General features: G+C 64.0%; 47 protein-coding genes (2 of these 47 running past the window's edge). 17 read left to right on the top strand and 30 right to left on the bottom strand.

Annotated features, from left to right (window positions below; translation table 11 throughout):
* The 3 genes in view from modA to RI103_RS31970 are tightly spaced (at most 23 nt apart) and all read left to right on the top strand, a layout consistent with a single transcriptional unit that may run on beyond the window.
* On the top strand, positions 1–230 hold the final stretch of the coding sequence (gene modA, locus RI103_RS31960) for a molybdate ABC transporter substrate-binding protein (protein WP_310816709.1). 544 nt of this gene lie to the left of the window's left edge; 230 of the gene's 774 nt are visible here — the last part of the coding sequence; its start codon lies beyond the left edge, outside the window; its stop codon occupies positions 228–230.
* 23 nt (positions 231–253) lie between these two features.
* A complete protein-coding gene (modB, locus tag RI103_RS31965) occupies positions 254–928 on the top strand; it encodes a molybdate ABC transporter permease subunit (RefSeq protein ID WP_310816711.1) in 675 nt (224 codons plus the stop codon).
* A gap of 1 nt (position 929) precedes the next feature.
* Complete coding sequence (locus tag RI103_RS31970; protein ID WP_310816713.1) at positions 930–1,631, top strand: ATP-binding cassette domain-containing protein; 702 nt, start codon at positions 930–932, stop codon at positions 1,629–1,631.
* A 24-nt stretch (positions 1,632–1,655) separates the two neighbouring features.
* Here RI103_RS31970 and RI103_RS31975 read toward each other — a convergent pair whose 3' ends face one another.
* Together RI103_RS31975 and RI103_RS31980 are read right to left on the bottom strand one after the other, a co-directional pair.
* Positions 1,656–2,492, bottom strand: coding sequence for a TOBE domain-containing protein (locus RI103_RS31975; protein ID WP_310816714.1), 837 nt, complete (start codon positions 2,490–2,492; stop codon positions 1,656–1,658).
* A gap of 120 nt (positions 2,493–2,612) precedes the next feature.
* On the bottom strand, positions 2,613–2,996 hold the full coding sequence (locus RI103_RS31980) for a tautomerase family protein (RefSeq protein WP_310816715.1): 384 nt from the start codon (positions 2,994–2,996) through the stop codon (positions 2,613–2,615).
* Between the two features lie 100 nt (positions 2,997–3,096).
* On the opposite strand from RI103_RS31980, the gene RI103_RS31985 reads away from it, so the two are divergent.
* On the top strand, positions 3,097–3,948 hold the full coding sequence (locus RI103_RS31985; protein ID WP_310816716.1) for a LysR substrate-binding domain-containing protein: 852 nt from the start codon (positions 3,097–3,099) through the stop codon (positions 3,946–3,948).
* Positions 3,949–4,167: 219 nt separating this feature from the next.
* On the opposite strand, the gene RI103_RS31990 is transcribed toward RI103_RS31985, so the two are convergent.
* Positions 4,168–4,782 (bottom strand): hypothetical protein, encoded by a 615-nt coding sequence (locus RI103_RS31990; RefSeq protein ID WP_310816717.1) that lies wholly within the window; start codon positions 4,780–4,782, stop codon positions 4,168–4,170.
* A 114-nt stretch (positions 4,783–4,896) separates the two neighbouring features.
* On the opposite strand from RI103_RS31990, the gene RI103_RS31995 reads away from it, so the two are divergent.
* On the top strand, positions 4,897–5,334 hold the full coding sequence (locus RI103_RS31995; protein WP_310816719.1) for an MbcA/ParS/Xre antitoxin family protein: 438 nt from the start codon (positions 4,897–4,899) through the stop codon (positions 5,332–5,334).
* Positions 5,331–6,032, top strand: a complete 702-nt coding sequence (locus RI103_RS32000; RefSeq protein WP_310816720.1) for an RES family NAD+ phosphorylase — start codon at positions 5,331–5,333, stop codon at positions 6,030–6,032. The genes RI103_RS31995 and RI103_RS32000 overlap by 4 nt, the downstream gene beginning before the upstream one ends.
* A 44-nt stretch (positions 6,033–6,076) precedes the next feature.
* Here RI103_RS32000 and RI103_RS32005 read toward each other — a convergent pair whose 3' ends face one another.
* From RI103_RS32005 to RI103_RS32020, 4 genes are all read right to left on the bottom strand, one after another.
* Positions 6,077–6,814 (bottom strand): metallophosphoesterase, encoded by a 738-nt coding sequence (locus RI103_RS32005; protein WP_310816721.1) that lies wholly within the window; start codon positions 6,812–6,814, stop codon positions 6,077–6,079.
* A gap of 144 nt (positions 6,815–6,958) precedes the next feature.
* On the bottom strand, positions 6,959–8,383 hold the full coding sequence (locus RI103_RS32010) for a cytochrome c (protein WP_310816722.1): 1,425 nt from the start codon (positions 8,381–8,383) through the stop codon (positions 6,959–6,961).
* Between the two features lie 19 nt (positions 8,384–8,402).
* Positions 8,403–10,004 carry a GMC family oxidoreductase gene (locus RI103_RS32015; RefSeq protein ID WP_310816723.1) on the bottom strand — a complete coding sequence of 534 codons (1,602 nt, stop codon included), beginning with the start codon at positions 10,002–10,004 and terminating at the stop codon, positions 8,403–8,405.
* Between the two features lie 159 nt (positions 10,005–10,163).
* On the bottom strand, positions 10,164–10,760 hold the full coding sequence (locus tag RI103_RS32020) for a sugar dehydrogenase complex small subunit (RefSeq protein ID WP_310816724.1): 597 nt from the start codon (positions 10,758–10,760) through the stop codon (positions 10,164–10,166).
* A gap of 333 nt (positions 10,761–11,093) precedes the next feature.
* Here RI103_RS32020 and RI103_RS32025 point away from each other — a divergent pair, with 333 nt between their 5' ends.
* The 9 genes from RI103_RS32025 (at position 11,094) to RI103_RS32065 (ending at position 31,029) form a co-directional block, all read left to right on the top strand.
* The gene (locus tag RI103_RS32025) at positions 11,094–11,756 is read left to right on the top strand and encodes a DUF1345 domain-containing protein (protein WP_310816726.1); all 663 of its coding nucleotides are present in this window, start codon (positions 11,094–11,096) and stop codon (positions 11,754–11,756) included.
* Between the two features lie 466 nt (positions 11,757–12,222).
* Positions 12,223–15,663 carry a maltotransferase domain-containing protein gene (locus RI103_RS32030; protein WP_310816728.1) on the top strand — a complete coding sequence of 1,147 codons (3,441 nt, stop codon included), beginning with the start codon at positions 12,223–12,225 and terminating at the stop codon, positions 15,661–15,663.
* Complete coding sequence (gene treS / locus RI103_RS32035) at positions 15,660–19,127, top strand: maltose alpha-D-glucosyltransferase (RefSeq protein ID WP_310816730.1); 3,468 nt, start codon at positions 15,660–15,662, stop codon at positions 19,125–19,127. Before RI103_RS32030 ends, treS begins: the two co-directional genes overlap by 4 nt.
* Positions 19,120–21,330: a 1,4-alpha-glucan branching protein GlgB gene (gene glgB / locus RI103_RS32040; protein WP_310816732.1), complete on the top strand. Its 2,211-nt coding sequence runs from the start codon at positions 19,120–19,122 to the stop codon at positions 21,328–21,330. Before treS ends, glgB begins: the two co-directional genes overlap by 8 nt.
* 107 nt (positions 21,331–21,437) lie before the next feature.
* Entirely contained in the window at positions 21,438–23,657 is a 2,220-nt protein-coding gene (glgX, locus tag RI103_RS32045; RefSeq protein ID WP_310816733.1) for a glycogen debranching protein GlgX, read from the top strand.
* Positions 23,658–23,787: 130 nt separating this feature from the next.
* A complete protein-coding gene (gene treZ, locus RI103_RS32050; protein ID WP_310816734.1) occupies positions 23,788–25,710 on the top strand; it encodes a malto-oligosyltrehalose trehalohydrolase in 1,923 nt (640 codons plus the stop codon).
* A complete protein-coding gene (malQ, locus tag RI103_RS32055) occupies positions 25,707–27,923 on the top strand; it encodes a 4-alpha-glucanotransferase (protein ID WP_310816736.1) in 2,217 nt (738 codons plus the stop codon). Before treZ ends, malQ begins: the two co-directional genes overlap by 4 nt.
* Positions 27,920–30,778 carry a malto-oligosyltrehalose synthase gene (gene treY / locus RI103_RS32060; RefSeq protein WP_310816737.1) on the top strand — a complete coding sequence of 953 codons (2,859 nt, stop codon included), beginning with the start codon at positions 27,920–27,922 and terminating at the stop codon, positions 30,776–30,778. The genes malQ and treY overlap by 4 nt, the downstream gene beginning before the upstream one ends.
* Positions 30,779–30,900: 122 nt before the next feature.
* A complete protein-coding gene (locus RI103_RS32065) occupies positions 30,901–31,029 on the top strand; it encodes a hypothetical protein (protein WP_310816738.1) in 129 nt (42 codons plus the stop codon).
* A gap of 19 nt (positions 31,030–31,048) precedes the next feature.
* Here RI103_RS32065 and RI103_RS32070 read toward each other — a convergent pair whose 3' ends face one another.
* From RI103_RS32070 to RI103_RS32080, 3 genes are all read right to left on the bottom strand, one after another.
* Complete coding sequence (locus RI103_RS32070; protein ID WP_310816740.1) at positions 31,049–31,771, bottom strand: sulfite exporter TauE/SafE family protein; 723 nt, start codon at positions 31,769–31,771, stop codon at positions 31,049–31,051.
* A 105-nt stretch (positions 31,772–31,876) separates the two neighbouring features.
* Positions 31,877–33,220 (bottom strand): hemolysin family protein, encoded by a 1,344-nt coding sequence (locus tag RI103_RS32075; RefSeq protein ID WP_310816742.1) that lies wholly within the window; start codon positions 33,218–33,220, stop codon positions 31,877–31,879.
* Positions 33,221–33,314: 94 nt separating this feature from the next.
* The gene (locus tag RI103_RS32080; protein ID WP_310816743.1) at positions 33,315–34,136 is read right to left on the bottom strand and encodes a HAMP domain-containing sensor histidine kinase; all 822 of its coding nucleotides are present in this window, start codon (positions 34,134–34,136) and stop codon (positions 33,315–33,317) included.
* Positions 34,137–34,321: 185 nt separating this feature from the next.
* On the opposite strand from RI103_RS32080, the gene RI103_RS32085 reads away from it, so the two are divergent.
* Entirely contained in the window at positions 34,322–34,663 is a 342-nt protein-coding gene (locus RI103_RS32085) for an FKBP-type peptidyl-prolyl cis-trans isomerase (protein WP_027803023.1), read from the top strand.
* A 32-nt stretch (positions 34,664–34,695) separates the two neighbouring features.
* Positions 34,696–35,475 (top strand): AraC family transcriptional regulator, encoded by a 780-nt coding sequence (locus RI103_RS32090; RefSeq protein WP_310816746.1) that lies wholly within the window; start codon positions 34,696–34,698, stop codon positions 35,473–35,475.
* 155 nt (positions 35,476–35,630) lie between these two features.
* Here RI103_RS32090 and RI103_RS32095 read toward each other — a convergent pair whose 3' ends face one another.
* The 20 genes from RI103_RS32095 to RI103_RS32190 all read right to left on the bottom strand — a co-directional run.
* A complete protein-coding gene (locus RI103_RS32095) occupies positions 35,631–36,821 on the bottom strand; it encodes an O-succinylhomoserine sulfhydrylase (protein WP_310816748.1) in 1,191 nt (396 codons plus the stop codon).
* Positions 36,822–37,119: 298 nt separating this feature from the next.
* Positions 37,120–38,670 carry an amidophosphoribosyltransferase gene (gene purF, locus RI103_RS32100; protein ID WP_132383644.1) on the bottom strand — a complete coding sequence of 517 codons (1,551 nt, stop codon included), beginning with the start codon at positions 38,668–38,670 and terminating at the stop codon, positions 37,120–37,122.
* 162 nt (positions 38,671–38,832) lie between these two features.
* Positions 38,833–39,327: a CvpA family protein gene (locus tag RI103_RS32105; protein WP_310816750.1), complete on the bottom strand. Its 495-nt coding sequence runs from the start codon at positions 39,325–39,327 to the stop codon at positions 38,833–38,835.
* 7 nt (positions 39,328–39,334) lie between these two features.
* The gene (locus RI103_RS32110; protein ID WP_310816751.1) at positions 39,335–40,273 is read right to left on the bottom strand and encodes an SPOR domain-containing protein; all 939 of its coding nucleotides are present in this window, start codon (positions 40,271–40,273) and stop codon (positions 39,335–39,337) included.
* Between the two features lie 29 nt (positions 40,274–40,302).
* On the bottom strand, positions 40,303–41,613 hold the full coding sequence (gene folC / locus RI103_RS32115) for a bifunctional tetrahydrofolate synthase/dihydrofolate synthase (RefSeq protein ID WP_310816752.1): 1,311 nt from the start codon (positions 41,611–41,613) through the stop codon (positions 40,303–40,305).
* A gap of 308 nt (positions 41,614–41,921) precedes the next feature.
* On the bottom strand, positions 41,922–42,794 hold the full coding sequence (gene accD, locus RI103_RS32120) for an acetyl-CoA carboxylase, carboxyltransferase subunit beta (protein WP_012428630.1): 873 nt from the start codon (positions 42,792–42,794) through the stop codon (positions 41,922–41,924).
* 80 nt (positions 42,795–42,874) lie between these two features.
* Positions 42,875–43,687: a tryptophan synthase subunit alpha gene (gene trpA, locus RI103_RS32125; protein WP_310816753.1), complete on the bottom strand. Its 813-nt coding sequence runs from the start codon at positions 43,685–43,687 to the stop codon at positions 42,875–42,877.
* A gap of 50 nt (positions 43,688–43,737) precedes the next feature.
* The gene (locus RI103_RS32130; RefSeq protein ID WP_310816754.1) at positions 43,738–44,643 is read right to left on the bottom strand and encodes a site-specific DNA-methyltransferase; all 906 of its coding nucleotides are present in this window, start codon (positions 44,641–44,643) and stop codon (positions 43,738–43,740) included.
* A gap of 11 nt (positions 44,644–44,654) precedes the next feature.
* Entirely contained in the window at positions 44,655–45,848 is a 1,194-nt protein-coding gene (trpB, locus tag RI103_RS32135) for a tryptophan synthase subunit beta (RefSeq protein WP_310816755.1), read from the bottom strand.
* 60 nt (positions 45,849–45,908) lie between these two features.
* Positions 45,909–46,622, bottom strand: a complete 714-nt coding sequence (locus tag RI103_RS32140; RefSeq protein WP_310816757.1) for a phosphoribosylanthranilate isomerase — start codon at positions 46,620–46,622, stop codon at positions 45,909–45,911.
* Entirely contained in the window at positions 46,619–47,431 is an 813-nt protein-coding gene (gene truA / locus RI103_RS32145) for a tRNA pseudouridine(38-40) synthase TruA (RefSeq protein ID WP_310816758.1), read from the bottom strand. The genes RI103_RS32140 and truA overlap by 4 nt, the downstream gene beginning before the upstream one ends.
* Positions 47,428–50,025: a FimV/HubP family polar landmark protein gene (locus RI103_RS32150; protein WP_310816760.1), complete on the bottom strand. Its 2,598-nt coding sequence runs from the start codon at positions 50,023–50,025 to the stop codon at positions 47,428–47,430. Before RI103_RS32150 ends, truA begins: the two co-directional genes overlap by 4 nt.
* Before the next feature lie 139 nt (positions 50,026–50,164).
* Positions 50,165–51,286 (bottom strand): aspartate-semialdehyde dehydrogenase, encoded by a 1,122-nt coding sequence (asd, locus tag RI103_RS32155; RefSeq protein ID WP_027805102.1) that lies wholly within the window; start codon positions 51,284–51,286, stop codon positions 50,165–50,167.
* 360 nt (positions 51,287–51,646) lie between these two features.
* Positions 51,647–52,714 carry a 3-isopropylmalate dehydrogenase gene (gene leuB, locus RI103_RS32160; protein ID WP_310816762.1) on the bottom strand — a complete coding sequence of 356 codons (1,068 nt, stop codon included), beginning with the start codon at positions 52,712–52,714 and terminating at the stop codon, positions 51,647–51,649.
* A gap of 72 nt (positions 52,715–52,786) precedes the next feature.
* Positions 52,787–53,440: a 3-isopropylmalate dehydratase small subunit gene (gene leuD / locus RI103_RS32165; RefSeq protein WP_310816764.1), complete on the bottom strand. Its 654-nt coding sequence runs from the start codon at positions 53,438–53,440 to the stop codon at positions 52,787–52,789.
* 85 nt (positions 53,441–53,525) lie between these two features.
* Positions 53,526–53,684, bottom strand: a complete 159-nt coding sequence (locus RI103_RS32170; protein WP_012428640.1) for an entericidin A/B family lipoprotein — start codon at positions 53,682–53,684, stop codon at positions 53,526–53,528.
* A 6-nt stretch (positions 53,685–53,690) separates the two neighbouring features.
* Positions 53,691–55,100, bottom strand: a complete 1,410-nt coding sequence (gene leuC / locus RI103_RS32175) for a 3-isopropylmalate dehydratase large subunit (protein ID WP_310816765.1) — start codon at positions 55,098–55,100, stop codon at positions 53,691–53,693.
* A 328-nt stretch (positions 55,101–55,428) separates the two neighbouring features.
* Entirely contained in the window at positions 55,429–56,730 is a 1,302-nt protein-coding gene (gene gltA / locus RI103_RS32180; protein WP_310816767.1) for a citrate synthase, read from the bottom strand.
* Positions 56,731–56,820: 90 nt separating this feature from the next.
* Positions 56,821–57,093, bottom strand: coding sequence for a succinate dehydrogenase assembly factor 2 (locus tag RI103_RS32185; protein WP_310816768.1), 273 nt, complete (start codon positions 57,091–57,093; stop codon positions 56,821–56,823).
* A gap of 1 nt (position 57,094) precedes the next feature.
* Positions 57,095–57,671, bottom strand: partial view of a succinate dehydrogenase iron-sulfur subunit gene (locus RI103_RS32190; protein ID WP_012428644.1) — the 3' portion only. Its footprint extends 128 nt past the window's final position; only the last 577 of its 705 coding nucleotides appear in the window; its start codon lies off the right edge, out of view; the stop codon is at positions 57,095–57,097.

Raw genomic sequence — 57,671 nt, forward strand, 5'->3', positions numbered from 1 at the left:
TGTCGCGTGGCGAAGTCGACGCCGGCTTCGTGTTCAGCACCGACGCCGCCGTCATGCCCGACAAGGTCAAGGTCGCGCTGAACGTGCCGACGCAAACGCCGATCACTTATCCGATCGCGCAAGTGGAAGGCAGCCGCCACGCAGCGGACGCGCAAGCGTTCATGAACTTCGTGCTGTCGCCGGCCGGCCAGGCCGTGCTCGCCAAGTACGGCTTCAGGCCCGCGCACTAACTTCACCGGGACGACGCACGCTCATGCAACAGGCCTGGATTCCGCTCCTGCTGTCGCTGAAAGTGGCGGGCTGGGCCACCGCGCTCAATCTGGTATTCGGCGTCGCCGCGGGCTTCGGTTTGTCGCGCTGGCGCTCCGGCGCGCGCGACGTGATCGATTCGCTGCTGATGCTGCCGCTCGTCATGCCGCCCACGGTGCTCGGCTATTATCTGCTCGTCCTGCTCGGACGGCGCGGCGTGATCGGCGGCTGGCTCGACCGCCTAGATATTCAGTTGGTGTTCACCTGGCAGGGCGCGGTGATCGCCTCGACGGTCGTGGCGTTTCCGCTCGTACTGAAATCGGCGCGCGCCGCCTTCGAGGCCGTCGATCCGCAACTCGAGCGGGCCGCGCGCACGCTCGGCGTGAGCGAAACAGCCGTGTTCTTCCGCGTGACGCTGCCGCTCGCCGCGCGCGGCATTCTCGCCGGCGGTCTGCTGGCGTTCGCGCGAGCGCTCGGCGAATTCGGCGCGACGCTGATGATCGCGGGCAATCTGCCGGGACGCACGCAGACGCTGTCGGTGGCAGTCTATTCAGCCGTGCAGGCCGGTGACGACAGCACCGCGAATTTCCTCGTGCTCGTGACCTCGGTGACGTGCGTCGTGATCCTGCTGCTCGCGGGGCGGCTCGTGCCGCAGCACACGCTGTTGAAGTCCAGTTGATATGCTGCTCGCCGTCGACATCCGCAAGACCTTCCAGAGCGCCGAACGCCGCTTTACGCTCGATGTCGCGTTCAAGGCGACTTCGCAACGTGTCGTGTTGTTCGGGCCGTCCGGCGCGGGCAAAAGTCTGACGTTGCAGGCTATCGCCGGCCTGCTGCGTCCCGACGAAGGCACGATCACGCTGCATGGCAACGCGCTATTCGACAGCGCGCGCGGCGTCGATCTGAAACCGCAAGCGCGCAAGATCGCCTATCTGTTTCAGGACTACGCGCTATTTCCGCATCTGAACGTGCGGCAGAACATCGGCTTCGGCTTGCAGCAGGGCTGGCTCAATCCGCGCGCGCGGATCGCGCATCCGCAGATCGATTACTGGCTCGATGCGCTCGAATTGACGAGTGTGGCGGGCAATCATCCGGTGCAGCTTTCCGGCGGACAAAAGCAGCGCGTGGCGCTGGCGCGAGCGCTCGTCGCGCAACCTCAGGTGCTGTTGCTGGACGAGCCCTTTTCAGCGCTCGACAGCGCTTTGCGCCAGCGCATGCGCCGCGAGCTATCCGAGCTGCAAACGCGGCTCGATATTCCGATGGTCTTGATCACGCACGACCCCGACGATGTCGCCGCCTTCGGCGATCAGGTCGTGCAGGTCAGCGACGGCTGCGTGCGCGAGGATCATCCGTTCGCCGGCTACGCGCACACCCAACCCTGACTCGAACGCGAGCGTTTCGCGCGTTCAGTCCTTCACACCGAGAATCACGCTCGACGCCTTGAACGCCGCGACGGCGCTCCCGCCTTCCACGAGGCCGAGTGTGTCGACGCTTTCATTGGTGACGACCGCGGTGATCACCGAGCCGCCATCCAGCACCAGCGACACTTCGGCATTCACCGCGCCGAGCTTCACGCTTTGCACCGTGCCGCGCAACTGGTTGCGCGCCGAGAGTTTGAGCGGCGCGCCGCTTGCGTTGTCGACAAGCAGCACGACCCACGACGCCTTGATCAACGCGAACGCCGCCGCGCCCTCCACAAGGCCCAGCGTCTCGGTGCTTTCATGCGTGATGACCGAGACAATCACGTGGCCGCCGGGAAGCGCCAGGGTGATTTCGTCGTTGACGGTGCCGCGCGTGATCGCCGACACCGTGCCATAGAGCTGATTGCGCGCGCTCGTCTTCACGCCGATGCGGCCGATCAGATCCCAGTCCGTCGCGAATCCTTCGATCGCTGCGCCCGCGCGTTCGAGAAAGCGCCGATGCTCGCGTTCCACCGCGCGAAACGTCTCGATCAGTTTGACGGCGCGCGGCGTCAGCGTGGTGCCGCCACCGCCTTTGCCGCCGGTCAGGCGCACCACGAGCGGCTCGCCGGCAAGGTTGTTCATGATGTCGACGGCATCCCACGCGCCTTTGTAGCTGATGCCGACGGCTTTGGCCGCGCTGGTGATCGAGCCGGTCTCGCCAATCGCCGCCAATAGCGCGATCCGCGACGCGCCGCCGAGCGTCTGCGCGCCTGCCTGAAACCAGACGGAGCCGCCGAGTTCGAGCGTTTCGCGGGGAGGATCGGTGCGGTCGGAAGTCATGGCGAGGAGCGGTCGATGACCGAGGAAAGGACGACGAATCATTATAGCGACGCAGACCCGCGCCGCCCGCCGCCCCTTTTCACGCCTAGAAAAGCTCGCGTCACGACATGACCGCTGCACTCACAGCGCGTACTGCGCGATCCCGTTGCCGAACGACCAGTTCTCCTTCAGCACCTCGACGAGGTTGATCAACACGTCCTCGCGCCGGAGCCCCGGCGATTCAGCCAGTTCGTCCGCCATACGCTTGTACAGCGCCTTTTTCATCTCGAGCGTGCGCGTGTTGTTCAGCGTGATCTGAATCATCACCAGATCGTCGCTTCGCTCGACGTTCAGATACTGGTTGTCGTACACAAAATTCCCGGCCTCGTGCTCAGTGATCAGCATGAAGATGTCGTCCTTCGGCACGTTGAAGGTGTCCACCAGCGAACGCTGGATGCTCTCCGTCAGCGCCTTCCGGTATTCAGCGGGCTTGCCTGCGCGCAATGCGATTCGTGTGAGCGGCATGATGAAACTCCTTGGTTGCGTTGATTGGGTAAACACAGCTTAGGCGCGCCGAGTCATAATAAACAGACATCATTGACGATTTCATCTATATCCATCGAAAATGAAAGTTCTCGATCTCGATGCGGTCCGGGCGTTCGTTCTGGTCGCAGACCTGCACAGTTTCACGCGTGCCGCGGATGCGCTCGATACGACGCAATCGGCCGTCAGTCTGAAGCTCAAGCGGCTGGAGGCCCATCTGGGCAAGCAGCTGCTGGAGCGCACGCCGCGTGTCGTGCGCCTTTCCGCGGACGGCAACGCGTTCCTCAGCGCCGCGCGCGACCTGCTGAACGCGCACGAACGCGCGCTGGGTTCGCTGTCGGTCGAGCGCCGGCGGCTCGCGTTGGGGCTCAGCGAGCATGTCGCGGGGCCGGACCTGGCGCTCCTGCTCGGCAGGCTCAACGCGCACGATCCAGGTCTGGTGATCGAATTGCATCTGGGCATGTCGGCCGCGCTGCTCGCGCAATTCGACGAACGCCGCCTCGACGCGGTGATCGTCCGCTATGGCGCCGACGAACCGCCGCGCAACGACGCGCAGGTGCTGTTCAGCGAACCGCTCGGTTGGCTCGCGACGCCGGCGTGGTTGCCGCGGGTCGGCGAGCCGTTGGCGCTGGCGCTGCTGAGTCCGCCGTGCAACGTGCGCGACGTGGCGCTGCGAACGCTCGCGCAGGCGGGCATCGGCTGGCAGGAAGTATTCGTCGGCGGCGGCGTGGCGGCCGTCGGTGCGGCCGTGGCGGCGGGACTGGCGGTGTCGCCGCTGGCGCGGCGCGTGGCGCCACGCGGCCTGATCGACGTCGGCGCGCGGCTGGGCTTGCCGTCACTGCCGGAATCGCGCGTGACCCTGCATTCGCGGGTGAGAGACGAACGGTCGATGGAGACGTTGCGGCTGGTGACGAATGGGTTGGCGATGCAATGACAAAACAACTCGTGGCCCTGACCCGCGCATGGTGTGATGCCGTCGAGCGCGGCGATCCGATCGGCCTGATCGACCCGCCGCCAAAGCAACCCACCGACGTCGAGTTGTACTCGCACGCCTGGAAGGTCCGGCCGCCGCGCATAGTGGAAAGTTGGACGCACAGCGCCAAGGCCCGCCGGGCAGCAAGCCGAAACGCAAACGCGCGGCCTGAGTTCTGGACTAGTGGAGAATTGGCGGCAGCGAGCCGCTGCTGGCGGTAGCGGGATTGCTCGTGGCGTTCGCCGGATTGGCGCTAACGTTTGCGGACGGGGCCGGCACATTGACGTGGGTCGCCGCTGGTTTCGCCGCGACCGTGGCCGATTGCGGGTGAGCCTGACGGGCCGGGACCACCAGGTTCGCGCGCACCACCTTGCCCTGCGCCGGTTTCGTCTGGACGCGTTGCGCGTGCGGCTTTTTACTCTGTGCCATCACGGCCGTTTTCGAGGGCGCCTTGCTTGCACCCGTTGCGTTGATCCCGCTTTTCGTCGTGGCCTTGACCGCCACCTTCTTCACGCTGCCCTGCGCTACTGGCTTGTTGCTGTGTCCCGCCGTCGATGCAACGCGCGGCGCCGCGTGCTGAGCGCCCGCGACGTGCTTTGAAGCGGACTTCGAGGCGACTTTCGAACCGGCGGTAGACTTGATCTCGGCCGACCCGCCTTTTTTCCGGGCCTGCTTCGCGACATGCCCGCTCGCCTCGGGCGGGTTCCACACTTCGACATAACCCGCGGCCACGGCCGCGCCCGACATACACCACACGGCAAGCGCCGCGACTGCTGCAACTGCTCGAACGCCCATCTCCTGCTTCTCCCGATCTTTCGACTTCCCTGACGAGCCAGGATTATATTCTCTTGCAAAAATCCATATTTAGACTAATATCAATTTCAAGTACAAATTAGGACTTACCCGCTCATGGCTCACGCTGCCCGCGCCACCCAACCCGAAGCGCCGATTAGCCGGCCGGTTTCGGAACCCACGCTAACGGAAATGTCCGCGGCGGGTCTGCGCGCGTTCTTCAACATTGCGCGCGACTGGGACCTAAGCGCGGAAGAGCAGATCGTGCTGCTCGGCTCGCCGGGCCGCTCCACCTACTTCAAGTGGAAACAGGCGCCTGAAACGGCCCGCCTCGGGCGCGACACGCTAGAACGCCTGTCGCTCATGCTCGGCATCTACAAGGCGCTGCAAATCCTGCTGCCGCAAGCCAGCACCGCCGACGCCTGGATCAAACGCCCCAACAGCGCGCCGCCGTTCGGCGGCCGCCGCGCGCTGGACCGCATGCTGGCGGGCAACATCAGCGACCTCGTGGCCGTGCGCCAATATCTCGACGCGATGCGAGGCGGCTGGGCGTGACACAACCGCATTGGCAGGACCGCTGGCGCACGGCGCCATTCGATTGGTCGCCCGCGTATCGCGTGATTCCGACGCGCTTTCCCGCTGTCAATCTGTTCGACCGGGTCGCCTCGCCGGAAGATTTCGACGCCCTGTACGCGCTCGAAGCCATGACCAACGACCGTCTGCGCACCGAAGTCGGCGAACTCGATCTGGTGCCGCGCGAAGAGCGCCGCTTCGGACCGGGCTACGGACCGATCATGGCCGCATTGACGCATCTGAATCCGCTCGGCAGCCGCTTCTCCGACGGCACCTACGGCGTGTTCTATTGCGCCCGCTCACGCGCCACCGCGATCGCCGAAACGCGTTATCACACCGGGAAATTTCTGGAAGCGACGGCCGAGCCGCCCATGCGCCAGCAGATGCGTCTATACACGGTCGTCGCGCAAGGCAACGTAGTGGACATTCGCGACGACACGTCGGTGGATCTCGCGGTGCTGTCGCCGGATGACTACCTGGCCGGACAATCCCTCGGTCGGGCCGTCCGCGAGGCCGGTGCGCCGGGCATCGTGTATCCGTCGGTGCGGGATGACGGCGGCGAGTGCCTCGCCGCGTTCAAAACAACGCTGCTGCGCGACTGCCATCACGCGGCGTATCTGGAATACAACTGGAACGGCACAAGCGTGGATATGGTGTTCGAACTCAGCCAGGTCGGCTGATCGCGAGGCCTGAATGGAACGCGCGTGGCCTGCGCGCTCCGCCGTCAAGGCAGCGCCAGCGCCGCCGCGCCTTCCGCGCGGGCCTCTTCGGTCGAGACGGACCAGCGCCGCAAGGCCAGCGGCTCCACGATCGTGAGCTTGCCGCCCGGCCCGAACGCGCCGGTGTCGATGAACACCTGCGAGCCGACCTGCTTGATGTCGCGCATCGGCGTGTGGCCGCAATAGGTCAGGGAGAGGCCGCGCTGCCGCTGCGGATCGTCGTTGCCCAACGCCAGGTCGCGGCCCCACAGCAAACGCTGGCGGGTCTCTTCGGAGAAATTCCCCGCGTCGAGTTCCGCGTCCGAGCCGAAGAATTCGGCATGCAGAACATTGAAGCGCTCCTTGCCGCTGCCGACCACGCGCGCAAGCGGCAACCCGCGCAAGATTTCCGCGTAGTGCTGCAAGCGCTCGTCGGATAATTGCGCCGCCCAGATGCCGCCGATTCCGTACCACCACTGACGCCGCAAGCGTCCGTCGGCGACGGCGCACAGCGTGTCTTCGTGATTGCCGAGCACGGCGAAAAACCACGGCTTGTCGAGCAGCGCCAAAGCCAATTCGGAGTTCTCGCCGCGATCCACCAGATCGCCGACCGAGAAGAGCCGGTCCCGCGCCGGGTCGAACGTGATCACGCGCAGCAGATAGCGCAATGCATCGACGCAACCATGCAGATCGCCGACCACGAAGTCGCGACCGCTCCGGTTAGCCGGGTGATGCTGGACGGAATTGACGAGTACGGAAGCCATGGGTCAATGATAATGCCGCAACCGCGATGCGTATGCGCGCTGCCTATCGTAACCTGGCGCCGCGGAGGGCGAGAATGACGCAAATCAACGCAAAAACGACCTATTTTCGGCAGGCCTTACCGGAAACATGCCGTCTGCGCGTCACTATTGCTGAGTTCGCAATTTGGAAATCTGATCGACGGACACGGTCGACTGCGGATTGCCGAACTGTCTGGTCACATAGTTGGTGATCGCGGCCACCTGGTCGTCCGTGAGCTGGTTGGCGAATGCGGGCATCAATACGTCCGCCTGTTTCGTCGTACGCCTGACGCCGTGCAGGATCACCATCGCCAGATTGTTGGCGTCGCTCGCGCCCACCACGGAGTTGTGAATCAGCGACGGATACGCCCCCGGCGCGCTCGCGCCCACGCCTTGGCCCGTCCAGTTATGGCAGCTCGCGCAATTGGCGACGAACAGTTGCGCACCGTTCACGGCATGGATGGTGGTGCCGCGCAGCGCCGTGACGTCCTCGGCGGGGTTGCCCCACTGGTCGCGCGGGCGCGCTTCGCCGCCGCTGATCGGCGGCACCCCGCGCAGATAAGCGACGATCGAGCCGAGATCCTCACGCGTCAGATATTGCGTGCTGTCAGTCACCACCTCGGCCATCGGACCGGCCGCGTTGGCGCGGCCCTGCGCCGCGCCGGTCGACAGATACGACGCCAGCTCATCGTCGCTCCAACTGCCCACGCCGCTGTTCTTGCCGGACGTGATGTTGTACGCATGCCAGCCGCCCTGCATCGCGCCGGAGAAACGTGAACTCGACTTCAGGCCCTGGGTGAAATTGCGCGGCGTGTGGCATTCCTCGCAATGCGCGAGCCCTTGCACCAGATACGCGCCGCGATTCCACTCGGCGCTTTGCTTGGGATCGGGAACGAAGCGGCCCTCGGTGAAATTGAACAGGTTCCAGAACACCATCAGCCAACGCTGATTGAACGGGAATTTCAGGCTGTTGCCCGGCGGCGTGTAGTGGATCGGTGCGAGCGTGTTCAGGTACGCGCGAATCGCCAGCACGTCCTGATCCGTGACCTTGGTGTACTCCGCGTATGGGAAAGCCGGATACAAGCGCTCGCCGCCTTTGCCGATGCCCTCATGCATGGCGCGCAGAAAATCGGCGTCGCTCCATTGGCGGATGCCGGTGTCCGGATCGGGCGTGATGTTCGGCGTCACGATGGTGCCGAACGGCGTGTCGATCAGCAACCCGCCCGCGAAGGGCCGTGCTTTGTCCGCCGTATGGCACGCCACGCAATCGCCGGCGCGCGCGAGGTATTCGCCGCGCTTGACCAGGTCGCTGCCGACCGCCGTCGCCGGCAGGGCCGCGCCGTCGATCGCCTGCGCGGCGTCGTTGGCGCGGGCCTGCGTGATCGGCAGTTCATCGGTACGTTGCGTGTCGGGGCCGTGCGCCTCAAACCAGGCAACATACAGCGTGAATAGCGAAAAAATCGCGGCCAGCGTCGCGACCCTGAGGTGACGGCGGCGGGCATTCCGCGCAAGCGCCTCGAGCGGCTGCACGCGAGAGGTGTTCTTCGTCATGGTGGCGCTCCGTTCAGGCTCAGATTTCACGCTTGAGCTTGTCGGCCAGCTTCAGCGACAAGGCGGCGATCGTCAGCGTGCAATTCACTGAGCCCGCGCTCGGCATCACGCCGCTGCTGGCGATGAACAGATTGGAGTGATCGTGCGTGCGGCAATCCGCGTCGACGACCGAATCCGCCGGATCGCTGCCCATGATCGTGGTGCCCATGATGTGATTGTTCGGCGCGAAGGTGTCGCTGAAGGTGACCTCGGCCCCACCGAACAGCGCGGCGATCTGCGCATACACTTCGTGCGTATTGGCTGCGCTTTTCTTCACGTAGTCGTTGATCGAGTAGTAGATTTCCGGCTGCGGAATGCCGAGTGAATCCTTGTGATCCGCCGAAGGCACCACGCGGTTCTGCGGCTCCGCCAGATGCTCATGGAAGCTGTTGATATTGAGCGTGCGCGCCGCGCGGTCGCGTATCTGCCGGTCGAGTTCGGCGCCGGTCAGGCCGTTTCCCAGCAGGTTGGCGGTCACGGCCATGGTGGGCACACCGTTCGAGAGATGCAGCTTTTTCGCGGCGTAGTCCGAACGGAACGCGCCATCGCGGAAGTTGACGATGGAGGTCATCTCCATCGGTCCGCGTCCGGGCCAGAGCGCTTCATTGGCGAGGAACGTGACGCCCGTGCCTGGATGGTCCATCAGATTGCGGCCCACCTGGTCGGAACTGTTGCCGACACCATGCGGGAATTTATCGGACGTCGACATCAGCATCAGCTTCGGCGTTTCGATGCCGTTCGCGGCGAGCACGAACAGCTTGCCGGTCACGCGCGTGCTGTTGCCGTTCGGATCCTTGTAGTGGACCGCGGTGATCAGCCCTTTGTTGTCCGCTTCGACGCGGTACACCACCGCTTCGGCAAGCAGTTTCGCGCCGGCCTGTTCGGCTTTCTCCGCATGCACGACGCCGTTGTACATCGCGGCGATCGGGCAGATCGGCATGCAGTTGTTGTTGCCGCAGCAGGTGGGCCGTGCGTCGTACGGACGGCTGTTGCGCGCCACCGGCTCGGGCACGACCTTGAAGCCTTGCGCATTGAGCACGTCGCTGAAACGCTGATCCATGTACGAGAGCGGAAGCTGGCTCATCGGATACGGCTTCGAGCGCGGCGAGCCGAGATCGGTTGAACTGTCGGGACCCGATACGCCGAGCTGAACCTCAGCCGCCGAATACCACGGCTCCAGCGTTTCATACGGATAAGGCCAGTCGCGTCCCACGCCGTACAGCTTGTGCAACTGGAAGTCCGAGGGCAACAGCCGCCATGCGGCCGCCGCCCAGTGCCAGGTCGTGCCGCCCACCAGACGCAGGTACTGCGAGCCATACGGATAGTCGCCTTTCTGGATGAGGTAATTGTTGGCGGGCGCGTACTCGGGATGCGGCGCGTAAGGCGTCGATGGATAAGGCGTCGCGAAGTCCGACTTGACCGGCGAGTTGCGGAAGTTCTCGACGATCTGCCAACGCGGAATGCGCGGCCCGGCTTCGAGCAGAATCACCGACGCGCCGGCCAGCGCCATCTGATGCGCGACCAGTCCGCCCGCCACGCCCGAACCGACCACGACGATGTCGGCGGAATTCGAGTTTGCCATTGTTACCCTCTTCTATGTCGACCAGGGTAACGCGCTAAAGCGCGAACCCTGGTCCCATGCACGATGGTGTGCTGGCTTATCGTCGCTTGCAGTATTCGCGTGCCGGCGCTGCGTCGAATGATTCGATCGAACGATGCGGCACGCGCGAGAGGAACGTCGTCAGGCGGCGCTTAGCGGTTTCTTCGTCCAGTAGAACGGCACGTCCCGGCAATACGACGGAATCGTCAACACGTCCTGCACAGGCTCGAACATCAACGCCTTTTCATAAGCGACCACGTCCACATGCGGCATGTCGCCGACGAGGCCGAGATACCACGCGCGCATGATCGCGCTCACGGATTTCGCGAGCGCGGGCTGGTCGACTTGCAATGCCTGCGTGACGGTATCGGACGGCACGCCGCCATGGCCTTGCAGCCATGTGTTGAGCGCGGCGACGTTCTGCGTAAACTGACTGTCCGATTTGGCGAGGGCGTCGTAGACGCGTTTGCCGAGCGGGGCGTCGAAGCCCGTACGGCCGGTGAGGCGCTGCGAGAGTGCGAGGAAGGCGTCGAGCCCGCCGCCCGCGGGCGTATCGGCAAACGCCGGAGCGATCCATGAAAGCGAGCGGCCGGCGCCGGCAAACGCGAGCGCCGCGGCCGCGGCACATGCGCCGAGCACCCACGCTCTGCGCGAGGCGGAAAGCGATACTGACGACGACCACTCTGCTGGATGCGTCACTTCGTGGTGCGCATCATTGTTGTCGGGGACATCTGTCATGGGGACTCCAGATGGTCAGTCATTCTCAACTTGCCGCGCGACTTTGGCGTCGATCTCTACCCCAAACCTGGTCCAAGCGCCGCTTAAGCGGTCTTTCGTGAGCCCGCGCCCGCCCGATGCAAGCGCGTTGGCGCTGATGACATCCATATGAAACCGCATGCGCTGCATGGCATTCGCGGGGAAAAAAACCCGCCGCCTGCCAATCGCCTTTCAACTGAAAGGGGCACGCAAGGGCGTTGCGGAAGACTATAGCCTGTGACCCGGCCATTCGACAAATGAGGGCCCAGGCGCGGGTAGAATCCGCGGCACCGAAAGCCCTACACCGTACATTCCATGCTGACAAAATACTATCCACAGGTTCTTCGCAATCGACCGCGCATGCTGGTCGGCCTTGCGCTCGGCGTTGCCGCCGCGCTCGCCGTGCCCGAGCATACGCGCCCGATGGTCCGCGTGCTGGCCGGCTGGGACGCGGCCATCTGGAGTTATCTGGTGATGATCTGGGTGCACATGGCCGTTGCCGACGAAGGCCGCGTGCGCGAATTCGCCCGTCGCGACGACGAGAACGCGGGCGTGGTGCTCATGGTGATCTGCGTGGCGACCATTGCGAGTATTGCGGCGATCGTGCTGGAATTGGCCTCCGCCAAGGGAACAGCCGGCGCTACCACCGTCTGGCACTACGCGCTGACGGGGCTCACGATGTTCGGCGCATGGTTCCTGATCCCGACCATCTTCACGTTGCACTACGCGCGGCTTTACTACGACGCCGACGCAAAGGAAACGCCTCTGCTGTTTCCCGACCAGGCGCTCCAGCCGGACTACTGGGACTTCCTGTATTTCTCGTTCACCATAGCCGTGGCTTCGCAAACGTCGGACGTGGTACTGCGCTCGCGTTCGATTCGCCGCGCCGCGCTCGCGCAATCCGTCCTGTCGTTCTACTTCAACGTCGCCGTGCTGGGCTTGTGCGTGAACATCGCGGCGGGCTTGCTCGGCTCGTAACCGTCGCCGATACGAGCCCTCTTTCAAACGCCCCCGCCGGATAAGACTCCGCCTTTTGCGGGCACCGCCGCGCCCCTGACGCGCCGCGTGTAATTCCCGGACGACGCCCGCCCGTTTTACACACGGCGGCCGTCGGTGCCCGCGCGTCAGCGCCTCGCGCCCGCCATCGCAACATCCTGCGACGCCCAATGCGGGGCGCACGCACACCCACCCATCGCGCCCGGCCGCGCCGCACTGGCACAGCGTTTGCTGCGTTTTCCCAATCGATCTGGCCAGCCCCGTGCTAGCGACGCCTGGCGTCAAAGCACCCTTTACTGGCCAGCGGCGTGACGATCTTTGCACTACATTGACCAGTACGCGCCCTCGCTTTTGCATCGCGCGGTATCCGGCTCTGGAAGCCCAATGAGCGCTGTGATCGCATGCCAATTGCATCCACACCGCAGCAGGACAAATCTGGAAACGACCGATGGAATCTCCAAACGGGTACGCGCCGCGGATTTACTTTTTTCATTCACTTCTGGTTGGGCCACTCGATGCATGGCCTGCGCAGTTCGCGCATGCAGCCGCGCTGGGCTTCGATCACGCGCTGATCGGCAGCCTCTTCGAGCCTGGACGAGCCGGCCACGGACAAGTGGTCGGCAACCACGCCCGCCTGCATCCGGTCTTCGAGTCCCAGCAGCCCGCCACCGAGGCGATACGCACGCTCGCGGACGCCGCCGGGCAGAACGGCCTGACCTTGCTAGTCGATCTGGTGATCGACCGGATGGCCGCCGATGGCGCGCTGTACGCCGAACATGCCGACTGGTTCCAGCCATTCGAATCTGAAGAGGCGCGGCTCGATCCGCGCCATGTGCATCGCGAAGACAACGTCGCGTATGCCAACTTCAACGACGCCGGCAGCAGTGCCGCGCTGGTCGGCTGGTGGACACAACAATTGCTGGCGCTTGCCGACGCCGGCGTGGGCGGCTTCCGGTTCGACTCGCCGCATCGCGTGCCGGGCGCCGTCTGGCGGCAATTGAGCGATGCGGTGCGCGCGCGGCATCCTCAGGTGCGTTTTCTCGCCGCCACACCCGGCTTGGCCCGCGACGATCTGCTCGGCCTGCAAGGCGCCGGCTTCGACAGCGTGTTTTCGTCGGTGCGCTGGTGGGACTTTCGCGCAAGCTGGATGGTCGAGGAGCATGCCGCGCTCGCGCGCATCGGCGCGCCCATCGCGTTTCCCGAAGCGCCTTACGGCACCCGCCTCGCCGCCGAGTTGAGCGATGCGCACGACGCCGCTATCGTCGAGCGGGCGTACCGGCGCGCGCTGCTCACGTCGGCTGCCATCGGCACGGGCTGGATGATGCCGATGGGTTTTGAATACGGCATCACCGAGCCGATGTTGCAGACGCGCGGCGACGCTTCGCAGTTCGCCCTCGCTGCCCAAGCCAGGCAATTCGATCTCTCGGAACGCATCACGCACGCAAACCAGGTGGCGCGCAATACGAAGACGCTGCACGCCAACGGTGAATTGCGCCCGCTCAGCGGACCCGGCGCACCCGCGGCGGTATTGCTGCGCGCCGACCAGCCCGACCTGCGCGATGCCGACGAAGCGATCCTGATCGCAATCAATCCCGACATCGGCGCGCCGCTACGCGTGGACCCTGCCCGCTTCCTCGCGGGCGTGCCGGGCAACTTCACGCGCTTCGTGCCGCTCGATGCGCCCGGCAGCGCCTTGCCGGCCACGCTCACGCCGTTCACTCTCGCGCCCGGCGCGGTCCGCCTGTTCCGCGCGGTCACGGAGAAGCCGATCCGTCTCGCGCCGCCCATCGACAAAGCGAATAGCAAGCGCAGCGGCCGCAAGAGCGTGATCGAGGCGCTCAGCGCGCCGCGCGTGGCGATCGAGAGCGTGACGCCGTCGGTCGATAATGGTCGCTTCGCGGCCAAGCGCAGCGTGGGCGAACGCGCCGAAATCACCGCCGCGATCTTCGCCGAAGGTCACGACAAGATCGCCGCCGCCGTGATCTGGCGCGCCGCCGACGAAACCGCATGGCACGAAGTGTTGATGGAACCGGCGCAACCCGCCGGCCTCGATATCTGGAAAGCGCGCATTCCGCTCGAACGCATGGGCCGTCACGAATTCACCGTGATCGCGTGGCGCGACGACTTCGCTTCGCTGGTCGAACACGTACAGAAAAAACTGAAGGCGGGACAAACCGTCGAACTCGAACTCGACGAAGCGTCGCATCTGTTCGCGCTGGTGCTCGCCGAAGTGGAAACCGCCGAAGGCGCGGTCACCGAACCGCTCGAACATATCGTCAAGGTCTTCACCAAGGCCGACGCGGAGACGAAGCTCGCGCTGCTGCTCGCGCCGACCACCGCTAAGGCGATGACCGCCGCGCGCCACCGGCCGTTCCTGAGCCGCGATCCGGTCATCTACAAGATCGACGCCGACCGCACGGCCGCGCGCTTCGCCAGCTGGTACGAGATCTTCCCGCGTTCGATGAGCGACGACGAATCGCGCCACGGCACCTTCGCCGATGTCACGACGAAACTGCCGCGCATTCGCGACATGGGTTTTGACGTGCTGTATTTCCCGCCGATTCACCCCATCGGCGTGGCGAATCGCAAGGGCCGCAACAACACGTTGAACGCGCAGCCGGGCGACGTCGGCAGCCCGTATGCGATCGGCGGGGTCGAAGGCGGCCACACCGCCGTGCATCCGCAACTCGGCACACTCGACGACTTCAAGGCCATGCTCGCCGCCGCGCACGCGCACGGCCTCGAAATCGCGCTCGATTTCGCGGTGCAGTGTTCGCCGGATCACCCATGGCTCAAGGAGCACCCGACGTGGTTCGCGTGGCGCCCGGACGGCACGCTGCGCTACGCGGAAAATCCGCCGAAGAAGTATCAGGACATCGTCAATCCCGACTTCTATGCGCACGACGCCAAGCCCGATTTGTGGCTCGCGCTGCGCGACGTCTTCCTGTTCTGGATCGAAGCGGGCGTGCATATTTTCCGCATCGACAATCCGCACACCAAGCCGCTGCCGTTCTGGGAATGGGTGATTGGCGATATCCGCGCGCGCTATCCCGACACGATCTTCCTCGCCGAAGCCTTCACGCGGCCGCGCATGATGAACCGGCTCGGCAAGATCGGTTTCTCACAGTCGTACACATACTTCACGTGGCGGGAATCGAAGCGCGATTTCATCGAGTACCTGACCGAGCTCACGCAAACTGGAGCGCGTGATTCCTACCGGCCGAACTTCTTCGTCAATACGCCGGACATCAACCCGCGGCATTTGCAGTCGCAGGGACGCACGGGCTTTCTGATTCGCGCCGCGCTTGCCTCGACGCTGGCCGGTCTGTGGGGCGTGTACAGCGGTTTCGAGCTATGCGAAGCCGCCGCGCTGCCGAACAGCGAGGAATATCTCAACTCCGAGAAATACCAGTTGCGCGCGTGGGACTGGAGCCGGCCCGGCAATATCGTCGGCGAGATCAGCGCGCTGAACCGGATTCGCCGTGCCAACCCGGCGCTGCAAACGCATCTCGGCCTCACGTTCCTGCCCGCGCACAACGACCATATCCTGTTCTTCGAGAAAGCAACCGAATCACGCGACAACGTCATTCTTGTCGCGATCAATCTCGACCCGTTCAACGAACAGGGCGCGGATATCGAATTGTCGTGGGAGACTTTCCAGAAATGGAATCTGCACGATCATGGCCCGCTGGAAGTCACCGACCAGATGACCGGCGCGCGCTTCGAATGGCACGGCCGCTGGCAGCACGTCCAGCTCGGGTCGGGCCAGCCGTTCTCGATCTGGCGCATCGCGCCGCTCGGCGGCCTGCCCGCCGAACGGCCGGATGAAGCCGACAGCGACTATCACGCAGACGCTGGCAACCCAACCCCAACGGAAGGTGCGACATGAAGCGTGACGATCCAGCCCAACCCACGTCGCAGGCCAACATGAACACAGCCACCGGCAGCGCCGCGAAAGCGCGTGCGCATCGGCGTGGCAGGCCCGCAGCCTTGAGCGACGATCCGCTCTGGTACAAAGACGCGATCATCTATCAGGTGCACATCAAGTCGTTCTTCGACGCGAACAACGACGGCGTCGGCGACTTTCCCGGGCTGATCGCGAAGCTCGACTACATCGCCGAACTCGGTGTGAACGCGATCTGGCTGCTGCCGTTCTATCCGTCGCCGCGGCGCGACGACGGCTACGACATCGCCGATTACCGCAGCGTGCACCCCGACTACGGTCAGATTGCCGACGTGAAGCGCTTCATTCAGGAAGCGCACGCGCGCGGCATTCGCGTGATTACGGAGCTGGTGATCAACCACACGTCGGATCAGCATCCGTGGTTTCAGCGCGCGCGCCGCGCGAAGCCGGGCTCGAACCACCGCAACTACTACGTCTGGTCCAACACCGATCAGAAGTACCAGGAAACGCGGATCATCTTCATCGACTCGGAGCCGTCCAACTGGACGCACGATCCCGTGGCGGGCGCGTATTACTGGCACCGCTTCTACTCGCATCAGCCCGATCTGAATTTCGACAATCCGGCCGTGCTGCGAGAGGTGCTGCAGGTCATGCGTTTCTGGCTCGATATGGGCATCGATGGGCTGCGGCTCGACGCGGTGCCGTATCTGGTCGAACGCGAGGGCACCAACAACGAGAACCTGCCGGAAACGCACGCGGTGCTCAAGAAGATTCGCGCCACCATCGACGCCGAGTATCCGAACCGGATGCTGCTCGCCGAAGCCAACCAGTGGCCGGAAGACGTGAAGGAATATTTCGGCGATGAAGACGAATGCCACATGGCATTCCACTTCCCGCTGATGCCGCGTATCTACATGTCGATAGCGAGCGAAGATCGCTTCCCGATCACCGACATCATGAGGCAAACGCCGGACCTCGCCGAAACGAACCAGTGGGCAATTTTCCTGCGCAATCACGATGAGCTGACGCTCGAGATGGTCACGGATTCCGAGCGCGACTATCTGTGGAACACCTACGCGAGCGATCGCCGCGCGCGGCTCAATCTCGGCATTCGCCGCCGCCTCGCGCCGCTGATGGAGCGCGACCGCCGCCGTATCGAGCTGATCAATTCGCTGCTGCTCTCCATGCCTGGCACGCCCGTGATCTATTACGGCGACGAACTCGGCATGGGCGACAACATCCACCTCGGCGACCGCGACGGTGTGCGCACGCCGATGCAGTGGTCGTCGGATCGCAACGGCGGTTTCTCGCGCGCCGACCCTGAGCAACTGGTGCTGCCGCCGGTCATGGGCTCGCTGTACGGCTTCGACGCCGTGAACGTGGAAGCGCAAAGCCGCGACCCGCATTCGCTGCTGAACTGGACCCGGCGCATGCTCGCCACGCGCCGCGCGAAGCAGACTTTCGGGCGCGGCACGATCCGTTTCCTGAAGCCGGAAAACCGCAAGATCCTTGCGTATCTGCGCGAAATGCCAGGCGAGCCGCCGATTCTGTGCGTGGCGAATCTGTCGCGCGCTCCGCAAGCGGTGGAGCTCGATCTGTCCGAGTTCAACGGTGCGGTGCCGATCGAAATGACCGCCGATTCCGTGTTCCCGGCCATCGGCCAACTGACCTATCTGTTGACGTTCCCGCCGTACGGCTTTCTGTGGTTCCTGCTGTGCGAGGGCGGCCAGCGTCCGACGTGGGCGCAGGCGCATTCGGAACCGCTGCCGGAATTCGTCACGATCGTGATTCGCGAAGGCCAGGTCGGACCGACCCCGGAGAACGTGCGTCTGCTCGAATCGGAAGTGCTGCCTTCGTGGCTGAGCCGGCGCCGCTGGTTCGCGTCGAAGGATGAAAAGCTTAACGCGGTGCGGCTCGCGGCGTTGACCACGATTCCGAACGGTGGCTTCGCCTTCACCGAAATCGAAGCGGACGTGGGCAATCACACCGAGCGCTACGTGGTGCCGATCGCGATCACGTGGGGCGGCGAAACCACTTTCCCGCTGTTCAAGCAACTAGCATTGGCACGCGTGCGACGCGGCCGCAACGTCGGCCATCTGACGGACGCATTCGCCCTGCCGATCTTCGCTCACGGCGTGATGCGCAAGCTGCGCGAACGCGCCGTCGTACCGACCGTGCAGAAGAGCGAAATCAAGTTCCTGCCGACCGAGCGTTTCGCCGAACTCGAAGGACTCGGCGAACGGCCGGAGATCCGCTGGCTCGCGGCCGAGCAAAGCAACAGCTCGTTGATCATCGCCGATGCGGTCGTGCTGAAACTGGTGCGCCGCCTTGTGAGCGGCATCCATCCGGAAGCCGAGATCAGCCGCTACCTGACGCAACTGGGCTATGCGAACACCGCGCCGCTGTACGGCGAAGTAGTGCGCGTCGATCCTGAAGGCGTGCCGCACACGCTCTGCATCCTGCAAGGCTATGTCGAGAATCAGGGCGACGCGTGGAACTGGTCGCTCGACTATCTGCGCCGCTCGGTGGACGAACTCGCCATCGCCGTCGATACCGAAACGCAAACGGCGCCGGACCGTGCCAACGAGGCAATCCTGATGGAAGGCTACAGCACGTTGGCCGGCATCATCGGCAGACGGCTGGGCGAACTGCACGTGGCGCTCGCCTCGCCGACGGACGATCCGGCGTTCGCGCCGGAACCCGCCAGCGCGGAGCAGGTAAAGGCATGGGTGGACGGCACGCAGGCAATGCTCGCCAGCGCGCTCGATCTGCTCGCGCCGCGCATCGAGCAGATGAGCGATCCGGAAACGAAGGCGCTGGCGCAAAGCCTGATCGACCGTCGCAAGAAACTGGTGGCCGCCGTGGACAAGCTGGTTTCCGTCGACACGGGCGCGCTGCGCATTCGCGTTCATGGCGACTTCCATCTCGGCCAGGTGCTGGTCGCGCAGGGCGACGCGTATCTGATCGACTTCGAAGGCGAGCCGGCACGGACGCTGGAAGAGCGTCGTCAGAAGTCGAGCCCGCTGCGTGACGTGGCCGGCTTGATGCGCTCGCTGTCGTATGCGAGCGCGGCCGCGCAGTCCACCACGGAAGCCGCGCCGCAACAGACCGCCGATCGCAAGCGCACGCTGTTCGACCGTTTCCGCGCGTATGCCACCGAAACATTCCTCAGCGAGTACCGCGCGGCTGCCGCGCAGGCGTCGACGCCGCTCGTCGCGCCCGAAGCCGAACAGGCCTTGCTGGATCTGTTCCTGATCGAAAAAGCCGCCTACGAAATCCGTTACGAAGCGGCCAACCGCCCGACGTGGCTCAGCTTGCCGGTACGCGGCCTCGCCGCGCTCACCAGCCGTTTGCTCGGCGACACCGGCGCGCAGCAAGGCCACGATTCCTCAACCCAGGCGCCAGGCGCCGCCACACCGCCTAATCCGGCCGAGGGCGACTATGAGTGAGCATGATCCGGCCGTAGGCCTCCAACCGCTCGAGATCGACGCGCTAGTCGAAGCGCGCCACCCCGATCCTTTTTCGCAGCTCGGGCTGCATCAGACGAACGCGGGGCCCGTGGTGCGCGCGCTGTTGCCGAACGCCACGCACGTCAGCGTGATTGCGCGCGCCGACGGTGCGTTGCTCGGTGAGCTCGAACAATTGCGGCCGGGCCTCTTTGCCGGCCGCGTCACCACCGCGGCGCCATACCGTTTGCGCATCGACTGGCATGGCGTGGTGCAGGAAATCGAGGACACGTATTCGTTCGGTCCCGTTCTCGGCGACGAGCCGCTCGGCCGGCTCGCCGGCGGCGATCCGTACGCGGTGCTCGAATGCCTCGGCGCCCACCCGATGGAATTCCACGGCGTGCCGGGAGTGCGCTTCGCCGTATGGGCGCCGAACGCGCGGCGCGTTTCGGTGGTGGGCGATTTCAATGCGTGGGACGGCCGCCGTCATCCGATGCGGCTGCGGCATCAGGCCGGCGTGTGGGAATTGTTCGTGCCGCGTGTCGGTCCGGGCACGCGCTACAAATACGAGTTGCTGTCGCTCGACGGCCATCCGCTGCCCCTCAAGGCCGATCCGTGCGCGATGCAAACGGAGAAGCCGCCGGGCACCGCGTCGATCGTGGCGCACGTCGACGAGATCGAGCAGTTTCCGTGGACCGATCACGAATGGATCCAGTCGCGCGCCGGCAAACAGACCCCGCGCTCGCCGATCTCGATCTACGAAGCGCATGCCGAGTCCTGGCTGCGTGTCGCGGAACAGGGTCAGCGCGGACTCGATTGGGATGAACTCGCGGAACGGATGATTCCGTACGTCAAAAGCATGGGCTTCACGCATGTGGAGTTCATGCCGATTGCCGAGCATCCGTTCGGTGGATCGTGGGGCTATCAGCCGCTCGGGCAGTTCGCGCCGTCGGCGCGCTTCGGCAAACCCGAACAGTTTGCGCGGTTCGTCGACAAGGCGCACGAAGCCGGGCTCGGCGTGATTCTCGACTGGGTCCCCGCGCACTTTCCGAACGACGCGCACGGTCTGATCGACTTCGACGGAACGCCGCTCTACGAGCATGCCGACCCGCGCGAAGGCTATCACCAGGACTGGAACACAATGATCTACAACCTCGGCCGCAACGAGGTGAGCGCGTTCCTGGTCGCCTCGGGGCTGGCGTGGTTGAAGCGCTACCACGTCGACGGTCTGCGCGTGGACGCGGTCGCCTCGATGCTATACCGCGACTATTCGCGCGCCGCCGACGAGTGGGTGCCGAACATTTACGGCGGCCGCGAAAACCTCGAATCGATTGCGTTCCTGAAGCGCCTGAATCACGAAGTCGGCTACGTGCCGGGCGTGCCGGGCGCGATCACGATCGCCGAGGAATCGACCGCATGGCCGGGCGTGACGGCGCGTGTCGAAGACGGCGGCCTCGGTTTCCAGTTCAAGTGGAACATGGGGTGGATGCACGACACGCTGCACTACATGGAAGAAGATCCAGTCTACCGCCAATACCATCACCACATGCTGACGTTCGGGATGGTGTACGCGTACTCGGAGCGCTTCGTGCTGCCGCTCTCGCACGACGAAGTGGTGCACGGCAAGGGCTCATTGCTCGGCAAGATGCCCGGCGACAGGTGGCAGAAATTCGCCAATCTGCGTGCTTACTACGGTTTCATGTGGACGCATCCGGGCAAGAAGCTGCTGTTCATGGGCGGCGAATTCGGCCAGCTCGCGGAGTTCGATCACGACACGTCGCCGCATTGGCATCTGCTCGACGATCCGAATCACCACGGCGTGCAGAAGCTGGTGCGCGACCTGAACCGGCTATACAGCGACGAGCCCGCGCTGTATCTGCTCGATTGCGAGCCGGGCGGCTTCGAATGGCTGATCGGCGACGACAGCGGCAACAGCGTATTCGCCTATCGCCGCACCGATGGCGCCGGCCGCGAACTCGTCGTAGTCTGCAATATGACGCCGGTGCCGCGAGTCGGGTATCGGATCGGCATGCCGCGCGGCGGACGCTGGTCGGAAGTGCTCAATACGGACGCCGGCGTGTATGGCGGCTCGAACATGGGCAACGGCGGGCTGATCCATACCGACTCCCAATCGAGCCATGGCTGGCCGCATTCCGCTTCACTGACGCTGCCGCCGCTTGCAACGATCGTATTGCGCGCGGATTGAAGGATGTGCTGTGAAGCGAGCGCGCGGCGTGCGAAATTTTCGCGCCGCGCGCTCGTTGCATGAAGACCCACGATAGCGTTCAGAAATCAGAACAAGGAAGGGGAATCATGTCGCATGCAATGCCCGACCGGCTTCTGCCCGGTTCGCCCTATCCGCTCGGCGCCAGCTGGGATGGCCTCGGCGTCAACTTCGCGGTGTTCTCGGCGAACGCGCAAAAAATCGAGCTTTGCCTGTTCGATCCCACCGGCCGCAAGGAAATGCGCCGTTTCACGCTACCCGAATGCACCGACGAAGTCTGGCACGGCTACCTGCCCAACGCGCATCCGGGCACCGCTTATGGATTTCGCGCACATGGTCCGTATCAGCCGCAGCATGGGCATCGCTTCAATCCGCACAAGCTGCTGCTCGATCCATACGCGCGCAAACTGGTCGGACAGTTTCGCTGGTCCGACGCGCTGTTCGGTTATCGCGTGCATTCGAATCGCGCGGACCTTTCCATCGACCGGCGCGATTCGGCGCCGGCCATGCCCAAGTGCGTGGTGATCGACGAGGCGTTCGACTGGTCGCACGATAAGCGCCCGAACGTGCCGTGGGGCGAAACCATTGTCTACGAGACGCATGTGCGCGGCGCCTCGATGCTGCGCGCCGATTTGCGTCAGCACGAACGCGGCACGTTCGCGGCGCTCGCTTCGCCGGAGTTCATCGAGCATCTGCTGAAACTCGGCGTGACCGCAGTGGAATTACTGCCCGTGCATGCCTTTCTCAACGATCGCTTTCTGGTGGAGCGCGGGCTGCGCAACTACTGGGGTTACAACACGGCGGCCTTTTTCGCACCGGAGCCGTCGTATCTCAGCACGCACCGGCTCGACGAAATGCGCATCGCCGTGCGTCAGTTGCACGCGGCCGGCATCGAAGTCATTCTCGACGTGGTCTACAACCACACCTGCGAAGGCAACGAGATGGGGCCGACGGTGTCGTGGCGCGGCCTCGACAACGCCAGCTATTACCGCTTGATCCCCGGCGACGAACGTCACCATATCAACGACACCGGCTGCGGCAACACCGTGAATCTGCCGCATCCGCGCGTGCTGCAAATGGTGATGGACTCGCTGCGCTATTGGTCGACGGCGTTCAATATCGACGGCTTCCGTTTCGATCTCGGCGTCACGCTCGGCCGCGAGCAGCACGGTTTCGATCCCGGCTCCGGCTTCTTCGACGCGTTGCGCCAGGACCCGATCCTGTCGCAACGCAAGCTGATTTCCGAGCCGTGGGATATCGGTCCTGGCGGTTATCAGCTAGGCAATCATCCGCCGGGCTTCAGCGAATGGAACGACCGTTTCCGCGACACCGTGCGACGCTTCTGGCGCGGCGACGCCGGCCTGCGGCCCGACCTTGCCGCGCGGTTGACCGGCTCGGCGGATCTCTTCAACCGGCGAGCGAGGAAACCGTGGGCATCGGTCAATTTTGTCACGTCGCACGACGGTTTTACGTTAGCCGATGTCACCGCCTACGAGCAGAAGCACAACGAAGCCAATCGCGAAGACAACAACGACGGCCATAACGAAAACTGCAGCCGCAATTGGGGTGTGGAAGGCGCGAGCGACGACCCCGCGATTCTCGCCACGCGCAAACGCGTGGCGCGCTCGCTGATCGCCACGCTGCTGATGGCGCTCGGCACGCCGATGGTGCTGGCCGGCGACGAATCGCTGCGCACGCAGAACGGCAACAACAACGCGTACTGCCAGGACAACGAAATGTCATGGCTCGACTGGGAACGCGCGGAATCGCCGGACGGCCAGCAGATGACCGCTTTCGTCGCGCATGTGATCGCGCTGCGCAAGCAACATCCGCTGCTGCGCGAAACGCGCTTTCTGGTCGGCGACCGCGAAGTGTTGCCCGGCCTGTTCGATGTCGGCTGGTTCGACGAACACGGCGATCCGCTCACTATCGAAGCCTGGCAAGACCCCGAAGGCCGCGCATTCACGCTGCGCCGCGCGGGTCCAGGCTTAAACGGCGAAACAGAAGTATTGTTGATGATGCTCAATGCCAACGAGGAAATACTGCGTTTTACACCGCCCGCACCGCACCTGGAATGGCATGTGCTGTTAGACACTGCTGAGCCGGAGAGCGCGCTGCATCGGCTGGCGGTTCCCGAGGTCGAAGTAGCCGCGCATAGCCTGGTGATGCTGGCCGCGCAACCGGTAGGCGAAGCGGACTGGCAGGCCGGCTGGAAGGCCGGCGCGCAGCATGGGCCGCGGCTGCTGACTGCGCTTCCGCCCGATCCGGGTGCGCATCCGCCCAGTAGCGATACGTCGCCGACCACTTAGGCCGCGGCGACGCCGCCACCAGGCAGCCTGCAGGCGGCCGCTTCATGGTGCGGCGTTGTGCGTCAGGTGACACTGGCGCCAGAGACGCGTAATGCGCGGCTCCGGAAGCAAAACTGAATGGTGACGAATTATGTCCGAAAGTCCGATTGATCCTCATGCGCATCATCACGCGCATTGTTTGCCGTTCGGCGCGCAGTTGCTAGGCGCGACGGGCACGAAACCGCGCACGCGGTTTCGCTTTTGGGCGCCTTCCTGCCAGCACGTTCAGGTGGAAATCGAAAACGGACCCGCCCAAGGCGCGCACGACATGACGCCTGCCGGCAACGGCTGGTTCGAAGCGAGCGTCGACGGCGGCGCGGGCACGCTGTACCGCTTCCGGCTGGACGGCGAGCACGCGGTGCCCGATCCGGCGTCGCGCTTCCAGCCGCAAGACGTGCACGGGCCGAGCGAAGTCATCGACCCGCGCGCGTACCGTTGGGAGCACACGACCTGGCATGGCCGGCCTTGGGAAGAAACGGTGTTGTACGAGTTGCACGTCGGCGCAATGGGCGGTTATGCGGGCGTGCGCAAGCGCCTGCCGGAACTCGCCGCGCTCGGCGTCACGGCCATCGAGTTGATGCCGCTGAACGACTTTCCCGGCAAGCACAATTGGGGCTATGACGGCGTGTTGCCGTATGCGCCCGACTCCGCTTACGGCCGGCCGGAAGAACTTAAGGCGCTGGTCGATGCCGCGCACGGTCTCGGCCTCATGGTGTTTCTCGATGTGGTCTACAACCACTTCGGCCCGGACGGCAATTATCTGCACGAATACGCCCGCTCGTTTTTCCGCGAAGGCACGCACACGCCGTGGGGCCCGGCGATCGATTTCGCGCGCAGTGAAGTGAGCGACTTCTTCACGGATAACGCCGTCTACTGGATCAACGAATACCGGCTCGACGGGCTGCGTTTCGATGCGGTGCATGCCATCGACAACCATGCGTGGCTGCGCGATTTGTCCGTCCATATTCGCGCGAAAGTGCAGCATGGCCGGCATGTGCATCTGGTGCTGGAAAACGAGCACAACAGCGCGAGCCTGCTGGAAACGCATTTCGACGCGCAGTGGAACGACGACGCGCACAACACCTTGCACGTGCTGCTGACCGGCGAATCGGAAGGCTACTACCACGCGTACGAAGATCAGCCGATTCAGCGTCTCGCGCGCGTGCTGTCGGAAGGTTTCGCGTATCAGGGCGACCCGTCGCCGATTCACGACGGCGCGCCGCGCGGCGAAGCGAGCGGGCATCTGCCGCCCACGTCTTTCGTGATGTTCCTGCAGAACCACGATCAGATCGGCAATCGCGCGTTCGGCGAGCGTCTGCGCAAACTGACCTCGGACGATGCGTTGCGTGCCGCCACCGGTCTGCTGCTGTTGTCGCCGCAAATTCCGCTGCTCTTCATGGACGAGGAATACGGCTCGACGCAACCGTTCCTGTTTTTCACCGACTACACCGGCGATCTCGCCGACGCGGTCCGCGAGGGGCGGCGCCGCGAATTCGCACGCTTCTCGTCGTTCACCGATGAGAAACGCCGCGCGCAGATTCCCGATCCGAACGACGTGAAGACGTTCGCGGCATCGTCGCCGCCGGCGGCGCACGAAGTGCCGAAGCAGGACAGCGATGAAGCGAAAGACCGCCTCGACTGGATGCATTTCTACAAATCCGCGCTGGCCGTGCGCGCCAAGCTGATCACGCCGCGCCTGCCACATAGCAAGTCGTGCGGCGTGACCGTGCTGACCGCGGCGAACGGCGGCGACGCCAATGCGCTAATTGCGCGCTGGAAACTCTGTGACGGTGAGACGTTGTCGGTCGCGTTGAATCTCTCGAAAGAGAACGTGGCGTGCAACGAAATTCCCGCTGGCAAAGTGATTTTCGAAACGCCGCCGCGCGTGCGCGAACAGATCGACGTCAAGGTGCTGCCGGCATACGCGTTCGTCGCGTGGGTGACCGGCGACGTCAGCGACTATGCCATCGGCCACGATGCCCGCATCGCTGGACAACAGGAGCGCCACGCGTGACTACCCGACGCCCTCACGACACGATCCTCACTCTTGCCTCGCGCGCCGGCTTCGAGGTGGAGTGGCAGGATGCGCACCGCACGACCCAACACGTGCCTGAGAAGACGCTGGCCGCGCTGCTCGAACGAATGGGTTTGCCATGTGGCAACGCCACGCAAATCCGCCAGAGCGCGGCCGTTCTGGAAGCCGAATTGTCGGGCCGCAAACTCCCGCCGCTGATGACCGCGGAAGTCGGCCGGGGCATTGCCTTGTCCGTCGCGGCGATCAAATCGGGCAGCCATTACCGGATCGAACTCGAAAGCGGCTCGATCATCGACGGCCGCTTCACCGCGCCCAAAGGCGAAGAGGCCTTGCTCGCACCGATCGACGAACCCGGCTATCACACGCTCGTGATCAACGACCAACGCGTGACGCTGGCCGTGGCGCCGCCGCGCTGCTATACGGTCGCCGACGCCTGGCGCACGCTGCACGACGACGGCGGCGGCAGTGGCAGCCACACGCCTGCGCCGCCGCTGTGGGGCGTCGCCGCGCAGTTGTATGGCTTGCGCCGTATCGGCGACGGCGGCATCGGCGACTATTCGGCGCTCACGCAAATCGCCCTCGAAAGCGCGAAGCGCGGCGCGCACGCGCTCGCCGTCAGCCCGACTCACGCGATGTTCAGCGCGGAGCCGGCACGCTTCAGCCCATATTCGCCGTCGTCGCGTTTGTGGTTGAACGTCACCCATATCGACCCCGCCGCCGTGTTCGGCGCGGAGGCGGCACACGCCGCCATCGAAGCCGCGCAAGCCGGCGACGCCTGGTCGAAACTCGAAGGCCTGCCGTTGATCGACTGGCCGAACGCGGTCGTGCTGAAGCTGAAAGTCTTGCGCAAGCTATACGAGCATTTCTGCACGCACGAACGCGCGCAGAATTCGCCGCGCGCGCTGGAATTTCACGGCTTCTGCGAACGCGCCGGACGCGCGCTCGAAGATCACGCGCGTTTCGAAGCGCTCCAGGCGGCGCAACTCGCGCAACAAGGCGGCAACGGACATTGGCGCAACTGGCCCGAAGCGTTACGCGATCCGCGCAGCCCGGAAGTCGAAGCCTTCGCCGAAGCCAATCGTCACGAGGTCGATTTCCATCTGTTTCTGCAATGGCTGGCCGCCAAGGGTTTGTCGCACGCGCAGCACGCGGCGCGCGATGCCGGCATGGCCGTCGGCCTGATCGCCGATCTCGCGGTGGGATGCGATAGCGCCGGCAGTCACGCCTGGTCGTATCGCGACGACATGCTGCAAGGCGTATCGGTCGGCGCGCCGCCGGACCTGTTCAACCAGGCCGGCCAGGCATGGGGACTCACCACCTTCTCGCCGCGCGCCATGCGCACGCAGGGCTTTTCCGCGTTCATCGACATGCTGCGCGCGGCGTTCGCCCATGCCGGCGGCATCCGCATCGATCACATTCTCGGCTTGCGGCGGCTGTGGCTCGTGCCCGAAGGCGAAAGCGCGCGTAACGGCGCGTATTTGCGCTACCCGCTCGAAGACCTGCTGCGTTTGATCGCGCTCGAATCGTGGCGGTATCGCGCGATTGTGATCGGCGAAGATCTCGGCACCGTGCCGCCTGGCTTTCGCGAGCGACTCGAGGAGCACGGCATCGACGGTATTCGCGTGCTGTGGTTCGAGGCCGCGCCCGACGGCAAAGGATTCAAGCCGCCTTCCGCCTGGGACCGCAATGCGGTCGGCACCACGACGACGCACGATCTGCCGACCATCGCCGGATGGTGGCGAGGCAGCGACATCACGTGGCGCAACAAGATCGGCCAGACGATGGCGCGCGCCGACGGCCGCGATCCCGAGGAAGCCGCCCAGGAAGAGCGCGCGAAAGATCGCGCCGAGTTGTGGCGAGCCTTCCAGCAAGCGGGCGTGGCCGCGCCCGACGTCGTTGCGCCGCCGCCCGGCAGTGCGCCCGTGGACGAAGCGCTCGCGTTCGTCGCCGCCACGCCCGGTCCGCTGGTGACGTTTCCGCTCGAGGATCTGCTCGCGCAAGTCGAACAGCCGAATCTGCCCGGCTCGATCGACGAGCATCCGAACTGGCGGCGCCGCGTGAGCTTGCCGATCGACGAACTGTTCGAGAACGACGCGTTCTGCGACCGTCTGCTCGCGGTCGATCGCGCGCGCCGCGCCGCGACCGCTTCAGTGCCTTCTTCCAACGCTTCTTCGGAGCCTGATACGCCATGACCGTCCCGCGCTCCACGCTTCGCCTCCAGTTCCATCGAGGCTTCACCTTCGACGATGCCGCGAAGCACGTCGACTACTTCGCCGCGCTCGGCATCAGCCACGTGTACGCGTCGCCCATCACGACGGCCGAGCCGGGTTCGATGCACGGCTACGACACCGTCGACTACACCCAGGTCAGCGCCGAATGCGGCGGCGAAGCGGCCCTGAAGCGCCTCGTCGACAAACTGCGCGCGCATGACATGGGGCTGATCATCGACACGGTGCCGAACCATATGGGTGTGGGCGGCGCCAGCAACGCGTGGTGGCTCGATATCCTCGAATGGGGACGTCACAGCGCCTATGCGCGCCATTTCGACGTGGACTGGCATTCGCCCGACCCGGCCTTGCGCGGCAAGGTGCTGCTGCCCACGCTCGGTGCGCCATATGGCGAGGAACTCGCGGCGGGCCGCATCGCGCTGAATTTCGCCGCCGACATCGGGCGTTTTTATATCGGCTACGGCCCGCACGTGTTTCCGGTGTGCCCGACCGATTACGCGTCGATCCTGCAAAGCGCCGACCGCCCCGATCTCAACGCCCTCGCCGAGCGCTTCCACGGGCTCACGACGCAGCCCACCGATCATCCGCGCGCCGCCGAAGGCCGTGACATGCTGCGCGAGTTCGTCGCGCAAAACGGTGGCTCGCCGATCGAGATCGCGCTGCGGGCGTACGCGCCTGACGACCCGGCGGCGCGTGATCGCCTGCATCGGCTGATCGAACGGCAACACTTCCGCCTCGCGTGGTGGCGCACCGCGTCCGACGAAGTGAACTGGCGGCGTTTCTTCGACATCTCGACGCTCGCCGGCGTGCGTGTGGAACGGCCCGAAGTGTTCGAGGCCGTGCATGCGCTGCCTTTCCGTCTGTACCAGGAAGGCGTGGTGGACGGCCTGCGGATCGATCATGTCGACGGCCTCGCCGAGCCGCGTGAATACTGTCAGCGTTTGCGGCAGCGTCTCACGGAACTGCGCGACACCGCGCCGTATGTGGTGGTCGAGAAGATTCTCGGCCGCGGTGAACCGCTGCGCGACGATTGGCCCGTGGACGGCACCACCGGCTACGATTTCATGAGCGACGTCGGCGCGCTGCTGCACGATCCGGCCGGCGCCGACCCGCTCGCGCAAACGTGGGCCGAACTGACCGGACGCAGCCCGCGCTTTGCCGACGAAGCCCTGGCTGCGCGCCGCAAGATTCTCGCGGAAAACCTCTCGGCGGAACTCGACCGCGCGGCGCGTGCGTTGCATCGCATTGCCCGCGATTCGCTGACCACGCGCGATTTCACGTTCACCACGCTGCGGCGTGTGCTGACCGAACTGGTCGTGCATTTTCCGGTGTATCGAATCTATCCGCAGAACGGTTTGCGCAGCGCGGCGGATAACGTTTATTTCGAGCAGGCTTTAGAAGGCGCGAGACACACGCTTTCGCGCGCGGACCTTGTCGCGCTCGATCGCGTGAACGCGTGGCTCGGCGGCACCGCCGAAGAAGCGCCAACGGGACGAACCGGTGCGCCGCCGCAGCAAGGCCAGAACGGCGCGCCGCCGAGCCATGCCGGTTCCGCGCGACGCACCGCGCAGACGCTGTTTTCACAGTTGAGCGCGCCGGTCGCCGCGAAGGCGGTCGAGGACACGGCGTGCTATCGCTATGGCCGGCTGTTGTCGCGCAATGAAGTCGGCTCGGACCCAGGCGAGTTCGCGTTATCGGTCGAGCAGTTTCATGCGGGCAACCTGGAGCGCTCGCAGCGCTTCCCTCACGCCATGCTCGCGACGGCCACGCACGATCACAAACGTGGCGAGGACGTGCGCGCGCGGCTCGCTGTGTTGAGCGAGATCGCGCAAGACTGGAGCGCGACGTTGCGCGCCTGGTCCACGTTGAATGCGCCGCATCGTCGTGCGCTCGACGGCACGCCGATCAGCAGCGTCGGCCAGGACACGAGTTACGACTGGGCGCCCGGCCCCGCCGCCGAAGCGATGCTCTATCAGACGCTGGTGGGCTGCTGGCCGCCCGATCTGCAACCGGACGACGAAGCCGGCGTGAAGGAACTGGCCGAACGCGTCGCGCAATGGCAGTTGAAGGCATTGCGCGAAGCCAAACTGCAAACCAACTGGCTCGCGCCTGACGAAGCGTACGAAGCCGGCTGCCGCGATTTCCTGTTCGACATTCTGGCGCCGCAGCGGCGCGATGGCTTCCTGAAGGAGTTGTCGGCGTTCGTCGCACGAATCGGCCGCGCCGGCGCGCTCAATAGCTTGCAACAGACCGTGTTGCGGCTGGCATCGCCTGGGATTCCAGATCTTTATCAGGGCACCGAGTTGTGGGACTTCAGTCTGGTCGATCCGGACAACCGCCGGCCCGTCGATTTCGCCAAACGTGAGGCGTGGCTCGTGCAGACCCCGCCGTCGGAATTCCTGCCGAACTGGCGCGATGGACGCGTGAAGCTCGCGGTGGTGCAGCGCGTGCTCGCATTGCGGGCGCATTTGCCGGAATTGCTGAGTCAAAGCGCGTATCTGCCGCTTGCCGTGCGCGGTAAGCACGCGTCGAATGTGATCGCGTTTGCGCGGCGGCATGGCAATGCGTGGGCAGTGGTGGTGGCGAGCCGGCTCGCGGCGGGCTTGCTCGGCGACCAAAACGATCTGCCGATGGTCGATCCCGCGAAATGGGCGGACACGGCGCTGGAAATGCCGTCCGATCTGTCCGCGAGGGCGCTGTTCGACTGGCTGAGTCCTGCTGCGCCGAAGGTCGATGAAAACGGCCTGCTGTATCTGCGCGATGCGTTGGGCGCAATGCCGATCGCACTGCTAGTGGAGGACGGCGTGCCACGCAGTTGATCTTCTGGATCTCCTGGGCGAAGGCGGCTAGAGCGTACGCGCTTTGACCGCCTTTTTTGTGGGCTCTCCGAAGTGAGGCGCCATTGCGCGGAACTGCTGCGCTGTGGTCTCCAAGACCGAACGTGTTCCGCAGCTACGAGCAGTTGCCCGATCTGGCCAGCGCGCTGCTGCGTGCCGGATTTTCCCCCGAAGAAGTGGGCGCGATTCTCGGGGGAAATTATCAGCGGGTGTTTCAGGTGTCTGTCGGTTAGGCCGTTCGATCGAGCCTGATTAGCGCCCCGCTGCCCACAATAGCGAAAGCCCCGAAGACAGCATCAAGCCGTCGACGACCAGTTTGAAGGTCGAGGGACTCATGCGAATCACGATGGAGCGCGCCGCAAACGAGCCGATCATCAACGCGGAGCCGGTGATCAAGCCGTCGATCACCACATGCAAAGGCAACGCGCCGAAATGATTGAAGACCGCGACTTTGGCGGCATAGACGGTCAAGGAGCCCGCCGCTTCGGTCGCGAGAAAAGCGCCCTTTACGAGGCCATAGGACATGAACACGGGCACCGTGATCGGTCCGGTCGACACGACAATCCCGGTGAGAAAACCCACCACGCCGCCGATCAGCGAAAGTTGCCACAAAGAGAACTTGATGTCCCGGCGCGCGAGCCAGCGCCGCGTGGGCACCATTGCGACGAAGAACAGACCCAACGCAATTTCGACGGCATGCGGCGGCAAGGCAAGCAGCGTCCGCACACCCAGCGCCGCGCCCGGCACGGCGGTCACGCAGTAGGCGCCGCATGCCCGCCAATCGATTTCGCGCCACCAGGCGAGCACTTTGCCGAAGTTGCCCATGATCGCGGCAATCGCCATGATCGGCACCGCCTGCTGCGGACCGAACAGCATGACGAGCACAGGCATCAGCATCATCGACGAGCCGGTGCCGACCACGCCGCTCAACGTGCCGGCCAGCAACCCGACGCACAGCACCAACAGATATCCCATGTCGCCCCCAATGGTGTGGACGGCAATTCTACCTGCGGCGGGTTGCAGCGCGCTTCACTGAACTCGGTCAGCGGAAGGCGGAATCAGGGGCTGCGCTATCGCGGCTCAACCACCTTCGTCATCGAAGGTTTTTGGATAGACCCGCACGAGCACGATACGCGGCCCTTTCATTTTCTTGACCACGACGTCGAAGCGGTCGAACTCGACTCGCTGCCCTTCGGTGGGCAGATCGTTGAGCGCCTGAATCACGAGGCCGCCGACAGATTCGGCCTTGCCTTCGTCGATGTCGATCCCCAACGCGCGCTCCAGCGACACCACCGGCAAGCTGCCCTTGCCCATCAGGGTGCCGTCGTCCATACGCGTCCAGTCGGCGTCGCCCTGACGGAACTCGTCGTGGATCTGGCCGACCAGTGCGCCGAGCAGATTGTCGAGCGTCAGGAAACCGATCGGCTTCTCCCGTTTGTGGCCGACCAGCGCAAAATGCGGGGCACCCTTGCGGAAACGGCGAAACAGTTCGAGCGCCGGCATCTCGGGCTTCACGTACTGCACGGGGCGGGCATATCTGGACAGATCGTCGAGCGTGCTGCCCGCATGGCGGGCCAGCAGCAGGTCCTTCAAATGGATCATGCCGGCCACGCGTTCGCCGGACGCGTCTTCGAACAGTGGATAGCGGCTGAAGCGATGCCGCGCCACCACCTGCATGTTTTCGCGTAACGGCAGATCGCGCCGCAAGCCGATCATTTCGTAGGCTGGACGCATGAGGTCCGACACGGTCATGCGCGAAAAATCCAGCGAGTGCGCGATGGTGTTCCACTCGTCCTGGCTGTAGGCGCCATCCGGCGAACCCAATTCCGTGGCGACGTTGGCGCGGCGGCCGCGCAGGATCAGCTTGAGCTCGTCGGTGGAGTAGTGCGAATCGTGGCCATGATCGGCGTCGAGCCCTGCGAGTTTGAGCACCGTGTTGGCGCTCGTATTGAGCACCCAGATCGCCGGATACATGGCCCAGTAAAAGCCGTACAACGGCGTGGCGGCCCATAGCGAGACCTTCTCCGCCTCGCGAATCGCCAGCGACTTCGGCGCCAGCTCGCCCACCACGATATGCAGGAACGAAATGCACGAGAACGCGAAGAACAGCGAAATGCCGTGGATCAGTTTCTCCGATTCCACGCCGAGCAGGTTGAAAAGCGGCGTGAGCAGTTCCGCGAACGCGGGCTCACCGATCCAGCCGAGCCCGAGCGACGCCAGCGTAATGCCGAGCTGACAGGCGGACAGATACGCGTCGAGGCGTCCGTGCACCTTGCCGAGCAGACGCCCGCGCATGCCATGTTTGGTGGCCAGGCTTTGCACGCGCGTCTGCCTCAGTTTGACCAGACCGAACTCAGCAGCGACAAAAAAACCGTTGAGGGCAACGAGAAACAAGGCACCGATAAGGGCGACGACCTGGATCAAAGCGAAAGGCTCCGGCAACAAAAAGTTGTCAGTATAGAGGGTGAAAGCTCGGTGAAATCTGAATCGCGCAAACGAAGTGGCCGAGTCGAACCGTTCACTTGGCTGCTGTTGCGCTCAGCGGTATGCGTAGCGCGAGTGTGGCCGCGTTGTTGCCGGTTGCTTCGCTGCCCTTCGCTTCGCCTTGCTCGAAACTGCCGCCATGCGCTTCCGCAACGCGCTTGCACAGCGCCAGCACCCACGCAATCCGTTTCGCTTCGCGCGGCTGGCGCGCCTGCTTGCGGGCAAACGCTTCGAGCACATGGGGCAAGGCGGGATCTTCCAACGCGGCGCTGTTCGTGTCGTACGCGACGCTGGCGTGCCACGCGCTCGTATCGGCTTTCGTGGACAGAGCGACCGTAGCGCCCTCGGCGCTCGTTTCGACCGCGAAGGTCAGCATCAGCCACAGCGCGGCAGCGAGGCGCTCGCGGTCGCCGTTGAGCTGCTCGGTGGCGAGTTGCGAGTCGAGCGTGACTTCCACGCCGCGCGTGCGAGCGAGGCCTGAGCGGACTTCGTCCACGGTTTCATCGAGCAACGGATGCAGCGGGAATGACGCATGGGTGAGCGCCAGCGATTTGGTTTCGGCGCGCGTGGCGTCGACGACTGTCTCGAGCAGCTTGACCTGCTGGTCCACGCCATTGCGAATGCCAGTGACAGCGCGCTGCGAGTTGGGGTCGTTTGAGTCGAGCTTGCGCTCCAGCACGTACGCCCAGCTGTGAATGGCATTCAACGGACCGCGCAGGTCGTGCGACACCAGCGAAAGCACATGGTCACGCATGAACAGCGCGGTTTCCGCACGCAGATACGCCGTGCGTTCGGATACGGCGAAGCCGGAAAGCACCGGCTTGTCGCCGGCAGCTCCGGTTGAAGACGTTGTCACGATCGAGCCCTCTCAGGCGGTGCATGATGATGAAAGAAGCCCCATTATAGGCACGACGTCCGGCGCGACCAGCCTGGCCGGACGGCCAACAGGCACGCAATCCACGTGCCACGCGGCAATCCTCGGCATGCGGCGCCAACACGCCTACAATGTCGGTTTTACGTTTTTGACCTGAGGAGCGACACATGTCGACTGTGACTACCGAATCCGGCTTGAAGTATGAAGACATCGTTGAAGGCACGGGTGCCGAAGCGGTGGCCGGCAAGACCGTCAGCGTGCACTACACCGGCTGGCTGACCGATGGCCAGAAGTTCGACTCGAGCAAGGACCGCAATGACCCGTTCGCTTTCGTGCTGGGCGGCGGCATGGTCATCAAGGGCTGGGACGAAGGCGTGCAAGGCATGAAGGTCGGCGGCACGCGCAAACTGACCATCCCGCCGCAACTCGGCTACGGCGTGCGCGGCGCGGGCGGCGTGATTCCGCCGAACGCAACGCTCGTGTTCGAAGTCGAATTGCTCGGCGTTTAAGATTTCCGCTGCACTGTCACTGCGCACCGTCGATGAGCCACGCTGCCCTCACCGCTCCTAGCGTGTCGCTGCGCCGCTACGGCGCGATCGAAGCGTCGGACGTGCACGACTTTCACCAGGTCGTGCTCGGGCTCGACGGCGCGATGGTGATGGCGGTGAACGGCGTCGCGCAACAGATCGACGCCACCTCCGCCTGGCTCATTCCGGCGGGCGCGCGGCACGATTACGCTGGCGTCGGTGAAAACCGGCAGTTGGTGCTGGATTTGCCGGCCGCGTCGCTGGCCGTGCCGGAACGCCTGTTCGACCGCGCCCGGGCCGTGACGATCGACACCTCGCTGACGCAGCTCGTGTATCGCATCGCGGCACACGCTACCGGCGGCGCTCTCGGCAACGATCTGGACACACGACGTTTTCATTGGGACGCCGCCGCGCGCCTCGGCGCAGCGTTAGTGGCGGACGCGGGCACCACGGCCGGCACGTTCGCAGCCGGCGCCGGTCTCGACTTTGCGCGGATCGACCGCTGGTTGCGCGCGCATTTGTCGGAGCCTTTGCGGATCGCCGATCTCGCCGCGCATTGCGGCTTCGGCATGCGGCGCTTTCATCAGCTTTTTATCGAGGCCTTCGGCGAGACGCCGCATCGTTACTTGCAGCGTCTGCGGCTCGATACGTCAATCACGCTGCTCGCGGATCCGCGCCTTTCGTTGACCGATATCGCGCTGGACATCGGCTTCGGCGATCAGAGCGCCTACACGCACGCATTCACGCGGCGTTTCGGGCTGGCGCCCGGTCAGTGGCGCGCGCTGCGCCACTAAGTTTTCACGGCGCCAGGCTTCATCGCGCTGAGTCTCGCCGCATGGCGTTATTGCACGGCCGGACTGCACTGAGCTTCGTTGCGCGAGCCGCCTGAACGGAGCGGCCCGCTTGTCCTGCCTCACGTTTTTGTTCGAGCGTTCGCTCAAACTCTCGCTCAACCCGCCAGGCCGCGCTCGAGATCGCCGCGAATATCGCCGGCGTTTTCCAGACCGACTGCAAGACGGATCAAGCCTTCGCTGATGCCCGCTGCCGCGCGCGCTTCCGGCGTCACGCGACCATGCGTGGTCGTCGCCGGATGCGTGATCGTGGTGCGCGTATCGCCGAGGTTGCCGGTGATCGAGCAGATCTTCGTGCTGTCGATCACGCGCCATGCGTTCGCGCGCATCTGCTCAGGCGTGTCGCCCTTCAGTTCGAACGAGAGGATCGCGCCGCCCGACTTCTGCTGACGCATGGCCAGCGCATGCTGCGGATGCGATTCCAGCCCCGGATAGAACACGCGATTCACAGACGGATGCGTTTCGAGCCAGCGCGCGATTTCAAGCGCATTCGCCGACTGCTTTTCAACGCGCAGCGACAGCGTTTCCATGCCCTTGAGCAACACCCATGCGTTGAACGCGGACAACGTCGGCCCGGCGCTGCGTACGAACGGGAACACCTTTTCCATGATGAACTGCTTCGAGCCGACCAGCGCGCCGCCGAGCACGCGGCCCTGACCGTCGAGGAACTTGGTGGCCGAATGCATCACGACGTCGGCGCCGAGCTTCAGCGGTTGTTGCAAGGCCGGGCTGCAGAAACAGTTGTCGACCACGAACAGTGCATTCGCAGCCTTGGCGATCTTGCTGATCGCTTCGATGTCGGCGACTTCGGTTAGCGGATTCGACGGCGTCTCGAGGAAGAACATCTTCGTCTCGGGGCGCACGGCGTTTTTCCACGCGTCGAGATTGGTGGGATCGACGAACGTCGTCGTGATGCCGAACTTGCTGAAGATCTGCGAGAACATGCCGAGCGTCGAGCCGAACAGCGCCTGCGAGCTGACCAGATGGTCACCCGCTTGCAACGCCGACATCACCACCGACATGATCGCCGCCATGCCCGACGCCGTCGCCATGCAGGCTTCACCGCCTTCGAGCGCGGCGAGACGTTCCTGGAACATCGAGACGGTCGGGTTCGTGAAGCGCGAGTAGGTGTAGTTGTCTTCGGAATTCTTGAATTTTTCGGCGGCGTCGGCGGCGCTCTCGAACACGAAGCTCGAAGTCAGGAAAATCGCTTCCGAATGTTCGTTGAAGTCGCTGCGCACCGTGCCCGAGCGGACTGCCAGCGTATCGAAGTTCAGGGAGTCGTCCATGTTGGTTCTGGTTTCCAATGTTTCATGGCTGCGTTCGGCGTACGCGGCTCAGATCAAATGAGCTGAGCGTATCAAGCCGAACGGCAGCAACAAAAAAGCCCGCTTTTGCGTCGGCATAAGCGGGCTTCATGTGCGGGGAAAAGCTGGAGCGGAGGTAGATGAATGCGGCTTTTCCACCATTCGCTTTAGCTGTTTCGGGTTGCCCCGCGTCCGCAAGCTGAGTTCAAATCGACGCAAGCCGTCATGCTAACACGCTCCCGGCGCGGCGTGCAGCGTGCCTTGCCGGGAGCTGCGTCGTTCAACCCACCGACAATTGCAGATGCAATTGCGAACGAGCCGGCGCGCCGCCGTCGATCGCTTCGCTCGCAGCGTCGCGGTCCGATTGCGAGGACGGTGCGAGACGCGCGGTTTCGATGCGGTCGAGGTACTCCGTGGTGACGTCGCCGGTCACGTAGTTCCCGTCGAAACACGACGCTTCGAATTCCTTCAGCGCCGGGTTGATATCGCGCACTGCCTGCTTGAGCGCGTCGACGTCCTGATAGACGAGGTGGTCCGCGCCGATCATGCGCGCGACTTCGTCGTCCGAGCGGCCGTGGGCGACGAGTTCACCGCGCGTCGGCATGTCGATGCCGTAGACGTTCGGGAACTTCACCGGCGGCGCCGCCGAAGCGAAGATCACCTTGTTCGCGCCGGCGTCGCGCGCCATCTGCACGATTTCATGCGACGTGGTGCCGCGCACGATCGAGTCGTCGACGATCAGTACGTTCTTGCCCTTGAACTCGATGCCCATGGCGTTCAGCTTCTGGCGCACCGACTTCTTGCGCACGGCCTGGCCCGGCATGATGAAGGTACGGCCGACGTAACGGTTCTTGAAGAAGCCTTCGCGGTATTCCACGCCCAGCTTCTTCGCGACCTGCATCGCGGCCGGACGGGACGAATCGGGAATCGGCATCACGACGTCGATCGGAACGTCGGGCAGCTCGCGTTTGATCTTCTCGGCGAGGTAATCGCCCATGCGCAGACGCACGTTGTAGACCGGCACGCCGTCGAGCACCGAGTCCGGACGCGCGAGGTAAACGAGTTCGAAAATGCAGGGGTTCAGGCTCGGGTTCGTGGCGCATTGCTGCGAATGCAGATTGCCTTCGATGTCGATGAAGATCGCTTCGCCCGGCGCCACGTCGCGCACGAACTCGAAGCCGATACCTTCGATCGCCACCGATTCCGACGCCAGGATCCACTCGACGCCTTCCGCCGTTTCCTGCTTGCCGAGACACAGCGGACGGATGCCGAACGGGTCACGGAAGCCCAGCAGACCGTAGCCGGCGATCAGCGACACGATCGCGTACGACCCGCGCACCCGGCGATGCACGCCTGACACGGCCTTGAACAGCGCGGCCGGATCGAGTTGCAGACCCGAGCTGGAAAGCTGCAATTCGTGCGCGAGCACGTTGAGCATGACTTCCGTGTCGGAATTGGTGTTGATGTGGCGGCGATCGATGCGGAACATCTCATCTTTCAGCTGCTGCCAGTTGGTCAGATTGCCGTTGTGCGCGAGGATGATGCCGAACGGCGCATTCACGTAGAACGGCTGGGCTTCTTCTTCGCTCGATGCGGAACCGGCGGTCGGATAGCGGACCTGGCCGATCCCGGTCGTGCCGGGCAGGCTGCGCATGTTGCGCGTGCGGAACACGTCGCGCACCATGCCGTTGGCCTTGTGCATGTGGAAATTGCTGCCGTTCGCTGTCGCGATGCCGGCTGCGTCCTGACCGCGGTGCTGCAGGAGCAGCAGGCTGTCATAGATCAGTTGATTGACCGGAGAGTGGGAAACTACGCCTACGATGCCGCACATGGCATGTCCTTCAAAGGTACGAAATTCGTCATGGCGGCCGCTGCCTGCGATGGTGTCCCGAGGGACTTCCTTCGGGGCGTTCGCGAAGCTACGCGACCGAACGTAAAGGCAGCCGGTTTGCGCCGGTGTCCTGCTGCAGTTCTCGCTCCGCTCGCCTGATCGTCACACTCGGACGTAAGCAGCAAGCGTCTCGGGAAGCAGCGGTTTCATTACGTGCACGCCCTCGACCGCATAGGGCCGAAGCAAGGCGTTGCGCCAGAATTCCTGTTGGGGCAGTTCGGTCAAGCCAGCCAGGGCGACCAGAATCAGCACCAGAATGACCCCGCGCACGAGGCCGAACATCAAACCGAGCGAGCGGTCCACGCCGCTCAAGCCGGTTGCCTGCACGATGCGGCTCAAAAGGGCGTTCAGCACGCTCGCCACCAGCACCACACCGACCACCACCAGCGCGAAGGCCAGCAGCCACTGCGTCAACGTGCCGCCCGGCCAACTGGACGGGATATGCGGCACGACGTAACCGACAAAGCGGCAAGCAATGAAGAACGCCGCAATCCAGCCGATCAGCCCGAATATCTCCGACAGAAACCCGCGCCATGTGCCGCGCAGCGCTGACAAACCGATCACCGCCATTACAGCGTAGTCGAAGGCAGTGAACATCGCTCGCTTACTGTGCGGCGCCGCTGTTCGCGCCCGACGTCAAGCCAGCCTCGCGAACCTTTGCGATGGCCGCGCTTGCCGCTGCACGGTCGGCGAACGGGCCGGCACGCAGCAACGTGAGCGTGGAGCCGTCAGCCTGCTTTCGATGTTCGGTATATGCGGGCACACCCGCCGCTTTCAACTTGGCGGCCCAATTGCGCGCGTTGGCGTCGTTCGCGAAGGCGCCGAGCTGCACGGCGAAACGGCTGCCCGGCGGCGAAGCCGGCGTGCCGGAATTCGCGTCCGCGCTGGCGGCCGTGTTCGTGTCGTCGGAGCTTGGCGCCTGAGCGGTCGGCGCCGGGGCGGTCGCGGCGTTATGCGTGACTGGCGGTTTCGCCGCCGGCCTGGCAGGCGCTACGGGCGCTGTTGGCGTTGCCGGCGCGGTGTTGGCCGCGATTGACGGTGCTTGCGGCTTGGCCGCCGGCTTGGCTGCGGAAGCTGCTGCGTTCATTTCCGCGCTCGATTGCTTCGTGGCGGCGGACTGGCCTTGCCTTGCTGCCGTTGCCGACGCAAGACCCGATGCGGCGAGTGCCGCGTCTGGCGCTGCAGGGTTATCGGGTGCTACGCCGGCCTGTGTGTCCACCTCGGCTTTAGCGAGCTTCGGCGCGGGTCGGTTCGGAATGTCGATGGAGATGTCGTCTGTGACCGGCTTGGGGTGCGAGTCCAGCACCATCGGCAGAATGACGACCGCCGCGACGACCATCGCGATCGCGCCGACGAGGCGGCGACGCGCACGCTGCTTTTCCGGCAGCGTAGGGTCGAGCAGCATCGCATCGGCGTCGACGGTGCGCTCCGTGCGGCGGGTTCGCCGCTCCACGCGCTCGCCACGGGCGGGCCGGGTGGAACTGGTATTTGCGCCGCGCCGGGTAGGCGCGTCGTCTTTCTTGCCGAACGAGAAAATTCCCATGAATCGCTTGGTTCGAGCCTGGCGCCCGTTCAGTGTTGCTGCGATTTACGGTAGGCCATCACGCCTGCTACCGTATAGAAACTGCCGAAAACCACGATTCTATCATTCTCTGACGCTCGTTTTAGCGCGTCTTGGAAAGCCTCTGCCGGCGTGGCGTAGCGCGTCACGCTGCTGTCGGCGCCCTCGTCCACGCCCTGCTCGCGCAAGGCCGCTTCGAGTTCTTCCGCCGAAGCCGCCCGCGGTGTGGGCAAATCGGTCACGCACCAATGATCGATCTCGCCTCTCAGGTGTGCCAGTACGCCGGCGATGTCCTTGTCGCGCATCGCGCCGAACACCGCGTAGGTGTAGGGAAAGAAACCCATGTTGCCGAGGTTTTGCGCCAGCACCGCGGCCGCGTGCGGATTGTGGCCGACATCCAGCACAATCGCGGGCTTGCCTGGCAACACCTGGAAGCGCCCCGGCAATTCCACGTTGGCGAGCCCGAGGCGGATGTCCTGCGCCGACACCGGCAAGCGCTCACGCAGCGCTTCGAGACCGGCGAGCGCCGCCGACGTGTTGATCAACTGATTCGCTCCGCGCAGCGCCGGGTAGGCCAGCGCCGAGCGCCGCATGGTCGGGCCGACGTAGCTCCATTGCTGGCGCTCGCTGCCGGCTTGGCCCTCGTAGCGGAAATCGCGGCCGAATAGCCACAGTTCGGCACCGATTTTTTCAGCGTAATCGATCAGCGATTGCGGCGGCACCGGATCCGCGCAGATCGCCGGCTTGCCCGGACGGAAAATGCCCGCCTTTTCGAAGCCGATTTTCTCGCGCGTGTCGCCGAGATACTCCGTGTGATCGATATCGATGCTGGTGATGATCGCGCAATCCGTATCGAGGATATTGACCGCGTCGAGGCGGCCGCCCAGGCCGACTTCGAAAATCACGGCGTCCAGTCCGCGCGAAGCGAACAGACTCATGATCGCCAGCGTCGTGAATTCGAAGTAGGTCAGCGTGACCGGCTCGGCGAGGCTCAGGCGCGCGGCTTCGACGGCCTGGAAATGCGGCAGCAGATCGGCGTCGCTCGCCATTTCGCCGTTCACCCGCGCGCGCTCGTTGAACGTCAGCAAATGCGGCGACGTGTGACAGCCGACCGTGAACCCGGCGCGTAACAGAATCGATTCGAGGATCGCGCACGTGGAACCCTTGCCGTTCGTGCCGCCGACCGTGATGACCGGACACGCGAACGACAGTTGCATCGCGTCGCGCACCTGGCTAATGCGGGCCAGACCCATGTCGATGCCGACCGGATGCGCGGATTCAAGGTGCGTGAGCCACGCGTCGAGGGTGGGAAATGTGGTCATCGGGTGAATCGCGAGTCAATCGATTAGGCAGTGTTGCGAATGGGCGCGGAGCGGAGCGCTCGGCTGCGGCTGCGGCTGCGGCTGCGGCTGCGGCTGCGGCCAGAGCCTGGTCCGGCAGCCACTTTATGCGCGCAAACCGCGCTCGCCTGCGCTGGCTTCGTCCGCAACCGGCGCCACATTGCGAGACGGTGATTATCCCGGAAATGACAGCGCGCCGCTTGATCACTCACGCGGCGCGCTATTTTTACTGCTTTTCTGACGTCCGCCGCGTTTGAGCAAGCGCGACGACGGTTGACGGCGGTGCCTGCTTACGCGACGGCATCAGCCGGCTGATGGCTCAGCAGCGCCATCAATTGCGCGAGTTCTTCACGCAGCTTGCGACGGTCGACGATCATGTCAATCGCGCCCTTCGTCAGCAGGAACTCGGCGCGCTGAAAGCCTTCCGGTAGTTTCTCGCGCACGGTCTGCTCGATCACGCGCGGGCCGGCAAAACCGATCAGCGCCTTCGGCTCCGCGATCACCACATCGCCGAGGAACGCGAAACTGGCCGACACGCCGCCCATGGTCGGATCGGTCAGCACGGAGATGAACGGCAGCTTGGCTTCGGCGAGCTTCGTGAGCATGGCCGTTGTCTTGGCCATCTGCATCAGCGAGAGCAGGCTTTCCTGCATCCGCGCGCCGCCCGAAGCGGTAAAGCAGATGAACGGCACTTTCTGTTCGAGCGCGTTCTGCGCGCCGCGCGCGAAGCGCTCGCCGACCACCGAACCCATCGAGCCGCCCATGAACGAAAACTCGAAGCAGGCCACCACCACCGGCAGCGTATGAATCGCACCGCCCATGACGACCATCGCGTCGGTTTCGTCGGTGTCGTCCATTGCCTCTTTCAGGCGGTCCGGGTACTTGCGGCTGTCTTTGAACTTGAGCGCGTCGACCGGGACGATTTCCTGGCCGATTTCGTAGCGGCCTTCCGGATCGAGCAGGCCGTCGAGCCGCTCACGCGCGCCGATGCGCATGTGATGGTCGCACTTCGGGCAAACATGCAGATTGGCCTCAACGTCGTTGCGGTACAGCACGGCTTCGCACGACGGGCACTTGATCCACAGGCCTTCCGGAATCCCCTTGCGGTTCTTCGGGTCGGTTTGTTTGATTTTCGGCGGCAGCAGTTTGTCGAGCCAGCTCATATTGAATCCTTCTCGGGTCTACGATCGCGCGAACGGCGGGACAAGCCCGCCGCTCACACTACAGAAGACAAAAATAACTGTTATCGGACAGTCGCGACGCTATCCAGCGCCTCGCGCACGTCAGCGACGAAACGCGTGAGCGTCTCGGCAGCGGCTTCAGGCGCCGCCTGTTCGAGCAATTGCACGATACGGCTGCCGATCACGACGGCATCGGACACTTCGGCCACCAAACGCGCGGTTTGCGCGTCGCGGATACCGAAACCGACGCCCACCGGCAGGGGAACGCGCGACTTGATGGCCGGGATTTTACTCGCGATGCTGGAAACGTCCAGATTTGCCGCTCCGGTCACGCCTTTTAACGACACATAATAGACGTAGCCGCTGGCGATTTTGCCGACTTCGGCGATGCGCTCGTCCGTAGACGTGGGTGCCAGCAAGAAAATTGGATCGATACCCGCAGATCGCATCTGTTCGGCGAAGTTAGCACACTCTTCCGGCGGATAATCGACCACCAGCACGCCATCCACCCCAGCTTCCTTCGCGGCTTTCGCAAAGGCTTCGGTGCCCATGCGTTCGATCGGGTTGGCGTAGCCCATTAGCACCACCGGCGTGGTGTCGTTGGTTTCGCGAAAGCGCTTGACGTCTGCGATCACGTGACGCAGCGATACGCCATGCGCCAGCGCGCGTTCGGACGACTGCTGGATCACCGGGCCATCGGCCATCGGGTCGGAAAACGGCACGCCGAGTTCGATCACATCCGCGCCGCCGGCGGCGAGCGCATGCATGAATTCGACCGTGCGTGCGGGGTCCGGGTCGCCGGCCGTCATGAACGGAATCAGGCCTTTCTTACCCTGGGCGGACAGCGCAGCAAACGTGTTCTTGATACGGGACATGGAATATTCTCGGATTTGGGTTACTGCGCAGCGTGCTTATTGCACGTTGTTCATTGCACTTCAGTCTGCCGTTGAGTTTTGGCTTTGACCCGACGCGCTACGGGCGGAGCGGCAGCCGCGCTGACGCGTTCGCGCGCGATCGCGCAGTAACTTTCATTGATCTCATAGCCGACGAATTCGCGCTGCTGACGGGCGCAAGCGACTGCAGTGGTGCCGCTGCCCATGAACGGGTCGAGCACGCGGCCGCCCTTCGGACAACTTGCCAGCACCATCCGCTCGACGATTTCCAGAGGCTTCTGGGTGGGATGCGCGACGCGCTCGGCATGTTGCCGATGCAGCCGCGATACCGACCAGACATCCTTTGGATTATAGCCAACCTCGAGCCACTTACTGCCTTCGAACAATTTACGCGAACGCGCCTTCTTCGTGGCGGCATCGTACGGGATGCGGACGGGATCAAGATCGAAGAAGTAATCCTTCGACACCGCGAAAAAGCCGATGTTGTCGTGCACCGAAGTGAACCGGCGCACTGTACCGCCCATGCTCGGTACACGCCGGTCCCAGATGATTTCGTTGATCATCGTGAGTTTTGTCTTCAGGAAACTGAAGATTTCCGGTGCGTACTGCCACGTGCAGAAAATGTAGAGCGAACCCGACGGCTTGAGCTTCGGAATAGCCAGTTCGAGCCAGCCACGCGTCCAGGCGAGAAAGTCTTCGCCTGTTCGCATATCTGAGTCGTTGCCATAATCCTTGCCGAGGCCGTAAGGCGGATCGCACACGATCAGGTCGATCGATCCGTTGGGAATGTTCGCCACATCGGTCAGAAAATCGCGGTTCAACAGCCGAATGCCGGCAGGCACCTGCGGCAACAGCGATGCAGGCGCTTCGGCCGCCGGTACATTGGCGGCCGGCGTGGTTTCTATTGCCGGCTGCGGCTCGTCGAACTCGTCACGCATCGTCGCGGCGCTCAGAACTGGATGCCCGATCGCTCAGCGACCGTATGCATGTCCTTGTCGCCGCGGCCCGACAAATTGACCAGAAGGTATTTGTCCTTCGGCAGCGTCAGCGCGAGTTTCGCCGCGTAGGCGAGTGCATGGCTGGATTCCAGCGCCGGAATGATGCCTTCTATGCGGCAGCAATCGTGGAACGCCTTGAGCGCTTCTTCGTCGGTGATGCCGACATATTCCGCGCGTTTGCTTTCTTTTAGCCATGCGTGTTCAGGACCGACGCCCGGGTAATCCAAGCCCGCCGACACCGAATGGGTCTCGATGATCTGACCGTTTTCATCCTGAAGCAGATACGTGCGGTTGCCGTGCAGCACGCCGGGACTTCCGCCGATCAGAGAAGCTGCATGCCGGCCGGATTCGATGCCATCACCGGCAGCTTCGACGCCGATCAATTTCACCGAAGTGTCGTCAATATACGGGTAAAAGATGCCCATCGCGTTCGAACCGCCGCCAACGCATGCAATCACCGCATCCGGCTGACGGCCGACCAGTTCAGGCATCTGCACCTTGCATTCGTCGCCGATCACGCGCTGGAAGTCGCGCACCATCATCGGGTAAGGATGCGGTCCCGCCACCGTGCCGATGATGTAAAACGTGCTTTCGACGTTGGTGACCCAGTCGCGCATGGCTTCGTTCAGGGCGTCCTTCAAGGTCCGCGAGCCGGATTCGACCGGCACGACGGTCGCGCCGAGGAGTTTCATGCGGTACACGTTGGCGGCCTGGCGACGCACGTCCTCGGCGCCCATATAGACCACGCACTCCATACCGAAGCGCGCGGCGATAGTCGCCGTGGCCACGCCGTGCTGACCGGCGCCGGTTTCCGCGATCACACGCGGTTTGCCCATGCGTTTGGCAAGCAGTGCCTGCCCGATCACGTTGTTGACCTTGTGCGCGCCGGTGTGATTCAGGTCTTCGCGCTTGAAGAAAATCTGCGCGCCGCCGAGCATTTCGCTCCAGCGCTGAGCGTGATAAATGGGCGACGGGCGGCCGACAAAGTACTTTAGTTCGCGCTCGTATTCAGCGACGAATTCCGGGTCTTTCTTATATTTATCGTACGCCTCACGCAGCTCGTCGAGCGCGTGAACCAGCGTTTCAGCGACGAACACGCCGCCAAATTGGCCGAAATGGCCCCTTTCGTCAGGCAAGTTATACATGGTGATCACTCTTCTCAGTGTGGCGCGCGGCTCTCGTTCGAGACAACCGCCGCGCCGGAATCATTCGGCGTCCGCTGCGCGCACCGCGCGCACGAACGCCGCCATCCGGGCGTGATCTTTCACGCCCTTGGCGCCCGGCGTTTCGATGCCGCTTGAGACATCGACCGCGTACGGGCGCACGCGATGGATCGCATCACTGACGTTTTGCGCGTTCAACCCACCACTCAAAACGGCCCGACGCGCGAGCTCTGCTGGAATAAGTGACCAATCGAAGACCTTCCCGCCGCCGCCGTATCCTTCGACATGGGTGTCGAACAGAAGGCCGCTGGCTGCTGAATAGCTAAGCGCCGATTTTACCAAATCGGCGGGCTGAGTATCGGCCGCAACGCGCAACGCGCGCAACCAAGGCAAACCCGCAAAGCCGGCGAGCGATTCGCACTGCTCCGGAGTCTCATCGCCGTGAAACTGCAATAGCGCGAGGCCGACGTTGCTCGCGACCTCGCGGATCCAGTCCGGCGTAGCGTTGACGAACAAGCCGACCACGGATACGAATGGCGGCACGTCGTGCACCAGCTCGACCGCCTGCGCGACGCTGACCGAACGCGGGCTCGGCGGGTAGAAGACGAGGCCGATCGCGTCGGCGCCGAGATCGATCGCGTGGAACACGTCTTGCGGCTTCGACAAGCCGCACAGTTTGATGCGGGTGCGATGCGGCGTGGCCTGCTGCCGTGCGCCGGCTTGGGTTTCGTTCGCGAGGGTTTCGGTTGCTTTCATGTTTGCGCCTGCTCGGTCCATACAGTACTCCAAGGCACGCTGCCCGTCTGCGGCGCGGGCACGGCGAATTGCTCAGGATAGCCCACCTGCGCCAGATACAAGCCGTCCGGCATGAAGGTCGGCGCAGCGAAATCGCGATCGCGGCTCGCGAGCACCTCGGCCATCCATTCGACCGGGCGACGGCCACGGCCGATGTAGACGAGACAGCCCATCAGGTTGCGCACCATGTGGTGCAGAAACGCGTTAGCCCGAAAACGGAAATGGACGAAGTCACCCTGCTGCCGCACGTCGATCTGGTACAGATGCTTGATCGGCGTTTTCGACTGACACTGCGACGAACGGAACGCGGAAAAATCGTGCTCGCCGATCAGATGAGCGGTGGCCTCCCGCATCGCGTCCACGTCGAGCGCCGCATGAACCCAGCCGGCTCGCGCCGCCAGCATCGGCGAGCGCACCGGATGGACGTACAGCACGTAGTAGTAAGTCCGCTCGAACGCCGAGAAACGCGCGTGGAATTCGTCGGGCATCGGCTTGGCCCACTGCACCGAGATCGTCTTCGGCAGGAACGAATTGGTGCCGCGAATCCAGGAAACGTCCGTGCGATCGAGTTCTGTGTCGAAGTGCACGACCTGGCCGAGTCCGTGCACGCCCGTATCCGTGCGGCCCGCGACGACGGTTTGCACCGGCGTCCGCGCGAACTCGCGCAGCGCCCGTTCGAGCTCGTCCTGCACGGTGTTGCGGTGCGGTTGCGACTGCCAGCCGCAGAATGCCGCACCGTCGTACTGGACGCCTAGAGCAATCCGCTTCACGACAACGGGGCGAGCGTCGAGAGCAACGCGCGGGCCTCGGTGCGCGTAGCCGGGTCGTTCGTCTCGATCACTTCGTTGATGAGCGAGCGTGCGCCGGACAGATCGCCGAGTTCGATGTACTCGGCGGCCAGTTCCAGCTTGTTGCGGGCGATGCGGCGGAGATCGGCCTGCGTGAACGCTGGCAACGGCTGGGCGGGGCTCGGCGGCAACTCGAGGTCGAAATCGAGCTTCAACGCACCGAAGCCGGAAGCACCCAGGCCCGCGCCTAAACCCACACCCAGACCCGCGACGGCCGCGTGGCCCGCGGTGCCCGCGGCGATTTCGTCGGCGATGTGCGGCTCGTCGTCCGGGTGGTGCAACGGTACGGCTTGTGGCGCGGTGGTTTCTGGCGATACGGTCGGCTGGGTCGACAGTGAGGCGGGCGCTTGCGCGCTGTCCGCGGACGACTCGACGCGTGGTGGTAGCGGCATATCGAGACTGCCGAACGCATCGATGGCGTCACGCGGGAACTCGGTCGGCAGGGCGGACTGGGATTGTGCTGACGGTGAAGGCTCGACGATCGGCGCGGCATCGGACGATGTCGTCTGGGTCAGTTGATGCGGCTCGTGCGATGGTTGGCTGTGCGCTTGCTGCGCCTCATCGGCCAACGGGATGGCTGGCGCCGATGCGTCGCCGTACGGCTGACCGATCGCCAACGATGCATGCGGCTCGACATGGTGCTGCGCAAAATCGACCGTCGGCGGCGCGTCCAGATGATGCTGCGGTTCGATCGACGGTTCCTGCGATGCGGGCGGCACGTCGTCCCAGTGCAAACGATGGGCGGGTTCGTCTTGCAGGGAGGGTTCGTCTTGCAGGGAGGGTTCGTCTTGCAGGGAGGCTTCGTCTTGCAGGGAGGCTTCGTCTTGCAGGGAGGCTTCGTCGACGGGTTCGAGCGGCGCCAGCGGCAAGGCCTCGGCGCCGAGTTCCGCGGCGGCGGCAAGGCTCGCGGCCGTGGTCGCGCTGTCGAGGTCGTCGTGGTGGGGCACTGGAAGAGGTTCGGGCGTTGTGTCGCGCTCCTGCCAGGCGTGCTGGCGCGCGTCGAGATCGGGGGAGGTGAAGGTTGCGTGGCCGGACGCGGATTGTTCCGTTGCTGCGCGTTCTGCCTGTGCTTGCTCCGCTGCCGCACGTTCCGTCGCTGCGCGTTCCACTGCTGCCTGTTCTGCCGCCGCACGCTCTGCCGCTGCCTTTTCGGCCGCCGCTTGCTCCGCCGCCTCCCGCGCAGCCGCCTGCGGAATCTCCGCGTCACGCTCCGCCGCCACGCGTTCCGCCATTTCACGCGCCGCCGCGTCGCCTTCCGCAGCTTCACGCTCCGCAGCCGCCAGTGCCGCCGCATCTCCCACGGCCGCATTGTCGTCCGGGCCCGACGACGCTCCGCGCACAGGAAGAACCTGCTCGCGCGTCGAAACGACGTCTCGCGAGCCCGTTGCCTGCGCGGACACTGCCGCGTTGCCATCCGCTGACGCGGCTTCCGCCGCCAGACGCTCGCGCTTACGCCGGCCCATACGCAGCGCCGCAAGCAGCACAACCAGCGCCGCGCCGACTGCCGCCGCCACGCTCAATTCCGTCTGCGACATGCCGGCATCATTCGATGTCAAAGCCACCGGCGTCGCGCCGTGACCCGGCACGGCCGCCGCCGAGGACGCCCCGGCCGGCGGCTGCGCGATATTGGTCGACGCAGTGCCCGTAGCAGGCGGCGTCCCGCCGATGCCGTGCTTCTGCAACTCCATCAGCACGCGATTTTTCAGCGCGAGCAATTGCTGCAAGCTCGAAACCTGCGCACGCGGTTGCGATGCCGACTGCGCCGCGGTCGTCGCCGGAGTTGTTCCTACACCCGACGCCGATGCGGCTTCGGCTGCCTCGCTAGCCGAGGGTTGAATCGAACCGGCCCACTCATGGGAGTCGCTGGCCGGCAACGCCGCCGCCTGCGATCCCGCAACCGGCGCTGATGGAGCCGCGCCGCCCGGCGTCGTTGAGCTTGCCTCGGCAGCCGCACTCGCGGTCGCCGAAACAGCGGGGGCGGCCGGCGTCGCCGCGTGCGCCGCAGCGCTCGCGGCGCTTGCCGCCGCCGCATTGACCTGGGCGACGCCGCTCGCCGTGTCCGCCGGCGCCGCATTCGGCGCCCCAGTCGACGCAGACGCCGGCGCCACCGCGGAAGCAGCCGGCACAACACCCGCCGCCGACGCAGCCAGCGCGCCCGACGCATCCAGCACCGGCACCGTCAACACAGCACCCAGCCGCAACCGGCTCGGATCATGGTTCATGAAGGCGTTCGGGTTGGCATCGAACAGCGCGCGCGAGGCGCGCACGAGCGTCGCCTTGTCGTGCGACTGCGTGACGGCGATCGCCACGTCGTTCAGTGACTGTCCAGGCCGCACGGCAACTTGACCGCCGTTCGCGTACGAAACCGAGGCGGCGTTCGGCGCATCGGCCGGCGCGGCGACCGCGCCACCCGCGCCAATGGCCGCCAGCGCAAGCGCCAAAGCGGCGGCAGCCGCCGATCGGCCCGCCTTTCGATGATTGAACATAGCCCGAAGGGATGAGAGTCGAAGGTTCATCGGGACTCCTGGCGCGTCAGCGCGCAGCCCTTTTTTACGGTTGGAAAGAGACAAGATAATCGGAGCACACAATGAAAAAAGCGCCGCGCAAGCGCGACGCTTCTTGAGTTTTCTACGCGTCGTGAGCGCGTAGTTTACTTTACTTGTCGAGCACAATGCGAAGCATGCGACGAAGCGGCTCCGCAGCGCCCCACAACAGCTGATCGCCGACCGTGAAAGCCGACAGATATTCGCCGCCCATGGCCAGCTTGCGCACGCGGCCGACCGGCACCGTCAGCGTGCCCGTCACGACCGCCGGCGACAGATCGCGCATCGACGCTTCACGCTCGTTCGGCACGACCTTGACCCAGTCGTTGCCCGACGCGAGGATGCTGTTCACCTCGTCCAGCGGCACGTCCTTGTTCAGTTTGATGGTCAGTGCCTGCGAGTGGCAGCGCATTGCGCCGATGCGCACGCACAGGCCGTCGACCGGAATCGAACCCGGCGTGCCCATGGCCGGCTTGCCGAGGATCTTGTTGGTTTCCGCGCCGCCCTTCCACTCTTCCTTCGACATGCCGTTGCCGAGATCCTTGTCGATCCACGGAATCAGCGAACCGGCGAGCGGCACGCCGAAGTTGTCGGTCGGCATGCGGTCGCTGTTCATCGCAGAGAGCACGCGGCGGTCGATGTCGAGAATCGCCGACGACGGATCAGCCAGGTCTTCTTTGGCCGCACCGTACAGCGTGCCCATTTGCTGCAGCAGCTCGCGCATGTTTTGCGCGCCCGCGCCCGAAGCGGCCTGATACGTCATGGCCGTCATCCAGTCGACGAGGTTTTCGCGGAACAGGCCGCCGAGCGCCATCAGCATCAGGCTGACCGTGCAATTGCCGCCGATGAAGTTTTTCTGGCCCTTGACCAGCGCGTTCTTGATCACGTCGAGGTTGACCGGATCGAGGATGATGACCGCGTCGTCCTTCATGCGCAGCGACGAAGCCGCGTCGATCCAGTAGCCGTTCCAGCCCGCTGCACGCAGCTTGGGGAACACTTCATTGGTGTAATCGCCGCCCTGGCAGGAGATGATCGCTTCGCACTTCTTCAGGTCTTCGATGCTTGTCGCATCTTTGAGTTTGGTCTCGTTTTTGGCGAACGACGGCGCGTTGCCGCCCGCGTTGCTGGTGCTGAAAAACACCGGTTCGATAAGATCGAAATCGCCTTCCTGCTGCATGCGTTGCATCAGGACGCTGCCGACCATGCCGCGCCAACCTACGAGACCTACGTTCATGACTTCATACCCTTCGAGTGGAAACTTCCCCGCATCTTTGCCCGCAGTGACCGCGCGGGGAAGATGAGCGGGCACGACGGACGATCAGCGTTTCGTGATCGTTTTCGGGGTAATCGTTTTAATGGAAGCTTTGGCGGTAATGGCGAGCTCAACCGCACGGGCCGTTTTGCCGTGCAGTGTCGAAATCGAGGAGATTTGAGCTGTGTGCGCCATCGCTACAATATACACGAAAACCGGAATCCGGCGACGTCAATGTCTGCCGCTGCCGTCCGTATTGCGCGCGAATCGGCCTGTTTCAAGGCCGATTCGCGTTTTAAAGGCCGTTTGACGACCTGACTGCCGCTTAAACGTGCGTCTGCTTTACAGCGCTGCGACGACCGCGTCGCCCATGGCAACGGTGCCGACCTGCTTGCAACCCGGCGTGAGAATGTCGCCGGTGCGATAGCCTTGTTCGAGCACCTTTTTCACGGCGCTTTCGATGCGATCCGCCTGCTCCGCCTTGTTCAGCGAATAGCGCAGCATCATGACCGCCGACAGAATGGTGGCGAGCGGATTGGCCACGCCCTTGCCCGCGATGTCCGGTGCCGAACCGTGCGATGGCTCGTACAAGCCCTTGTTGTTCTTGTCGAGCGAGGCCGACGGCAGCATGCCGATCGAACCCGTCAGCATGGCGGCTTCGTCGGACAGAATGTCGCCGAACATGTTGCCGGTGACGACCACGTCGAATGCCTTCGGCGCCTTCACGAGTTGCATCGCGGCGTTGTCGACGTACATGTGCGACAACTCGACGTCCGCGTATTCCTTCGCGACGTCGATCATCACGTCGCGCCAGAACTGCGAAGTCTCTAGTACGTTCGCCTTGTCCACGCTCGTCAGCTTCTTCTGGCGCTTTTGCGCCGCCTGAAACGCGACGTGCGCAATGCGGCGCACTTCGGGCTCGGAATAACGCATCGTGTCGAAGCCTTCCTTCGCGCCTTCGAACAGCCCGTCCGGCGACGAACGCACGCCGCGCGGCGCGCCGAAATAGATATCGCCGTTCAGTTCGCGCACGATCAGGATGTCGAGACCCGAAACGATCTCTTCCTTCAACGACGACGCGCCGGTGAGTTGCGGATAGCAGATCGCCGGACGGAAGTTCGCGAACAATTGCAGATGCTTGCGCAGACCCAGAATGGCCTGCTCCGGACGCAGCGCGCGTTCGAGCGAGTCGTACTTCCAGTCGCCGACGGCGCCGAACAGGATCGCGTCGGCTTCTTTCGCCAGCGCCAGTGTCGAATCGGGCAGCGGGTGGCCCTTCGCTTCGTAGCCCGCGCCGCCAACCGGCGCCTCTTCGAGTTCGAACTTTTCGCCGAGTACGTTCAGGACCTTGACGGCTTCCTTGACGATTTCGGGACCGATGCCGTCGCCCGGCAACACTGCGATCTTCATGCGCATTCCTTGATGTTTGCTTCGAGACTTTTTCTTGAATCAGCGAGCGGGCCTCATTCGGCCCTCACGCCATTAGCCGACGATGCGGTGATTCAGCCAAGGCTGCTTCGTCATGCGTTCCGCTTCGAACTGGCGAATCTTGTCCGCGTGACGCAACGTGAGGCCGATGTCGTCGAAACCGTTCAGCAGGCAGTACTTGCGGAACGCCGCGACTTCGAACGGATATTCGGTGCCGCCGTCCGACGTGCGCACGACTTGCGCCTCGAGATCGACCGTCAGCTTGAAGCCGTTGAACGCATACGTCTCATTGAACAGGTGATCGACTTGCTGTTCGGTCAGCACAATCGGCAACACGCCGTTCTTGAAGCAGTTGTTATAGAAAATGTCGGCGAAACTCGGCGCGATCAGCGCGCGAAAGCCGTATTGCTCCAACGCCCACGGCGCGTGCTCACGCGAGCTGCCGCAGCCGAAGTTCTTGCGTGCGAGCAGCACCGAAGCGCCCTGATAACGCGGCTGGTTCAGCACGAAATCCGGATTCAGCGGACGCTTCGAATTGTCCTGACCCGGCTCGCCGTGGTCGAGGTATCGCCATTCGTCGAACGCGTTCGGACCGAAACCCGTGCGCTTGATCGACTTCAGGAATTGCTTCGGAATGATCGCGTCCGTGTCGACGTTCTCGCGATCGAGCGGCGCCACGACGCCGGTGTGTACGATGAATTTATCCATGACGCTTGCACCTGTTTCAAGACCGGACGATGCGCGCGGCGGCTAGAAAGCCGCCCGGCGCATGGCCGGCAAAATCAAAAACCGCTTATTTATCAGCGTGGTTGCTGATCGAATTGCCGAGGTGCGACATGTCCTCGCCGAATCCGTGCACCGTGTTGCAACCGGCCAGACCGAGCAACAGCCCAGCCAGGGTGCCGAGCGCAAAGCGGCGCAATAGAGTGGTGCGATTGATGTTCTTCATCATGCGTGTTCATCCAAGCTTGCGAATATCGACGAAATGCCCTTCGATGGCCGCAGCCGCAGCCATCGCGGGGCTCACGAGGTGGGTACGGCCACCGGCGCCCTGACGACCTTCGAAATTACGATTCGATGTGGACGCACAACGCTCGCCCGGATCCAGCCGGTCGGCATTCATGGCCAGACACATCGAGCAACCCGGCTCACGCCATTCGAAGCCCGCGTCGGTAAAGACCTTGTCGAGGCCCTCACGTTCCGCCTGTGCCTTCACGAGGCCCGAACCCGGCACCACCATGGCCAGGCGGATGTTCGGCGCCACGCGGCGGCCCAGCTTCTTGACGACGTAAGCCGCGGCGCGAATGTCTTCAATGCGCGCGTTGGTGCACGACCCGATGAAGATTTTATCCGGCTTGATCGACTCGATCGGCGCATTCGGTTCGAGCGCCATGTATTTCAGCGCGCGTTCCATGGCGTCGCGCTTGACCGGGTCTTTCTCGCGATCCGGATCCGGCACGCGGCCGTTCACGGCCGTGACCATTTCCGGCGACGTGCCCCACGTGACTTGCGGCACGATCTCGGCGGCGTTCAATTCGACCACGCGATCGAAGTGCGCGCCGTCGTCCGACTTGAACTGCTTCCAGTATTCGACCGCGTGATCCCACTCCACGCCTTCCGGCGAGAACGGGCGGCCTTTCAGGTATTCGACGGTGGTGTCGTCGACCGCGACCATGCCGGCACGCGCGCCTGCTTCAATCGCCATGTTGCAGACCGTCATGCGGCCTTCCATGGACAGCGAGCGAATCGTCGAACCGCCGAACTCGATCGCATAGCCGGTGCCGCCCGCCGTGCCGATCTTGCCGATGATGGCGAGCACGATGTCTTTCGCGGTGCAGCCGCGCGGCAGCGCGCCTTCCACCTTCACCAGCATGTTCTTGCTCTTCTTCTGCAAGAGCGTTTGCGTGGCCAGCACGTGTTCGACTTCCGACGTGCCGATGCCATGCGCCAGCGCGCCGAACGCGCCGTGCGTGGAGGTGTGCGAGTCGCCGCAGACGATCGTCATGCCCGGCAGCGTAGCGCCCTGCTCCGGCCCGATGATGTGCACGATGCCCTGACGCAGATCGTTCATCTTGAACTGCGTGATGCCGTAGGCGTCGCAGTTCGAATCGAGTGTGTCGACTTGCAGCTTGGACACCGGATCGGCGATGCCGTGGCTGCGGTCTGTGGTCGGCACGTTGTGGTCCGAGACCGCCAGGTTCGCGCTGATACGCCACACCGGACGCTCACCCAGCTTCAGGCCTTCGAACGCCTGAGGGCTGGTGACTTCGTGCAGCAGGTGACGGTCGATATAGAGAATCGTCGTGCCGTCTTCTTCCGTGTGGACCACGTGTGTGTTCCACAATTTGTCGTAGAGAGTCTGTGCCATGGTATGCGGGGTAGTAGTGACTGCGGGCTGACCGTGTCGGTCGATTATGCCACGCAGTGGCCCGCCTGGGCCGCTCAATCAGAGAAAAAACCGATAAAAAACAGGGAGTTGGGTGGTAGTGGCGATACCTGTATTGGCGTTACCCGGCAAGCGCGCACGCGGCCTGCTGCTTGCTGCACCGCCGCGCGATTCCGTACGCAAGGCACGAAACCGAAGGCAAAAACAAAATGCCCCAACAGGAGAACCCGCCGGGGCATTATTGCCATTCAAATTCCACGCTAGCTCGCAGCTGAATCAATGCCTGCGAACTATGCGGACGCAAATCCGATCACCGTTGCGCGATCGGCTTGGCTTCACGTTGCGTGTCGCCGATGAACAGCTGACGCGGACGGCCAATCTTCTGCTCCGGATCGGCGATCATTTCGTTCCACTGCGCAATCCAGCCGACCGTACGTGCCATCGCGAAGATACACGTGAACATCGAGGTCGGGATGCCCAGCGCGCGCTGCACGATGCCAGAGTAGAAGTCGACGTTCGGGTACAGCTTGCGCGACACGAAGTATTCGTCTTCCAACGCGATCTTTTCGAGTGCCATGGCCAGCTTGAACAGCGGGTCGTCGTGCAGGCCCAGCTCTTCCAGCACTTCGTGGCAGGTTTCGCGCATCAGCTTCGCACGCGGATCGTAGTTCTTGTAGACGCGGTGACCGAAGCCCATCAGCTTCACGCCCGAGTTCTTGTCCTTCACCTGCTTGATGAACTCAGGAATGTTGTCGACCGAGCCGATTTCTTCCAGCATGTTCAGCGCGGCTTCGTTTGCACCACCGTGCGCCGGGCCCCACAGACACGCGATACCCGCTGCGATACACGCGAACGGATTCGCACCCGACGAACCGGCGAGACGCACGGTGGAAGTCGATGCATTCTGCTCGTGGTCCGCGTGCAGGATCAGGATACGGTCCAGTGCGCGCACCAGCACGTCGTTGACCTTGTACTCTTCGCACGGGTTCGAGAACATCATGTGCATGAAGTTCGCGCTGTACGACAGGTCGTTCTTCGGGTACGCAAACGGCTGACCGATGCTGTACTTGTACGCCATGGCGACCAGCGTGGGCAGCTTCGCGATCATGCGAATGGCCGACACTTCACGGTGACGCGGATTGTTGATGTCGAGCGAGTCGTGATAGAACGCGGACAGCGCGCCGACCGCGGCGACCAGAATCGCCATCGGGTGCGCGTCGCGACGGAAACCACGGAAGAAGAAGTGCATTTGCTCATGCACCATCGTGTGGTTCGTGACCGTCTTCACGAATTCGGCGTCCTGCTGTGCGTTCGGCAGTTCGCCCTTCAGCAGCAAATAGCAGGTTTCGAGGAAGTCGGCGTTCTGCGCGAGGTTGTCGATCGGATAACCGCGGTACAGCAGTTCGCCCTTGTCGCCGTCGATGTAGGTGATCGCCGAATTGCAAGCCGCCGTCGACATGAAGCCCGGGTCGTACGTGAACTTGCCGGTCTGGCCGTACAGTTTGCGGATGTCGATCACGTCCGGGCCGAGAGTGCCCTTGTAAATCGGCATTTCAACGCTCGGCGAATTGTCGCTGAACGATAGCGTGGCTTTAACATCTGACGGGGTCATAGCACATCCTCAATCGAAGTATGGAAACAGGGTTTCGATAATTGCACGCCTGGAACAACGGACAAGCTGCGCTCAAGCCGGTCATGCCGGTCAGGCGTTCCGCAGCAGCTCCAGCACCCGGATCACATCCGGGTCGGCAAGGTCGCCCTCCGGTTCCTTGCGCGCGAGCAGCAAGTCCATCAGGTCGTTATCGCTCAGCTCGAGCAGGCGCGTGAGTGCACCCACGTCGGCATCGCTGAGGTCATGCTCATATCGGCCGAAAAAACGCTCAAAGATCAGATCGTTTTCCAGCAGGCCCCGCCGCGCACGCCAGCGAAGGCGCGCGCGGCGGAGAGGGTCGGACTGATGCGATGTTGATTCCATCTCAGACCGCGCGGCGAACCATCAATTCCTTGATCTTGCCAATTGCCTTGGTCGGGTTCAGGCCCTTCGGGCAAACGTCGACGCAATTCATGATGGTATGGCAACGGAACAGACGGTACGGATCTTCCAGATTGTCGAGGCGTTCGCCCGTCGCTTCGTCGCGGCTATCCGCGATGAAGCGGTAGGCTTGCAACAGGCCGGCCGGGCCGACGAACTTGTCCGGATTCCACCAGAAGCTCGGGCATGAAGTCGAGCAGCTCGCGCACAGAATACATTCGTACAGGCCGTCGAGCTCGTCGCGTTCTTCCGGCGACTGCAGGCGTTCCTTTTCCGGCGGCGGCGTGTCGTTGATCAGGTACGGCTTGATCGAATGATACTGGTTGAAGAACTGCGTCATGTCGACGATCAGGTCGCGAATGACCGGCAGTCCTGGCAGCGGACGCAGCACGATCTTTTGCGGCAGATCGTTCATGTTCTGCAGGCAGGCCAGACCGTTCTTGCCGTTGATGTTCATGGCGTCCGAACCGCACACGCCTTCGCGGCACGAACGGCGGAACGACAGCGTCTCGTCAACTGCC

This window comes from Paraburkholderia sp. FT54 (assembly GCF_031585635.1).
Taxonomy (GTDB): Bacteria; Pseudomonadota; Gammaproteobacteria; order Burkholderiales; family Burkholderiaceae; genus Paraburkholderia.

What these genes read in the sequence shown, in the direction of transcription:
- RI103_RS32025 (WP_310816726.1), top strand. Translation starts at nt 11,094, where the DNA reads ATGCTGACAAAATACTATCCACAGGTTCTTCGCAATCGACCGCGCATG.
- trpA (WP_310816753.1), bottom strand. Translation starts at nt 43,687, where the DNA reads ATGTCCCGTATCAAGAACACGTTTGCTGCGCTGTCCGCCCAGGGTAAG.
- RI103_RS31975 (WP_310816714.1), bottom strand. Translation starts at nt 2,492, where the DNA reads ATGACTTCCGACCGCACCGATCCTCCCCGCGAAACGCTCGAACTCGGC.
- RI103_RS32070 (WP_310816740.1), bottom strand. Translation starts at nt 31,771, where the DNA reads ATGGGATATCTGTTGGTGCTGTGCGTCGGGTTGCTGGCCGGCACGTTG.
- gltA (WP_310816767.1), bottom strand. Translation starts at nt 56,730, where the DNA reads ATGACCCCGTCAGATGTTAAAGCCACGCTATCGTTCAGCGACAATTCG.
- treZ (WP_310816734.1), top strand. Translation starts at nt 23,788, where the DNA reads ATGTCCGAAAGTCCGATTGATCCTCATGCGCATCATCACGCGCATTGT.
- glgX (WP_310816733.1), top strand. Translation starts at nt 21,438, where the DNA reads ATGTCGCATGCAATGCCCGACCGGCTTCTGCCCGGTTCGCCCTATCCG.
- RI103_RS32020 (WP_310816724.1), bottom strand. Translation starts at nt 10,760, where the DNA reads ATGACAGATGTCCCCGACAACAATGATGCGCACCACGAAGTGACGCAT.
- RI103_RS32010 (WP_310816722.1), bottom strand. Translation starts at nt 8,383, where the DNA reads ATGACGAAGAACACCTCTCGCGTGCAGCCGCTCGAGGCGCTTGCGCGG.
- RI103_RS31990 (WP_310816717.1), bottom strand. Translation starts at nt 4,782, where the DNA reads ATGGGCGTTCGAGCAGTTGCAGCAGTCGCGGCGCTTGCCGTGTGGTGT.
- folC (WP_310816752.1), bottom strand. Translation starts at nt 41,613, where the DNA reads ATGACCACATTTCCCACCCTCGACGCGTGGCTCACGCACCTTGAATCC.
- purF (WP_132383644.1), bottom strand. Translation starts at nt 38,670, where the DNA reads ATGTGCGGCATCGTAGGCGTAGTTTCCCACTCTCCGGTCAATCAACTG.
- RI103_RS32015 (WP_310816723.1), bottom strand. Translation starts at nt 10,004, where the DNA reads ATGGCAAACTCGAATTCCGCCGACATCGTCGTGGTCGGTTCGGGCGTG.
- treY (WP_310816737.1), top strand. Translation starts at nt 27,920, where the DNA reads ATGACCGTCCCGCGCTCCACGCTTCGCCTCCAGTTCCATCGAGGCTTC.
- glgB (WP_310816732.1), top strand. Translation starts at nt 19,120, where the DNA reads ATGAGTGAGCATGATCCGGCCGTAGGCCTCCAACCGCTCGAGATCGAC.
- RI103_RS32110 (WP_310816751.1), bottom strand. Translation starts at nt 40,273, where the DNA reads ATGGGAATTTTCTCGTTCGGCAAGAAAGACGACGCGCCTACCCGGCGC.
- leuD (WP_310816764.1), bottom strand. Translation starts at nt 53,440, where the DNA reads ATGGATAAATTCATCGTACACACCGGCGTCGTGGCGCCGCTCGATCGC.
- asd (WP_027805102.1), bottom strand. Translation starts at nt 51,286, where the DNA reads ATGAACGTAGGTCTCGTAGGTTGGCGCGGCATGGTCGGCAGCGTCCTG.
- RI103_RS31995 (WP_310816719.1), top strand. Translation starts at nt 4,897, where the DNA reads ATGGCTCACGCTGCCCGCGCCACCCAACCCGAAGCGCCGATTAGCCGG.
- RI103_RS32005 (WP_310816721.1), bottom strand. Translation starts at nt 6,814, where the DNA reads ATGGCTTCCGTACTCGTCAATTCCGTCCAGCATCACCCGGCTAACCGG.
- RI103_RS32150 (WP_310816760.1), bottom strand. Translation starts at nt 50,025, where the DNA reads ATGAACCTTCGACTCTCATCCCTTCGGGCTATGTTCAATCATCGAAAG.
- leuB (WP_310816762.1), bottom strand. Translation starts at nt 52,714, where the DNA reads ATGAAGATCGCAGTGTTGCCGGGCGACGGCATCGGTCCCGAAATCGTC.
- RI103_RS32170 (WP_012428640.1), bottom strand. Translation starts at nt 53,684, where the DNA reads ATGATGAAGAACATCAATCGCACCACTCTATTGCGCCGCTTTGCGCTC.
- RI103_RS32030 (WP_310816728.1), top strand. Translation starts at nt 12,223, where the DNA reads ATGGAATCTCCAAACGGGTACGCGCCGCGGATTTACTTTTTTCATTCA.
- RI103_RS32095 (WP_310816748.1), bottom strand. Translation starts at nt 36,821, where the DNA reads ATGGACGACTCCCTGAACTTCGATACGCTGGCAGTCCGCTCGGGCACG.
- RI103_RS32090 (WP_310816746.1), top strand. Translation starts at nt 34,696, where the DNA reads ATGAGCCACGCTGCCCTCACCGCTCCTAGCGTGTCGCTGCGCCGCTAC.
- modB (WP_310816711.1), top strand. Translation starts at nt 254, where the DNA reads ATGCAACAGGCCTGGATTCCGCTCCTGCTGTCGCTGAAAGTGGCGGGC.
- RI103_RS32185 (WP_310816768.1), bottom strand. Translation starts at nt 57,093, where the DNA reads ATGGAATCAACATCGCATCAGTCCGACCCTCTCCGCCGCGCGCGCCTT.
- RI103_RS32140 (WP_310816757.1), bottom strand. Translation starts at nt 46,622, where the DNA reads ATGAAAGCAACCGAAACCCTCGCGAACGAAACCCAAGCCGGCGCACGG.
- RI103_RS31985 (WP_310816716.1), top strand. Translation starts at nt 3,097, where the DNA reads ATGAAAGTTCTCGATCTCGATGCGGTCCGGGCGTTCGTTCTGGTCGCA.
- RI103_RS31970 (WP_310816713.1), top strand. Translation starts at nt 930, where the DNA reads ATGCTGCTCGCCGTCGACATCCGCAAGACCTTCCAGAGCGCCGAACGC.
- RI103_RS31980 (WP_310816715.1), bottom strand. Translation starts at nt 2,996, where the DNA reads ATGCCGCTCACACGAATCGCATTGCGCGCAGGCAAGCCCGCTGAATAC.
- trpB (WP_310816755.1), bottom strand. Translation starts at nt 45,848, where the DNA reads ATGTATAACTTGCCTGACGAAAGGGGCCATTTCGGCCAATTTGGCGGC.
- RI103_RS32085 (WP_027803023.1), top strand. Translation starts at nt 34,322, where the DNA reads ATGTCGACTGTGACTACCGAATCCGGCTTGAAGTATGAAGACATCGTT.
- leuC (WP_310816765.1), bottom strand. Translation starts at nt 55,100, where the DNA reads ATGGCACAGACTCTCTACGACAAATTGTGGAACACACACGTGGTCCAC.
- RI103_RS32105 (WP_310816750.1), bottom strand. Translation starts at nt 39,327, where the DNA reads ATGTTCACTGCCTTCGACTACGCTGTAATGGCGGTGATCGGTTTGTCA.
- accD (WP_012428630.1), bottom strand. Translation starts at nt 42,794, where the DNA reads ATGAGCTGGCTCGACAAACTGCTGCCGCCGAAAATCAAACAAACCGAC.
- treS (WP_310816730.1), top strand. Translation starts at nt 15,660, where the DNA reads ATGAAGCGTGACGATCCAGCCCAACCCACGTCGCAGGCCAACATGAAC.
- RI103_RS32130 (WP_310816754.1), bottom strand. Translation starts at nt 44,643, where the DNA reads ATGCGTGACGAGTTCGACGAGCCGCAGCCGGCAATAGAAACCACGCCG.